The sequence below is a fragment of the Fredinandcohnia quinoae genome (assembly GCF_022427965.1).
GTDB classification, from domain to species: Bacteria; Bacillota; Bacilli; order Bacillales; family Bacillaceae_L; genus Ferdinandcohnia; species Ferdinandcohnia quinoae.
In genome coordinates this window covers 1-57,671 of record NZ_JAKTTI010000006.1, presented here as the reverse complement: position 1 = coordinate 57,671, position 57,671 = coordinate 1, and the positions used below count along the sequence as shown (strand labels likewise).

The 57,671-nt window shown below is 33.9% G+C and carries 63 protein-coding genes, 1 rRNA gene and 2 riboswitches (1 of these 66 running past the window's edge); of the genes, 52 read left to right on the top strand and 12 right to left on the bottom strand.

All coding sequences use genetic code 11. From position 1 onward, the window contains the following. From MJG50_RS06290 to MJG50_RS06265, 6 genes are all read left to right on the top strand, one after another. A protein-coding gene (locus MJG50_RS06290; RefSeq protein WP_240253756.1) for a rhomboid family intramembrane serine protease crosses the window boundary here: on the top strand, positions 1 to 1,005 show its 3' portion. 546 nt of this gene lie to the left of the window's left edge; only the last 1,005 of its 1,551 coding nucleotides appear in the window; the start codon falls outside the window, past its left edge; the stop codon is at positions 1,003 to 1,005. A 24-nt stretch (positions 1,006 to 1,029) separates the two neighbouring features. Further along, complete coding sequence (locus tag MJG50_RS06285; RefSeq protein WP_345893212.1) at positions 1,030 to 1,239, top strand: YqgQ family protein; 210 nt, start codon at positions 1,030 to 1,032, stop codon at positions 1,237 to 1,239. A gap of 28 nt (positions 1,240 to 1,267) precedes the next feature. Continuing rightward, complete coding sequence (locus MJG50_RS06280) at positions 1,268 to 2,236, top strand: ROK family glucokinase (RefSeq protein WP_240253754.1); 969 nt, start codon at positions 1,268 to 1,270, stop codon at positions 2,234 to 2,236. Between the two features lie 326 nt (positions 2,237 to 2,562). After that, positions 2,563 to 4,458, top strand: coding sequence for an LTA synthase family protein (locus MJG50_RS06275; protein WP_240253752.1), 1,896 nt, complete (start codon positions 2,563 to 2,565; stop codon positions 4,456 to 4,458). Positions 4,459 to 4,729: 271 nt separating this feature from the next. Beyond that, positions 4,730 to 5,923 (top strand): M14 family metallopeptidase, encoded by a 1,194-nt coding sequence (locus tag MJG50_RS06270; protein ID WP_240253751.1) that lies wholly within the window; start codon positions 4,730 to 4,732, stop codon positions 5,921 to 5,923. 276 nt (positions 5,924 to 6,199) lie between these two features. Further along, positions 6,200 to 7,327: a YqgU-like beta propeller domain-containing protein gene (locus MJG50_RS06265; RefSeq protein WP_240253750.1), complete on the top strand. Its 1,128-nt coding sequence runs from the start codon at positions 6,200 to 6,202 to the stop codon at positions 7,325 to 7,327. Positions 7,328 to 7,405: 78 nt separating this feature from the next. Here the strand turns inward: MJG50_RS06265 and MJG50_RS06260 are convergent, their stop codons facing one another. Further along, complete coding sequence (locus MJG50_RS06260; RefSeq protein WP_240253749.1) at positions 7,406 to 7,579, bottom strand: DUF2759 domain-containing protein; 174 nt, start codon at positions 7,577 to 7,579, stop codon at positions 7,406 to 7,408. 249 nt (positions 7,580 to 7,828) lie between these two features. Between MJG50_RS06260 and MJG50_RS06255 the strand changes: the two genes are divergently transcribed. Both MJG50_RS06255 and MJG50_RS06250 read left to right on the top strand, forming a co-directional pair. Continuing rightward, positions 7,829 to 8,464 (top strand): MBL fold metallo-hydrolase, encoded by a 636-nt coding sequence (locus MJG50_RS06255; RefSeq protein WP_240253912.1) that lies wholly within the window; start codon positions 7,829 to 7,831, stop codon positions 8,462 to 8,464. A gap of 149 nt (positions 8,465 to 8,613) precedes the next feature. Beyond that, positions 8,614 to 9,720, top strand: coding sequence for a class I SAM-dependent methyltransferase (locus MJG50_RS06250; protein ID WP_240253748.1), 1,107 nt, complete (start codon positions 8,614 to 8,616; stop codon positions 9,718 to 9,720). Positions 9,721 to 9,955: 235 nt separating this feature from the next. Here MJG50_RS06250 and MJG50_RS06245 read toward each other — a convergent pair whose 3' ends face one another. Both MJG50_RS06245 and MJG50_RS06240 read right to left on the bottom strand, forming a co-directional pair. Continuing rightward, on the bottom strand, positions 9,956 to 10,198 hold the full coding sequence (locus MJG50_RS06245; protein ID WP_240253742.1) for a DUF2626 domain-containing protein: 243 nt from the start codon (positions 10,196 to 10,198) through the stop codon (positions 9,956 to 9,958). A 74-nt stretch (positions 10,199 to 10,272) separates the two neighbouring features. Next, a complete protein-coding gene (locus MJG50_RS06240) occupies positions 10,273 to 10,974 on the bottom strand; it encodes a helix-turn-helix transcriptional regulator (RefSeq protein ID WP_240253734.1) in 702 nt (233 codons plus the stop codon). Between the two features lie 193 nt (positions 10,975 to 11,167). Between MJG50_RS06240 and comGA the strand changes: the two genes are divergently transcribed. The 9 genes from comGA (at position 11,168) to MJG50_RS06195 (ending at position 16,023) form a co-directional block, all read left to right on the top strand. Beyond that, a complete protein-coding gene (gene comGA / locus MJG50_RS06235) occupies positions 11,168 to 12,241 on the top strand; it encodes a competence type IV pilus ATPase ComGA (protein ID WP_240253731.1) in 1,074 nt (357 codons plus the stop codon). Continuing rightward, positions 12,222 to 13,262, top strand: a complete 1,041-nt coding sequence (gene comGB, locus MJG50_RS06230; protein WP_240253729.1) for a competence type IV pilus assembly protein ComGB — start codon at positions 12,222 to 12,224, stop codon at positions 13,260 to 13,262. Before comGA ends, comGB begins: the two co-directional genes overlap by 20 nt. Positions 13,263 to 13,276: 14 nt before the next feature. After that, on the top strand, positions 13,277 to 13,585 hold the full coding sequence (gene comGC / locus MJG50_RS06225) for a competence type IV pilus major pilin ComGC (RefSeq protein WP_240253721.1): 309 nt from the start codon (positions 13,277 to 13,279) through the stop codon (positions 13,583 to 13,585). Beyond that, positions 13,575 to 14,015, top strand: a complete 441-nt coding sequence (comGD, locus tag MJG50_RS06220; RefSeq protein ID WP_240253719.1) for a competence type IV pilus minor pilin ComGD — start codon at positions 13,575 to 13,577, stop codon at positions 14,013 to 14,015. Before comGC ends, comGD begins: the two co-directional genes overlap by 11 nt. Next, complete coding sequence (locus tag MJG50_RS06215; protein WP_240253717.1) at positions 13,999 to 14,343, top strand: type II secretion system protein; 345 nt, start codon at positions 13,999 to 14,001, stop codon at positions 14,341 to 14,343. The genes comGD and MJG50_RS06215 overlap by 17 nt, the downstream gene beginning before the upstream one ends. Continuing rightward, the gene (gene comGF, locus MJG50_RS06210) at positions 14,340 to 14,783 is read left to right on the top strand and encodes a competence type IV pilus minor pilin ComGF (protein WP_240253715.1); all 444 of its coding nucleotides are present in this window, start codon (positions 14,340 to 14,342) and stop codon (positions 14,781 to 14,783) included. Before MJG50_RS06215 ends, comGF begins: the two co-directional genes overlap by 4 nt. Continuing rightward, complete coding sequence (comGG, locus tag MJG50_RS06205) at positions 14,773 to 15,162, top strand: competence type IV pilus minor pilin ComGG (protein ID WP_240253713.1); 390 nt, start codon at positions 14,773 to 14,775, stop codon at positions 15,160 to 15,162. The genes comGF and comGG overlap by 11 nt, the downstream gene beginning before the upstream one ends. Before the next feature lie 140 nt (positions 15,163 to 15,302). Then, positions 15,303 to 15,821 (top strand): shikimate kinase, encoded by a 519-nt coding sequence (locus MJG50_RS06200; RefSeq protein ID WP_240253711.1) that lies wholly within the window; start codon positions 15,303 to 15,305, stop codon positions 15,819 to 15,821. A 16-nt stretch (positions 15,822 to 15,837) separates the two neighbouring features. Beyond that, the gene (locus MJG50_RS06195) at positions 15,838 to 16,023 is read left to right on the top strand and encodes a YqzE family protein (RefSeq protein WP_240253910.1); all 186 of its coding nucleotides are present in this window, start codon (positions 15,838 to 15,840) and stop codon (positions 16,021 to 16,023) included. Between the two features lie 94 nt (positions 16,024 to 16,117). Here MJG50_RS06195 and MJG50_RS06190 read toward each other — a convergent pair whose 3' ends face one another. Continuing rightward, positions 16,118 to 16,336: a hypothetical protein gene (locus tag MJG50_RS06190; protein WP_240253709.1), complete on the bottom strand. Its 219-nt coding sequence runs from the start codon at positions 16,334 to 16,336 to the stop codon at positions 16,118 to 16,120. 199 nt (positions 16,337 to 16,535) lie between these two features. On the opposite strand from MJG50_RS06190, the gene moaA reads away from it, so the two are divergent. Next, positions 16,536 to 17,558, top strand: coding sequence for a GTP 3',8-cyclase MoaA (moaA, locus tag MJG50_RS06185; protein WP_240253707.1), 1,023 nt, complete (start codon positions 16,536 to 16,538; stop codon positions 17,556 to 17,558). Positions 17,559 to 17,647: 89 nt separating this feature from the next. Here the strand turns inward: moaA and MJG50_RS06180 are convergent, their stop codons facing one another. The 4 genes from MJG50_RS06180 to MJG50_RS06165 form a co-directional block, all read right to left on the bottom strand. Next, positions 17,648 to 18,004, bottom strand: coding sequence for a DUF2512 family protein (locus tag MJG50_RS06180; RefSeq protein ID WP_240253705.1), 357 nt, complete (start codon positions 18,002 to 18,004; stop codon positions 17,648 to 17,650). A 106-nt stretch (positions 18,005 to 18,110) separates the two neighbouring features. Beyond that, positions 18,111 to 18,449 (bottom strand): DUF3889 domain-containing protein, encoded by a 339-nt coding sequence (locus tag MJG50_RS06175; RefSeq protein ID WP_345893213.1) that lies wholly within the window; start codon positions 18,447 to 18,449, stop codon positions 18,111 to 18,113. A gap of 126 nt (positions 18,450 to 18,575) precedes the next feature. Then, positions 18,576 to 18,704: an anti-repressor SinI family protein gene (locus MJG50_RS06170; RefSeq protein WP_240253700.1), complete on the bottom strand. Its 129-nt coding sequence runs from the start codon at positions 18,702 to 18,704 to the stop codon at positions 18,576 to 18,578. Positions 18,705 to 18,716: 12 nt separating this feature from the next. Then, positions 18,717 to 19,073: a helix-turn-helix domain-containing protein gene (locus MJG50_RS06165; protein ID WP_240253698.1), complete on the bottom strand. Its 357-nt coding sequence runs from the start codon at positions 19,071 to 19,073 to the stop codon at positions 18,717 to 18,719. Between the two features lie 287 nt (positions 19,074 to 19,360). On the opposite strand from MJG50_RS06165, the gene MJG50_RS06160 reads away from it, so the two are divergent. The 30 genes from MJG50_RS06160 (at position 19,361) to MJG50_RS06015 (ending at position 49,010) form a co-directional block, all read left to right on the top strand. Then, complete coding sequence (locus MJG50_RS06160) at positions 19,361 to 19,657, top strand: DUF5658 family protein (protein WP_240253696.1); 297 nt, start codon at positions 19,361 to 19,363, stop codon at positions 19,655 to 19,657. Positions 19,658 to 20,058: 401 nt separating this feature from the next. After that, on the top strand, positions 20,059 to 20,331 hold the full coding sequence (locus MJG50_RS06155) for a helix-turn-helix domain-containing protein (RefSeq protein WP_240253694.1): 273 nt from the start codon (positions 20,059 to 20,061) through the stop codon (positions 20,329 to 20,331). A 184-nt stretch (positions 20,332 to 20,515) separates the two neighbouring features. Then, positions 20,516 to 21,256, top strand: a complete 741-nt coding sequence (locus MJG50_RS06150) for a YveK family protein (RefSeq protein ID WP_240253692.1) — start codon at positions 20,516 to 20,518, stop codon at positions 21,254 to 21,256. Continuing rightward, positions 21,237 to 21,908 (top strand): CpsD/CapB family tyrosine-protein kinase, encoded by a 672-nt coding sequence (locus MJG50_RS06145; RefSeq protein ID WP_345893211.1) that lies wholly within the window; start codon positions 21,237 to 21,239, stop codon positions 21,906 to 21,908. The genes MJG50_RS06150 and MJG50_RS06145 overlap by 20 nt, the downstream gene beginning before the upstream one ends. A gap of 276 nt (positions 21,909 to 22,184) precedes the next feature. Then, positions 22,185 to 24,008, top strand: coding sequence for a polysaccharide biosynthesis protein (locus MJG50_RS06140; RefSeq protein ID WP_240253690.1), 1,824 nt, complete (start codon positions 22,185 to 22,187; stop codon positions 24,006 to 24,008). A 29-nt stretch (positions 24,009 to 24,037) separates the two neighbouring features. Continuing rightward, the gene (locus MJG50_RS06135; RefSeq protein ID WP_240253688.1) at positions 24,038 to 24,181 is read left to right on the top strand and encodes a hypothetical protein; all 144 of its coding nucleotides are present in this window, start codon (positions 24,038 to 24,040) and stop codon (positions 24,179 to 24,181) included. A 32-nt stretch (positions 24,182 to 24,213) separates the two neighbouring features. After that, complete coding sequence (locus MJG50_RS06130) at positions 24,214 to 25,395, top strand: nucleotidyltransferase domain-containing protein (protein WP_240253687.1); 1,182 nt, start codon at positions 24,214 to 24,216, stop codon at positions 25,393 to 25,395. Between the two features lie 36 nt (positions 25,396 to 25,431). Beyond that, on the top strand, positions 25,432 to 26,166 hold the full coding sequence (locus MJG50_RS06125) for a sugar transferase (RefSeq protein WP_240253686.1): 735 nt from the start codon (positions 25,432 to 25,434) through the stop codon (positions 26,164 to 26,166). After that, complete coding sequence (locus tag MJG50_RS06120; protein ID WP_240253683.1) at positions 26,153 to 27,118, top strand: aldo/keto reductase; 966 nt, start codon at positions 26,153 to 26,155, stop codon at positions 27,116 to 27,118. Before MJG50_RS06125 ends, MJG50_RS06120 begins: the two co-directional genes overlap by 14 nt. Continuing rightward, the gene (locus MJG50_RS06115; protein ID WP_240253682.1) at positions 27,105 to 27,917 is read left to right on the top strand and encodes a transketolase; all 813 of its coding nucleotides are present in this window, start codon (positions 27,105 to 27,107) and stop codon (positions 27,915 to 27,917) included. Before MJG50_RS06120 ends, MJG50_RS06115 begins: the two co-directional genes overlap by 14 nt. Then, the gene (locus MJG50_RS06110; protein ID WP_240253681.1) at positions 27,914 to 28,858 is read left to right on the top strand and encodes a transketolase family protein; all 945 of its coding nucleotides are present in this window, start codon (positions 27,914 to 27,916) and stop codon (positions 28,856 to 28,858) included. Before MJG50_RS06115 ends, MJG50_RS06110 begins: the two co-directional genes overlap by 4 nt. Continuing rightward, entirely contained in the window at positions 28,848 to 30,011 is a 1,164-nt protein-coding gene (locus MJG50_RS06105; protein ID WP_240253679.1) for a glycosyltransferase family 4 protein, read from the top strand. Before MJG50_RS06110 ends, MJG50_RS06105 begins: the two co-directional genes overlap by 11 nt. A gap of 79 nt (positions 30,012 to 30,090) precedes the next feature. After that, complete coding sequence (locus MJG50_RS06100; RefSeq protein ID WP_240253678.1) at positions 30,091 to 31,086, top strand: SDR family oxidoreductase; 996 nt, start codon at positions 30,091 to 30,093, stop codon at positions 31,084 to 31,086. Continuing rightward, positions 31,079 to 31,876 carry a glycosyltransferase family 2 protein gene (locus MJG50_RS06095; RefSeq protein WP_240253677.1) on the top strand — a complete coding sequence of 266 codons (798 nt, stop codon included), beginning with the start codon at positions 31,079 to 31,081 and terminating at the stop codon, positions 31,874 to 31,876. The genes MJG50_RS06100 and MJG50_RS06095 overlap by 8 nt, the downstream gene beginning before the upstream one ends. 33 nt (positions 31,877 to 31,909) lie before the next feature. Continuing rightward, on the top strand, positions 31,910 to 33,019 hold the full coding sequence (locus MJG50_RS06090; RefSeq protein ID WP_240253676.1) for a glycosyltransferase: 1,110 nt from the start codon (positions 31,910 to 31,912) through the stop codon (positions 33,017 to 33,019). Positions 33,020 to 33,021: 2 nt separating this feature from the next. Then, positions 33,022 to 34,056, top strand: a complete 1,035-nt coding sequence (locus MJG50_RS06085) for a glycosyltransferase family 2 protein (protein WP_240253675.1) — start codon at positions 33,022 to 33,024, stop codon at positions 34,054 to 34,056. 88 nt (positions 34,057 to 34,144) lie between these two features. After that, positions 34,145 to 35,215: an EpsG family protein gene (locus MJG50_RS06080; protein WP_240253674.1), complete on the top strand. Its 1,071-nt coding sequence runs from the start codon at positions 34,145 to 34,147 to the stop codon at positions 35,213 to 35,215. A gap of 28 nt (positions 35,216 to 35,243) precedes the next feature. Beyond that, positions 35,244 to 36,323, top strand: coding sequence for a polysaccharide pyruvyl transferase family protein (locus MJG50_RS06075; protein ID WP_240253673.1), 1,080 nt, complete (start codon positions 35,244 to 35,246; stop codon positions 36,321 to 36,323). 235 nt (positions 36,324 to 36,558) lie between these two features. After that, positions 36,559 to 38,088, top strand: a complete 1,530-nt coding sequence (locus MJG50_RS06070) for an MATE family efflux transporter (RefSeq protein WP_240253672.1) — start codon at positions 36,559 to 36,561, stop codon at positions 38,086 to 38,088. 116 nt (positions 38,089 to 38,204) lie between these two features. Beyond that, on the top strand, positions 38,205 to 39,215 hold the full coding sequence (locus tag MJG50_RS06065; RefSeq protein ID WP_240253671.1) for a polysaccharide deacetylase family protein: 1,011 nt from the start codon (positions 38,205 to 38,207) through the stop codon (positions 39,213 to 39,215). A 229-nt stretch (positions 39,216 to 39,444) separates the two neighbouring features. Further along, entirely contained in the window at positions 39,445 to 41,382 is a 1,938-nt protein-coding gene (locus MJG50_RS06060) for an asparagine synthase-related protein (RefSeq protein WP_240253669.1), read from the top strand. A gap of 14 nt (positions 41,383 to 41,396) precedes the next feature. Then, positions 41,397 to 41,534: a paeninodin family lasso peptide gene (locus MJG50_RS06055; protein WP_240253667.1), complete on the top strand. Its 138-nt coding sequence runs from the start codon at positions 41,397 to 41,399 to the stop codon at positions 41,532 to 41,534. A gap of 116 nt (positions 41,535 to 41,650) precedes the next feature. After that, entirely contained in the window at positions 41,651 to 43,447 is a 1,797-nt protein-coding gene (locus tag MJG50_RS06050; RefSeq protein WP_240253665.1) for an ABC transporter ATP-binding protein, read from the top strand. 194 nt (positions 43,448 to 43,641) lie between these two features. Continuing rightward, the gene (locus tag MJG50_RS06045; RefSeq protein ID WP_240253664.1) at positions 43,642 to 43,788 is read left to right on the top strand and encodes a paeninodin family lasso peptide; all 147 of its coding nucleotides are present in this window, start codon (positions 43,642 to 43,644) and stop codon (positions 43,786 to 43,788) included. A 177-nt stretch (positions 43,789 to 43,965) separates the two neighbouring features. Continuing rightward, positions 43,966 to 44,898, top strand: coding sequence for an aldolase (locus MJG50_RS06040; RefSeq protein ID WP_240253661.1), 933 nt, complete (start codon positions 43,966 to 43,968; stop codon positions 44,896 to 44,898). Further along, positions 44,891 to 45,190, top strand: coding sequence for a lasso peptide biosynthesis PqqD family chaperone (locus MJG50_RS06035; RefSeq protein ID WP_240253659.1), 300 nt, complete (start codon positions 44,891 to 44,893; stop codon positions 45,188 to 45,190). The genes MJG50_RS06040 and MJG50_RS06035 overlap by 8 nt, the downstream gene beginning before the upstream one ends. 41 nt (positions 45,191 to 45,231) lie before the next feature. Further along, positions 45,232 to 47,034 (top strand): ABC transporter ATP-binding protein, encoded by a 1,803-nt coding sequence (locus MJG50_RS06030; RefSeq protein ID WP_240253655.1) that lies wholly within the window; start codon positions 45,232 to 45,234, stop codon positions 47,032 to 47,034. 23 nt (positions 47,035 to 47,057) lie between these two features. Next, complete coding sequence (locus tag MJG50_RS06025) at positions 47,058 to 47,984, top strand: HPr kinase/phosphorylase (protein ID WP_240253654.1); 927 nt, start codon at positions 47,058 to 47,060, stop codon at positions 47,982 to 47,984. 23 nt (positions 47,985 to 48,007) lie between these two features. After that, complete coding sequence (locus MJG50_RS06020) at positions 48,008 to 48,493, top strand: lasso peptide biosynthesis B2 protein (protein WP_240253653.1); 486 nt, start codon at positions 48,008 to 48,010, stop codon at positions 48,491 to 48,493. Between the two features lie 37 nt (positions 48,494 to 48,530). Next, positions 48,531 to 49,010 carry a VanZ family protein gene (locus MJG50_RS06015; RefSeq protein WP_345893210.1) on the top strand — a complete coding sequence of 160 codons (480 nt, stop codon included), beginning with the start codon at positions 48,531 to 48,533 and terminating at the stop codon, positions 49,008 to 49,010. A gap of 58 nt (positions 49,011 to 49,068) precedes the next feature. Here MJG50_RS06015 and MJG50_RS06010 read toward each other — a convergent pair whose 3' ends face one another. The 4 genes from MJG50_RS06010 to MJG50_RS05995 all read right to left on the bottom strand — a co-directional run bounded on the left by MJG50_RS06010 (position 49,069) and on the right by MJG50_RS05995 (position 52,598). Beyond that, on the bottom strand, positions 49,069 to 49,398 hold the full coding sequence (locus MJG50_RS06010; protein WP_240253648.1) for a helix-turn-helix domain-containing protein: 330 nt from the start codon (positions 49,396 to 49,398) through the stop codon (positions 49,069 to 49,071). A gap of 111 nt (positions 49,399 to 49,509) precedes the next feature. Continuing rightward, the gene (locus tag MJG50_RS06005; RefSeq protein ID WP_240253645.1) at positions 49,510 to 49,641 is read right to left on the bottom strand and encodes an anti-repressor SinI family protein; all 132 of its coding nucleotides are present in this window, start codon (positions 49,639 to 49,641) and stop codon (positions 49,510 to 49,512) included. A 33-nt stretch (positions 49,642 to 49,674) separates the two neighbouring features. Continuing rightward, positions 49,675 to 49,765, bottom strand: a riboswitch (cyclic di-GMP riboswitch). Positions 49,766 to 50,134: 369 nt separating this feature from the next. Continuing rightward, on the bottom strand, positions 50,135 to 50,926 hold the full coding sequence (locus MJG50_RS06000) for a YqhG family protein (protein ID WP_240253643.1): 792 nt from the start codon (positions 50,924 to 50,926) through the stop codon (positions 50,135 to 50,137). Beyond that, positions 50,904 to 52,598 (bottom strand): DEAD/DEAH box helicase, encoded by a 1,695-nt coding sequence (locus MJG50_RS05995; protein WP_240253641.1) that lies wholly within the window; start codon positions 52,596 to 52,598, stop codon positions 50,904 to 50,906. Before MJG50_RS05995 ends, MJG50_RS06000 begins: the two co-directional genes overlap by 23 nt. 192 nt (positions 52,599 to 52,790) lie before the next feature. Further along, positions 52,791 to 52,928, top strand: a riboswitch (glycine riboswitch). A gap of 190 nt (positions 52,929 to 53,118) precedes the next feature. On the opposite strand from MJG50_RS05995, the gene gcvT reads away from it, so the two are divergent. The 4 genes from gcvT to MJG50_RS05975 form a co-directional block, all read left to right on the top strand. Next, positions 53,119 to 54,219 carry a glycine cleavage system aminomethyltransferase GcvT gene (gene gcvT / locus MJG50_RS05990; RefSeq protein WP_240253639.1) on the top strand — a complete coding sequence of 367 codons (1,101 nt, stop codon included), beginning with the start codon at positions 53,119 to 53,121 and terminating at the stop codon, positions 54,217 to 54,219. 34 nt (positions 54,220 to 54,253) lie between these two features. Then, entirely contained in the window at positions 54,254 to 55,600 is a 1,347-nt protein-coding gene (gcvPA, locus tag MJG50_RS05985) for an aminomethyl-transferring glycine dehydrogenase subunit GcvPA (RefSeq protein WP_240253637.1), read from the top strand. Then, a complete protein-coding gene (gcvPB, locus tag MJG50_RS05980) occupies positions 55,593 to 57,050 on the top strand; it encodes an aminomethyl-transferring glycine dehydrogenase subunit GcvPB (RefSeq protein ID WP_240253635.1) in 1,458 nt (485 codons plus the stop codon). Before gcvPA ends, gcvPB begins: the two co-directional genes overlap by 8 nt. 472 nt (positions 57,051 to 57,522) lie before the next feature. Continuing rightward, positions 57,523 to 57,671 (top strand): 16S ribosomal RNA (locus MJG50_RS05975); the annotation flags it as partial.

Below are 57,671 nucleotides of genomic sequence, written 5' to 3'. Positions count from 1 at the left end.
TTTTTTACATATCTTTTAATCGCCATACAGGTTATTATGTTTGGTATTTTAGAGTTAAATGGTGGCAGCACGAGCACAAACACATTAATTAAGTATGGTGCCAAGGAAAATCTGCTCATCTTAGATGGGGAATGGTGGCGATTCTTTTCTCCGATGTTTTTACATATAGGCTTTTTTCATTTGTTAATGAACACAGTCGCCCTTTACTATTTAGGAACTGCAATCGAACGAATATTTGGGAAGCCTAGATTTCTATTGATATACATATTCGCTGGATTCTCAGGAAGTCTAGCAAGCTTTGTATTTAGTCCAGCATTATCTGCAGGAGCATCTGGGGCTATTTTTGGCTGTTTTGGTGCACTATTATTTTTCGGAATGACATACCCCTCATTATTTTTTAGAACGATGGGGGCAAATGTAATTGGAGTTATAATTTTTAATCTCATCTTTGGCTTTGTTGTACCAGGCATTGATAATGCCGGACATATTGGTGGATTAATCGGAGGGTTCTTAGCAACAAGTATTATACAATTACCGAATCATCAACAATATGTAAAACGAGCGGTTGGATTAATTGTTACTGTCACATTATTGCTTAGCATGTTTTATATCGGGTATGAAATTCAACCCCAGTCAAATAATCCTCAATTTGTGTTAAAAAAGGCTCAGAAGGAAGTAGAAGCAAATAACTTTGAAGAGGCGTATCAATTGCTACATAATATTGTAGATGAGGGTGAACCTTCAGCAGAGCTTTATTTTTACTTGTCGGTTGCAGAAATCAAGCTTGGAAAGTTCGAACAGGCGAAGGAGCATTTAATAATTGTCACAAATGAAGAACCAACATTATCTGAGGCGCATTATAATCTTGCGTTAGTTTATATTCAATTACAGGATTATAAAAGTGCAAAGGAATCTGCTGAAAATGCTGCCAGTGCTAATCCAGATAATGAAAGCTATAAAAAATTAATAAAAGAATTAGAGGAAGTTATCGGATCTACAGATTAAATGTAATAAATAGAGGGTGAATGTGTGAAAACCATATATGATGTTATGCAGTTTCTGAAAAAGTATGGAACGATTATATATATAGGCGACCGTCTTGCAGATCTACAATTAATGGAAGACGAGATGAATGAACTATACAACTCGCAATTAATAGAACAAAAGGACCATCAAATGGCTTTATTTCTGCTAAGGCAAGAGATAGTAAAGGAAATGGAAAAGAGGACTAAAAATTAATAAAAAGATAAAGGATAGGTGAAGGGGAATGAACGAGAAACAACTGATTGGAATTGATTTGGGTGGAACGACGATAAAAATGGCATTTATAACTCAGCAAGGTGAAATTATTAAGAAGTGGGAAATTCCTACTGATAAAACAGGTAAAACAATTATCACAGATATTGCGAACTCTTTACTAGAAAAAATGAACGAATCAAACCTAACAAAAGATCAATTTATTGGAATTGGAATGGGTGCACCAGGTCCAATTAATTTTACTGATGGAATCGTATACGAAACATCGAATTTAGGATGGAAAGACTATCCTTTAAGGGACGAGCTTGAAGAAAAAACAGGTCTAAAGACTGTAATAGATAATGATGCAAATATAGCAGCAATAGGTGAAATGTGGAAAGGTGCAGGGGAGGGAGCACTTGATGTAATTTGTGTTACCCTTGGAACAGGTGTTGGTGGCGGATTAATTTCGAATGGTGAAGTGATCCGAGGGACAAATGGTGCAGGCGGTGAAATTGGACATATGACTTCTATCCCAGAAGGTGGTGCTCCGTGTGGATGTGGAAGAACAGGTTGTCTTGAAACAGTGGCATCAGCAACTGGTATTGTAAGACTTGCAACTGAGGCAGTCAAATCAACTACTCAAAGCAGTATATTGCGTGATGAATTTGAAAGTACTGGAGAAATATCAGCAAAAGCAGTTTTTGATGCAGCAAATGCAGGGGATAAGCTAGCTAATGAAGTAATTGATGAGGTGACATTCCATTTAGGTCTAGCTATTGCAAATGTTGCAAATAGTCTTAATCCAGAAAAAATTGTTATTGGTGGAGGAGTATCGAAGGCGGGAGAAGGGTTGTTAAAGCCATTGAAGGATCAGTTTTCACGATATACCTTTCCGAGAGTTAGAGACACAGCGGAAATTAATATTGCTACATTAGGAAATGATGCAGGTGTAATTGGTGGAGCATACTTAGCAAAAACAAAAATTCCAACGTTATGAAAATGTGGACAAAAGTAGTATCTTTTCAATAAGACATTAGTAGTAAGAAAGAGAGATTTCAAGGGTTGAAATCTCTCTTTTTATTTCGTTCAGAAAATTCATATTATTACTACTTTTAATATCTATGAAACTTTCGTGTCTTTCATACGTCTAATATGAGTATATTGGAAAAGGTAAGTATATCCATACTATTCTATAAAAATAGGTTTTAATTACGATTGATTTTATGTAAAAAAAGTATTAAGATATTGTTTAGCTATCCCAGTGATTTGCCTAATAATGGAATTAATTACTCCGCTGGTCTTGAAAACAAGGAGGTAAATGAGATGATTAAATCATCTTTAACAAAATCTAGATTTTTGTTTTTAGCAACAGTCTTATTGTGGATAAAAACATATATTGTCTATAAAACTAGCTTTGATATTAAGATTGAATCGGTGATGCAAGAATTTATCCTGTTCATAAATCCATTAAGTTTTCTTTTGTTATTTTTTGGATTATCCTTATTTATTAAAGAAAAACGAAGAAACATGTTTATCATTATTGCAAGCTTGATTTCTTCAATTGTTTTGTATGCCAATGTAGTATTTTATCGGTTCTTTACCGACTTTCTAACTTTACCGGTGTTATTTCAGACAAGTAATATGTCTGATCTCGGAACGAGTATTACTGGTAATTTAGAAATGACAGATCCACTTCTCTTCATTGATGTATTAATCCTTTTTCTCGTCAATAAGTATAAACCGTCATTTACCATTGCGAGGGATATTTCAAAAAGGGAAAGAAGGGCTTATTTCGTTCTTGTAGCAGCTGTATTCTTTTTTAATCTTGGATTAGCAGAAGCAGAACGACCTGAATTATTAACCCGCACATTTGACCGTGAACTATTAGTTAAAAATATTGGTACGTATAATTATCAAATATATGATATTGTCCTTCAATCCAAATCGTCAGCACAGAGAGCTTTGGCAGATAGTAGTTCATTTGTAGAAATTGAGAACTACTTGAATGCAAATAATAAGGAGCCGAGTGATAAATTTGGAATTGCAAAAGGTAAAAATGTTGTAATTATTTCAATGGAATCACTTCAAAATTTCGTAATCAATGAGAAAATTGATGGAGAAGAGATTACACCTTTCTTGAATCAGTTTATTAAGGAAAGTTACTATTTTGACAATTTTTATCACCAGACTGGTCAAGGAAAAACGTCTGATTCCGAATTTTTATTAGAAAATTCATTATATCCACTTGGAAGAGGGGCTGTATTCTTTACCCATGCTTCAAATGAATATACTGCAACTCCAGAAATAATAAAGGAAAATGGCTATTTTTCATCTGTTTTCCATTCAAATAATAAAAGCTTCTGGAATCGAGATATTATGTACAATTCATTAGGTTATGACAAGTTTTTCGATGTTGAGAGTTATGAAGTAAATGAGGAGAATTCAATAGGATGGGGATTAAAGGACAAAGAGTTTTTCGAACAATCGATAGACCTTTTAAAAACTCAACCTGAACCTTACTATTCAAAATTTATTACATTAACTAATCATTTCCCATTTGAACTTGCGGAAGAGGATAAAATGGTAAATGAGTACACATCAAAAAGTCGTACCTTAAATCGATATTTTCCAACAGTACGTTACATGGATGAGGCAATCAAAACGTTCATTAATCGTCTAAAAGAAGAAGGTATGTATGAAAACACGATCTTCGTTCTTTACGGGGATCATTATGGAATTTCTGAAAACCATAATAAAGCAATGAGCCAGTTCTTAGGGAAAGATGAGATTACACCATTTGATTCTGTTCAATTACAGAAAGTACCGTTCATTATTCATATCCCTGGTGTCACTGATAAAGATCCACAGGTAATCTCTAAGGTTACAGGTCAAATAGATCTGAAGCCGACGATTTTAAGTTTACTAGGTGTAGATACTTCGAATGATGTTCATTTTGGTTCTGATGCATTTTCTGAAGATGATTTAGAGCTTACTATTTTAAGAGATGGCAGTTTCATAACAGACAAATATGTGTATACCTCAAATACTTGCTATGACAAAGCAACTGGACTGGAAACAGAAGAAAACTATTGTGAACCTTTTGTAGAAAAGGTTAATACGGAATTAGATTTCTCTGATGAAATTGTTTACGGTGATTTGCTTCGTTTTTATAACGGAACATCATATGAAGAACAATCTGGTGACAGAGAAAGCAAATAAATAAAGCTTTGACTCTTTTGATGGGGTCAAAGCTTTTTAGTATGAGTGCGTGTTCAAAAAGGAGGATAAAAAGGACCGAGAAGTTCGAGGCGGCGCAGCTTTGAGCAGCGGAACGTATGTAGTTAATACGTGAGCAGCGGAAAAGCAAGCTAACGAAGAAATTCGATGTGTCATTTTTACCGGACTTTTTGAATATCCTCAATAGAATGATTTGTGATCTGGATTCATATGGTATTATCAGGAAACTTGAAGGCTTGAAGGAGGATGGAAAATGAAGGTGCTTATACGAAATGGTGATTCATTTTGGTATTATAGTCAGTTATTTAAAGTCCCACTACAGCTAATACTGGATTCAAACAAGTCATTAGATCCAACAAATTTACAAATTGGTATAGAAATAGAGATACCAGGATTTGAAATGATGGAATATAAGGTTAAATTTGGCGATACATTTTGGAAACTTGCAAAATCAATAGCAATCCTGCCAGATGGCTTATCACTAATGAATCCGGATGTTGACCCTGAGCATTTAGCTGTTGATGAAATCATTAATATACCTACTCGTATTATCTCTCCAATCGTTAATGCTAATCGACCTTATGATTATCAGATGATGATGGATGATATAAAAAAACTCCATGCTATTTATCCGTTTATTCGCTGCGAGGTTATCGGAAATAGTGTATTGGGGAACAATATTCCAGAAATACAAATTGGCAGTGGAGCCAAAGTTGTTCATATAAATGGGTCTTTCCACGCAAATGAATGGATCACGACAAATGTGATTATGAAGTTTCTTAATGATTACTTATTAGCCTTAACCAATATGTCTCCGATTAGAGGTATGTCTATTCAACCGTTTTATTTTGATACAATGTTGTCAATTGTTCCAATGGTTAATCCAGATGGTGTTGATTTGGTTTTAAATGGACCCCCAGAGCACGAGCCGCATAAGAGTAAGGTTGTTGAAATAAACGAAGGTAGCTTACATTTTCAAAACTGGAAAGCAAATATTCGAGGTGTTGATTTAAATAACCAATTTCCTGCAAAGTGGGAAATTGAAAAGGAAAGGAAGCTACCAAAGAGCCCTTCCCCGAGAGATTACCCTGGTGATGCGCCGTTAACCGAACCAGAGGTTAATGCGATGGTCAAGTTAACAAAGGAGAGAAAATTTACACGTGTATTAGCTTTTCATACACAAGGCGAGGAAATATATTGGGGCTATGAGGGTCTTGAACCACCTAATTCACAGCTTATTGTGAATGAATTTTCACGGGTAAGCGGTTATAAAGCTGTCCGGTATGTGGATAGTCATGCAGGGTATAAAGATTGGTTTATCCAGGAATGGCAGCAGCCTGGTTTTACTATTGAACTTGGAGAAGGTGTAAATCCACTTCCACTAACTCAATTTAATGAAATATATCAAGAAAGCTTAGGAATATTACTGGCTGGAATTTACATGTAATAGTTTTAACTATATATAAATAGCCGCGCTTGTCGGCTTTTTTCTATTAGAGGATGTTCAAAAAGTCCGGTAAAAATGACACATCGAATTTCTTCGTTGGCTTGCTTTTCCGCTGCTCACGTATTCACTACATACGTTCCGCTGCTCAAAGCTACGCCGCCTCGAACTTCTCGGTCCTTTTTATCCTCCTTTTTGAACACACACTATAATTATTTATTGTAATGAAACTTTTTTAGTTGCATAATCGTAGTATCTATTAAAGAGGTGAGAGAGTTGATGAGAGGTTTAATAATCATACTTAGCGTGTTCTTTTTTTTGACAGGCTGTGATTCTCATCAGCTGTATGAATCAAGTGATGTACCTATGAGTAGTGGTAAGGATGTGACTAAAAGCCCAGTACCAATAGAATTTCTGGGAGATAATCGGCCGATAAAAACCCTAGACATGAGCGGTGAAGCTTTCAATACAGTTGGTGAATGGTTTGACAATGAAAGTATATTGTATGTCAGTGACCGTGGTGAGGGTGGTTCAGACATTTACCGATATAATATTTATACTGGCGAAAAGAATTTATTTATCACAACATCTGCTCCTGTCATTACAATGAAGGCAAATGAAGATCATTCCTTATTTTTTCTACATACATCAAACTCAAGCAATGTCGCAGAAATTATCATTGTAGATAAAGATGGGAATAGAAGATTTGAAAAGAAAATAGCATCCACAGATATTATATATAGTTGGAATCCATATCAAAATAATCAAGTATTTGTGACTTCCTTTTTAGAAGATTGGTCTTTTCAAACAAATTTAGTCGATATTCAGAACGGTACAATGGAGAAGTATAATGTACCACAGCCCTTTATTCAATGGATCGATCACAGCCATATTTCTTATTTAAAATGGAACCCTAATGAGCTGGACTTCTTTGCTCCTTTGTTTACATATGATCTAAAAACAAAAACAGAAGGACCACTATTTGAAAATATCATCTCATTTTCAACCTTCAATCAACTAATGGTTACAATAGAAGTTGATATGGAGCATGAATCTTTTGGAATCTATCGTTTTTATCATACTGATTCAAAAAAGAAATTGCAGGAAATGAGGCTTCCGTTATTAACGGATTATTCAAAATGGAATATCCCATTTAATGAATATGTCCCTAGTCAACAAATGTATTTTACTTTTAGGCCCTATTCAACAGGTTCGTTTGATACGTATTCAGAAAAGTATGAGTTAGTGTCGAAGAGTATGTCTTCTGGGAAAGAGGAAGTTATTTTGGAAAAGGTGAACGATGAGCCAATAAGTTTTTCGCCAGATGGCTATCTCGCTTTATATGGTTACCGTTTTGAAAATATTATTGATATAAGAGAGAAGAAAATTATTCCACTCATTAAATGATAAAAGCCATCGGAAGAGATCCGATGGCTTTTTTTGCGCGTGTGCTTTTCTATTTGTCCAGCTCCAGCGCCTTTCGTTTTAGTGCGCTGTTGGGAATCCATCTTTAAAAAGTGTCATAAAAGTGAACCATCCAAATACAACTACAGTTCCTAATGCAAATAATAAACCGAGAAGGTTTTTACTACGTAAGGAACGTACTACCCCAAATGCAGCTACAATTACTACTAGAGCAAATATTACCATTAGTCCCATGTATCTTACCCCCTTGCATCATTTTCAAAGACTATTTTGTTGAAGTAATCTTATCATATTTTCCCCATATAAAGAAAATATACAACTATTTATTATGTAATGATACATATATATTCACTCTATATTTTAATCGTTTTACATCTGTTTGTCGAGGTATAAAAGTGACACTTCTTGGACAATTGATAGATTCTTTTTTGATTACACGTAATAGTGTACAATTAAGTAAAGGAGTGGAGATAATTAATGAACATGAAATGGCAAAGAATCCCGTTAGGTCCATTACAAACAAATGCATACATACTATCAAATTCAAATAAGGATTGTATCATTTTTGATCCGGGTGGAGATGCACAAAAATTACTTTCAATTATTAAGCAACAACATTTAAAACCGATTGCAATTTTATTAACACATGCTCATTTCGATCACATTGGAGCACTTGATGGTGTTCGAGTCATTTGGGATATTCCTGTATACATTCATGAGAATGAAAAAATGTGGCTTAAAGATCCAGCATTAAATGGCTCACTCTATTTTATGCCAGGCCATGAGATTTCTGTGAAGGAAGCAACACATCTTCTAAAAGAAGAGGGTGAAATTACTGTTGGTTCTTTCAATTTCTCACTTTTTAATACACCAGGACATTCACCAGGCAGTGTGTCCTATTATTGTAAGGATATAGGTGCAGTCTTTTCAGGGGACGCATTATTTGCAGGGAGTATTGGTCGTACAGACCTACCAGGTGGAAATAGTGAACAATTATTATCAAGCATCCATAAAAAATTATTAACACTAGCAGAGGATACAATTGTCTTATCAGGACATGGACCAGAGACTACAATTGAGGCTGAAATGGATCAAAACCCGTTTTTACATGGATTTTAACCAAGAAGTAATAAAAAACCCCACTCAAGGAGCCGGGCTTTTTAGGGATATTACATTGTATAATGGGAGGGATTTCTTTTAAGCTACTAATGATACAGTATAATAAAGTTACCACTATGTCAATAGTGTAAAATGATAAAGGTGAGACGATGTTACAATTATTAAGGGATTTTATTAAACGTTCTGATCATAATGAAATTACATATGAGCAATTCATGAATATTGTCTTATATAACCCTCAAAAGGGCTATTATATGAGTGAAAAAGAGAAAATTGGAACCCGTGGGGATTTTTTAACGAGCAGCAATATTTCGAATGTTTTCGGTACGCTTTTTGCATCTATATTTATGAAATTAATAAATGAGGAAGGTATTCCTCCATACATATGTGAAATTGGTGGTGGAAATGGCCGCTTTGCAAATGCTGTTTTAGAACAATTAAAGGAGATTTCCCAAGATGCATATGACAAAGTAACCTATCTTATAATCGAAACCAGTCCTTATCATAGGAGCCTGCAACAAGAGATACTACCTATTGGTAAGAAGGTTTTGCAATATAGTAGCTTAGCAGAGGCAAAAGTTGATTATCCTGGTTTTAGCGGAATTATATTTTCAAATGAATTATTTGATGCATTTCCTGTTAGGGTAGTTGAAAAAGTGGATGATGATTTATTTGAAGTGAAAATAACGACTAATGAGGAAAATCAACTTATAGAAACTTTTTCCCCATTAATTGCTGAGGAAATTAGTTCGTATATAAAAGAATATGATGTTCAACTAACAAATGGTCAACGCTATGAAATACCTTTGGCGATGCTTCAATATATAGATGAAATGAATCACTTTTTGAAAAGTGGTGTGATTTTTACTGTGGATTACGGATACATAAAAGAGGAATGGGAGGAACCAGCACATCGTAGGGGGAGCCTAAGGGGATATTATCAGCATCAATTAATCGATAATCCACTTTTAAACCCTGGGAAAATGGATCTAACTACTCATATTCATTTTGGTAGTTTGGTTCAATACGGTGAGAAAAGAGGCCTTGTATTCGTCAATAAGATGAGACAGGATGAATTTTTATTGAAGGCCGGAATCCTTACCTATCTCCAAGATCATTTTGATACTAATCCATTTTCGGAGACTAGTAAGCAAAATCGTGCAATACGGTCAATGATTATGGATGGAGGAATGAGTTCAGCCTTTCACGTGGTCATCCAGCAAAAAGCAATTCAGATAGATTGGCCAAATTCTTGAGGGCAACATCAAGTTAAATCACATACTTTTAGACTGTAAAATTATAGAGAAAAAAGAGATTCTCTTGGAAAACACCTACTTTTGAATAAATTAGTCGATAGGCGGAATTTCTCCGACTATTTATCAGCTCGGGTGAACTATAAAAATTTTTATTTTTCTACTTCTGAATCGAACTACTTAGGTAGATTGGAGAAATCTCATAAAATAAAAAAGCGATGGGATTCCATCGCTTTTTTTAGTGGCCTGCACCTGGGGTCATCATAAATGTTGTCCAATAAGAGAAGGCACAGAAGAAAATAGTTAAGTAAGCGCCAAAAATGTAAATATACATTTTTTCAGACAATTTTAAGTAACTTAAAAGAACGAAGAATCCTGTTTGTGCGAAGAACATCAACGCAACAACATTCATACCGCCTAGGTAAAACATTACAGAAAAAATACCAGTCCAAAATCCTAAAACACGGTACATACGATCCATATGTATTCCCCCCTTTATAACACTAAGTAAACATCATTACTTATTATAATGTAACATTTACCTAAAAGTAAACATTACTTTGCAACAAAAGCTTTATATCTGCACGATTCACAACCAAGCATCATGTTATCAGCTTCTTGTAATTCGACATCATCAAAAAGCAAGTCAAACATTCCGTTTAGAAATGAATAATGCATTCCACAAACAGCCTCAAAGTTTTCTTTTGCAATTTCTTTAAATGGACAGTTATTTATTTCAAGAAATACTTTTGTTTTATCCTGATTAAAGCTTAACTCTGGATAAAATCCTGCAAGTGTCGAAGCTGCTTTTAAAATATCTAATTTTTGCTCGAAAGTTAAGTCATGTACAGAATTAGCTGAAGCAGGCAGATGGTGCCTAATTAGTTCTTCTCCAAACTTTTTTCCTGTTTCTTCTAGTGCTTTTCTTCCAATTTCCCCAAGTGAGGCCATTGTTTCAATTGTAATTTTTGCTAGCAATTGATAATCGCGAAATGGAAAGTTAAGTTGAATTAGATCATCTGATAATTTGTATAATCTACTTGGTCTTCCTCCTTTCCCTGTTTTCTTTGTTTCAGAAACCAGCATATTAACATCCTCAAGCTTAGTTAAATGAAGCCTTGCCACATTGGGATGGATATCGAAGGAATCAGCAATTTCCTGAACTGTTACATCTTCTTTTCTTTTAATAATATATTGATAAATATAATAGCGGGTTGGATCTGATAATACATTTGTAATTTTTAAAGTCTGCTCCATCCTCTTCACTCCTAGACCCTATAATACCTTATTATAATATACCCAATCATTGTATTTAACTTGTAAACCTTATTTGTTGGAAAATGTTCACATCTTTTAAATAAAAAAAATATTTTAAAAATAAAGAAGGATTTTGTAAGTTCTTGTAGAATTAAGAAAGGGCAAGAAAAAATAGAATAAAGGAGTGAAGCTTTTGAGTGTTATTGAACAGCTGGGTGATCGTTTGATCGAGGAAGCATGGGCAATGAATGCTTCTGATATTCATTTTATTCCTAGACTCAGTGATGCTGCGATTCAATTTCGGCTTGATAGTGATTTGTTTGACAAGCAGACAATTGCAAAAGATGTCTGCGAACGCCTAATCTCCCATTATAAATTCCTTGCAGGAATGGACATTGGAGAAAGGAGAAGACCCCAAAATGGTGCTATAACCATCGTCATAAAGGATATAGCGATCAATCTTCGCTTATCTACCCTACCTACACCCTACGATGAAAGCTTAGTAATCCGCATACTTCCAGAAAGTACACATTTTCCGCTTTCCAATCTTTCGTTATTTCCAAATACAACAAAAAAGATGCTCTCACTTTTAAAACATTCACACGGATTAATTATTCTCACTGGACCAACTGGATCAGGAAAAACAACTACATTGTATTCATTACTTCATGCGACTAAGAAGCTATTCAACCGAAATATTATTACGTTAGAGGATCCGATTGAAAAAAGAAGTGAAGATGTCTTACAAGTACAAGTGAATGAAAAGGCTGGAATAACGTATGCCCATGGATTAAAGGCTATACTTCGGCATGACCCAGATATTATCATGGTAGGGGAAATCAGGGATGCTGAAACTGCACAAATTGCAGTGAGAGCCGCACTAACGGGCCATTTGGTTTTAACAACGATGCACACCAGAGATGCTAAGGGAGCCATTTATCGACTTCTCGAGTTCGATGTCTCAATACAGGAAATTGAGCAAACCCTTATTGCAATTGCCGCACAACGTTTAATTGATATTAAATGTCCATATTGTGAAGGTAAATGTTCTCCAATATGTAAAAAGTATCGGCATGCAAGAAGAACCGGAGTATACGAGCTTTTGAATGGACGTGCACTTACAGATGTAATGAGAGAAGCGAAAGGTGAAAACGCAAAATATCCTTATAAAAAATTAAAGGATATTATTAAAAAAGGTATTGCATTAGGGTACCTATATCCCGATGCATTAGAGAGATGGGTGGTCGATGAAAAAGACAAGGAGTAATAAATGGACAATTAAGGAACAGACAATTTTTTTAAAACGGCTAGGTGAACTTCTGAATCAAGGCTATACATTTGTACAAGCAAGTCAGTTCTTAAGTATTCAGCTTCGGAAAAAATGTCAGGAGGATGTGGAACTTGTATTAGAGAAATGCAAACAGGGTGATTCACTATATGATATTTTTGGAGCGATTGGTTTTCACAAAGATATCCTTGGTTATTTATATTTTGCAGAAAAACATGGTGATATTTCATTTGCACTAATTGAAGGCAGCTCAATGCTTCAAAAAAAACTACAACATACCGAAAAGTTCAAAAAAATTGTTAGATATCCAGTTTTTTTACTCGTCTTTGTTGGATTTATGTTTATGATGATTGAAAAAATATTATTACCACAGTTTCAAAGCTTATATTCCTCGATGAATTATCAAGAAAATATACTCACAGAACTTTTGTTTAACCTCTCATCGCTCAATCATTCTTTCCTATTAATCATTTTATTTCTTTTTGTCAGTGGTTTATTATTTTATCTCATTTACTTCAGGAGATTAACCTCTGGAGCAAAAATGAAAATGATATTGAAAATCCCAATCATTAAAGGATTGACAATCTTATTAAATTCACACTTTTTTTCTGTTCAATTAAGTAACCTCTTAAAGGGCGGACTATCAATTTATCAATCCTTATCAATGTTTGAACAACAAAATCATTCGCAGTTTTTTAAGGAAGAGGCAAAAGAAATGAAACGATTATTACTTGCGGGAGAACGATTTGACTTAATCATTCAAACACGGGACTTTTACGAGAAAGACCTTGCAATGGTTATTTCACATGGCCAATCAAATGGTAATGTTGCCAAAGAGCTACATCATTATAGCCAATTTATTCTACAGCAAATCGAGGAAAAGGTTACTAAATTACTGACAGTTGTTCAACCACTATTATTTTCGATGATCGGAATCATTATTATGCTAATGTATGCAGCAATTATGGTCCCGATGTTTCAATTAATAAATGGAATATAGAAAGGAAGATTCATATGGGACAAAAGGGTTTCACGCTAATAGAAATGATGATCGTATTGCTGGTGATCTCGATACTACTTTTAATCACTATACCAAATGTAACGAAGCATAATTCTGTAATAAATAATAAAGGCTGTGAGGCTTATGTGAAAATGGTTGAAGCTCAGGCTCAAGCATATGAAATTGAAACAGGAAAATTTCCTACATCTATTACAGATTTATTTGACGGAAAGTATTTAAAAGCAGAAGATGCAAAATGTCCGAATGGAGATACCGTTACAATTAATAATGGGGCTGTAACAGTTACTAAGAATGAACCATAATGAAAAAGGCTTTACATTAATTGAATCCCTCCTCGTACTTTCAATCTTAACGATCATTACATCGATTGTGATACTTCAGTTAAAACCACTTCATGATTCCAGAAAAATTGATTTTTTCCTTGAGCAGCTTCAAGATGATATATTCTACAGTCAGCAATATGCGATTAGTCATAGTGAGCAAGTGAATGTTATTTTTAATGAAAATGACCATAACTATCACATTAGGAGTGGCAAGAGAAACGTAATTATTCTAGATCGTGAGTATGATGAATCGATTCAAATTGATTACGCAACTCTTGGAACGACTTTAACTTTTAATGCCAATGGGAACATCCGGAAATCGGGTACAATTCGGGTGAAATATAAAGATGCCATTTATAAAATTACTTTTTTATTAGGAAAGGGGCGTTTTTATGTTGCTAAAATGTAAAAAAGGTTTCACATTGCTCGAGATGTTAATCGCACTTACGATTTGGCTACTACTCTGTACGGTATTTTTACCGAAGCTAACGGTTATTTTAATTGAACGGAAAAATATTGAAATTATGAATACCGGAAATAAAATCCTTAGTGAAGAATTAGCTCAAGCTTTTCAAGATACTTGGTTTGAAGTGGGAGAAGAGGTTATTGTGAAAGAAAATTATAGCTACGTGCTAATGAGGGAATTGAATGAAAATATTCAGAAATGGGAAGTTTGTGTATCCTGGACGGATAAACGAAATCGCATTGTTGAAAGGTGTGGATATGCTGGAAAATGAAATCGGATAAAGGCTTTACCTTTATTGAAATGCTTTTAACCTTTTCTGTTTTACTTGTCATCCTATCGTTCATATCCCCATTCCTTCACGTCATTTCGAAAAATACAAATGTACAATTTAATAAGCTTGAATGGGAGGTCTTTATTCAACAGGTCAAGATGGAAATACGAGAAACGAACGAGGTTAAAATTAATAAAAACAATCATTCAGTTACATTTACTAATCATGGTGGGCAAACAATTCTTTATGAAAAGTATGGGGATAAAATTAGAAGGAGAGTAGATGGTGCTGGTCACGAATTATTGCTTCAAAAAATAAATAGTGTTACCTTTCATAGCAAAAATAATACGATTATCATTTCGGTAATGTCGAATGATGGCGATCGTTTTGAAACAAATATCTCATCATTCAAGCAGATAGAGGTAAATTATGTTGAATAATGAAAAAGGTTTTATTTTACCAGTTACAATCATTATTTCATTCCTATTTTTTCTTATTTTCACGTTTCAAGTGAATATATATTTGACTGAGAAGGGATTTTACAAGGAAACAGAGGAATTAATGGTATTAGAAAATCTTATGCAATTGGGAGTTGGTGATGTCCAGTTAGAGCTTGGTGGACTTAATGAGCTGCGTAATCCGATTAGTAATGAATTTCAATATCCAAATGGAACAGTCTCATATAATGCAGTTACACTATCTGAAACAACCTTGGAAGTTATGATTATTTGTAGTACAAAAAATTCACGAAGGTACAGAGCTCAGTTTGAGTACGATGGTGTGGAAAAGAAAATTACCAAATGGAATGAATATCATTAGAAAAGAGGAGAAAGCACCTTCTGAGGGAGGTGCTTTCCCATTTGAACTTAAATTTCCGAATATACATAATAGAATAAATTCATTGTGATGATGTACAATCTTATATATACTACTGTATATAATTATTGTTGGAGGCTATTATGAAAGCAATATATATTACTGGCTTTATGGGGGCAGGAAAGACTTCGATTGGAGATAAATTAGCCGAAGCACTTAATGTTCAAGTAATTGATACGGATCATTATATTGAACAAAAAGTCGGAGAAAAAATTGCTGCAATTTTTTCAAAGCATGGTGAGCAAAAGTTCCGAGCATATGAACAGGAATTTTTGAAAGAATTACCTACTACCGATATAGTCGTAACTACGGGTGGTGGGATCATTACTCAAGCTGAAAATAGGAATTGGATGAAACAACATGGAAAGATCATCTATCTTCATTGTGAGATTGAGCTCATTTTTGAACGGTTAAAGGATGATACAACGCGTCCGCTTTTTGATGTTCAGCAAAGGGAAAAAACGATTCAACTTTTTCATGAACGTCTGCCATTATACCGAGAAGCAGATTTCATTGTTGATACGACTTTTAAAAATATAGATCAGATTATTCATGAAATTATTGAATGGTTAGATTTTAAAAAAGGGGGAAATAATGACTAACGAAGGTGGGATTATGATGAAAACCAATGATTATGTAAAATATGTTACCCAACAATTCGTTAGTTATATTGATAAACCGAAGGAAATCAGGAAACAAACTCGAAAGCAACGTAAAGATGAACAAGCCCCTTTTTCGAATAGATGGTTTGGGATTTTGCCAATCGCATTAATGCTTTTAATAAAAAGAAGTCGAAAACATTAATTAAAAGCTGACCTTGGTCAGCTTTTTTGATAGAAAGTATATTTTGTGCATAAATGTCTAGCTAGAGTGCTTAGACAAGGCATTTGTAAGTTTCTTAATACCAGTATCCATATCCACCATATGGGTAATATGGTGGACGAGGTGGATATCCGTAACCGTAGCCATATCCACCATATCCGCCATAAAAATATGGATTGAAGATTGTACTTCCTACAAGTCCTCCTAATAAACCGCCAATTAATGGCCCACCCCAATAAGGTCTTCGCGGCCTTCCGTGTCCATATCCTTGTGGACGCATCATTTGTCTATACATTATTCCTTACCTCCTACATTTGTAATTCGCCTACATTAACATGAATATGTTACAATTACCTAGTTGTAGTGGGCGTTTGTCCACCTTTATAAAAATAATTTTGCTATTCTCATTTTTAGACCCAATTTGTTGCTATTCACAACAATTTACTAGTATGATAGAGTAAGATGTACTTGAAAATATAGGAGTGACTAAAGACATGACAAATGAAAGAGACATCATTGTTGATCAGTTAAATCGTCCTCTACGTGATTTGCGAATCTCTGTTACTGACCAATGTAATTTCCGTTGCTCTTACTGTATGCCAAAAGAAATATTCGGAGACGATTATCAATTTTTAAAGCAAGGGGAACTATTATCCTTTTCAGAAATAGAATCATTAACAAGAAGCTTTGTTAAGTTAGGTGTTAAAAAAATTCGCCTAACTGGTGGTGAGCCATTAGTAAGAAAAGACATGCCAGAGCTAGTTGAACGATTAAATCGGATTGAAGGCATTGAGGATATTGCTTTAACAACAAATGGAGTCTATTTACCAAAATATGCACAACAGCTAAAAGCGGCTGGATTACAACGGGTAAATATTAGTCTTGATGCGATGGAAGAGGATATTTTCAAAAGTATGAATGGTCGATCTGTTGGGGTTAAACCAATCATATCTGGGATTAATGCTGCAGTCGATGCAGGTCTACACGTCAAGATGAATATGGTTGTTCGGAAGGGTGTAAATGATTCACAAATTCTGCCTGTTGCCAGATTTTTCAAAGAGAAAGGAATCACTTTACGTTTTATTGAATTTATGGATGTAGGGACAACAAATGGCTGGAATTTTGACCAAGTTGTTCCAAAGAAGATTATCCATGATATGATACATCAGGAAATGCCACTTGAACCTGTCGATGCTGAATATTTTGGTGAAGTTGCAAAACGTTATCGTTATGTTGGGACTAATACTGAAATTGGTTTTATCTCATCAGTAACTGAATCGTTCTGTTCAAGCTGTACTCGTGCAAGAATTTCTGCCGATGGTAAGTTATACACTTGTTTATTTGCTACAAGTGGACATGATTTGCGTCAGTTGGTTCGTTCGGATGTATCAGAAAGTGAAATCGATGAAAAGCTTCAATCTATTTGGCAAGGAAGAACAGACCGTTATTCAGACGAACGGACTGAAGCGAGTGCAAAAAATCGAAATAAGATAGAGATGTCATATATTGGTGGTTAATATAAAGCTCCTGCATAAGCACAATGCAGGAGTCATTTTTTTATAGCTTTTAGTCGACGTTCCTTGAACAAGGCACTTCAGCTTATAAACTATGCAGGGGACTTTTCAGCTCTTCCGGATCGCACTAGCCAACGGTGAACTGGAATTTCGATTAACGTAATGATAAGTGCTGTTAACATTGCGCCCCAAAATGTAACAAATGCACCATCAAGATATTGTGATACAAAATAGACAATCAATGCTGCAGAAACAAAATCAACAATATCAGTCATAAAGGTTGTACTTCTTCTTAACATCATGACTTCTAATAACTGTCCGACAATTGCTAAGACTAAACCAACAACAATCGGTTGGTACCAAGATACATAATCAACATTACCGAAGATACCTGAACAAATTGCCACAACTAAAGGCATGAGAATAATTTTCATTATAAAACCTGTCATAGCAATCAAACACCTCCTTTAAGGTCTATTTTTTACATTAAAACAAATTTTATGTACCCATTTAGGTGTCAAGTACTGCGAATTGCTATTTGTTTTCGAGTAGATACTACTTAGGGGTTTCAATAATCATGATCTTTACAACTTTTTCTGTCTTTGTATCAAATGTTATCGTTACAAATACACCAAACTCCATTTTTTCTTGTCTGATCCAAAGCTTGAATCTTTCTGTCGTATTCCCATTATTTATTTCTCTCCCCATATGTAAATAATCGATTATTTGTGCTTGTGGATATTTATTTTGCGTTTCTTTCATCGCAAGCTTGCCCCATTTTGCATATTCAGGAACTGGCTTTTTCGTAGCTGCAATAACTGTGTTCCCATTCTCCACGAAATTATATGGACTCATTACAATAAACAAACCACTTATTAACATGAAGACAATCATTCTCAATTGAATCCACCTCACTTTGTCCTTAGAGTTTTCAATCGTATTCTTTCTTATACACAAAAATAATTGGGACCAAAAGAAAGAAAAGCTCCCCAATATAAATAAGTGGGGAGCTTTGCATATCTATGAATTAGAACTATTTTTAAAAAAATCCTGAATTTCACTTACTGGTATACCTAATTTTTGGGCTTCCACTATTAGTTGAATCCACTCTTGATCTAATTGATTTTTCTCCAGCAAATCAATTCCCATTTGTATCCTCCGTTACTTATTATTGAATTCTTCCTTCGCGTTTCTCCAATTTCTAAATTTGATATAATCCTGATATTCCTTGAAATCAGCCTTACTCATTCCTTCATCAATTGCCTTTTGCAAAAGAGTTGTCCATTCCCCGTCCAATAATTCATCCGTTCTTTTAGAATTCATTTCTCCGCCTAACAAATACTCAATGGTTGTATCTAATGTCACTGCAATTTTTGATAAGAACTGAAGAGAAGGATTGTTTTGAACATCCCGTTCAATATAACTTAAATAGGATTTTGAAACACCAGCTCGTTTTGCTAATTCCGTAATCGAATATTTCTTTTTCCTCCGTAGTAATTTAATTCTCTCTCCTATCATCCTCTTTCTCCTCATAAAAAAACTAATCGATATGTTCATTATAAGGAACAATTCGTTCTTTATAAAATGACAAAATAGTAAGAAAATGAAAGGAATCAGGAGGAAATAAAAGAAAAGTGTTCTTTATTAAGAAAAAACGGCTTATTTTGATGTTTTTCATAATTAGTACTAATAACTTATACTCAAAGCGATTCATAAGGAGAAATTGCCGGGTATTCATACATCTGTGCTTATTTATTTTGATAAATAATTCGTTATAAAGAATAGATGGAGCGAGTGAGGATGCTATGAAAGTTATATTTTCTTATTTAGCAATTGTAAATCTGTTAGACGGAATTTTCACATATGTTGGATTGCAGCTTTTAGTAATAACTGAAGTAAACCCACTAATGAATTATCTTTACGAGAAAGATCCCCTTCTATTTATGGGTATGAAATTTGCATTATCAATTACATTGGGTGGATTTATTTTGTTGAATAAATTACCTACTACAGGTTGGGTAAGGGTTTTGGCGACATTAACTTCTATTATATACACTGCAATATTCATATTGCATGGATTTTGGATCATTTACTTCATTTGAAAAATTTTCTTATTAGAGAGGTGACACTTGTGTATAAAAAAGTATGTGATAATTGCTATCGACCATCGTATAGTGCTAGTAATATTGGGAGATGGATTTGTCCAATATGTCAACATGATATTTCTGATGTAAGAGTACGTGAGGTAGAAAAAAAGAATCATTCCGGTTTTAATCAAGGTATAAAGGATTACTATGAGAATAAAATCGATTACGATTCTAAAATAGAAAAATATATATAAAATAAGTTAGTAAGTCTCATTCGTTATTAAGTATTAATACCCAATCTTACATATTTTTAAAAATATTATTGTTCAAATAGACAAACCATGATAACATTAATCTATTCTTTATTAAGAACAACCCGAATACATATTAAAATGCGAGGAGATTGAATGACGTACATGAAAAAAGAACATATTGGTGACAAAATTAAATGGCTGAGAACTCAACGTGGTTTAACGCTGAAGAAATTGGGGGAAGAGGTACAATTCAATTATAGTAATTTATCCAAAATTGAAAGAGGGCTTCGTAAACCGACAGTTGATTTTTTAGAAAGACTTACAAATTATTATAAGGTTGATATCTCATATTTTTTTGATTTGAAAAAGAATGATGAAATTTCGCAGCAGAACGAACAAGATCAGTATGTGTTAACGACAGAAAGAAAAAAGTAAAAGAGTTTGATTGGCTAGTACAAAATTACTAAAAAACAGTTGACAGGTTCGTTATAAAGAACTATCCTTATACTATATCAAGTTTTCCACTTTGAACAATGATAAATAAGTGATTTATTTTTTATAAACATGTTCTTTATTTAGAACGAGCGAAACTGTTAGAAAAGGAATAGAAGGTGACTAAGTGAGGGATAACAACCAACAGTCTAGTAATAAATTTGTAGACACTTTAGTTGAAAAGGAAATCGATCTTAAAAATATTTATATAATTATTAAAAGACGTTTTTGGATCATTATATTGTTTACCATTGTAACAACTACAGCAGGGTATTTTTATACAGTCTATAATAATGTCCCACTGTATGAGTCCTCTACTCGAATAATTCTGAATACTGATCAAGAGATGATAAAAACTCTTCAAGTTATTATTGAAGATCCGGCAGTGTTAGAGCATGTTGCAGCAGAACTAAAGATTGACAGATCCGCGGAAGGGTTAGCAAAACAAATATCAGTATCGAATATTGGGAATTCTCAAGTAGTCAGCATTAAAGTGGTTGATTCTAATGCAGAACAAGCAGCAAAAATTGCTAATACAACAGCCTCCGTTTTTAAAAGTGAAATCGTTAATATAATGAATTTTAGAGGTGTTAAGGTTTTATCAAAGGCGGAACCAAATCCAGCTTCGATTAATGATAATCAAATGAAAATGATATTAGCCGCATTTGTGGTCGGAATTCTAGGTGGTGTAGGATTAGCCTTTTTATTAAATGCCCTGGAAAATACGATAAGAACTGAACAGGATGTTGAACAGTTTCTTGGACTTCCAGTGTTGGGATCAGTCGCAAAAATTAATAAGAGAAATACACGTAGGAAAAGGATAAAGCCGCAAATTTTAAAGATAAGAGGTGAGACGATTGATTCCTAATATTTTCAAACCTAGGGATATATTTAGAAAAAAAAGTTTAACAACAATGTCTTACCCTGAATCATTCATTGCTGAACAATACAGGACAATTCGTACGAATATTCAATTCATTAACGGTGTGAAGAAAAATCAATCATTTTTGATTACCTCAACTAATAGTGAGGAAGGAAAATCAACAACAGCTGTAAATTTGGCAGTTTCACTTGTACAGCAAAAGGAAAGAGTATTATTAATTGATACAAATTTAAAAAAACCATCTGTTCATATGACTTTTAATTTAGATAACTCCATCGGTCTGACAGATATTTTGAGGGGTAAACAATCTTTTGATGATGCGGTAGTAAAAACAGAATTTGGTAGGCTAGAAGTATTACCAAGTGGACCAATCCCATTTAATTCATCCGAATTAATTGGATCTAGAACAATGTTTGATCTAATTGAATCGACACTAAAGCGATATGATATTGTGATATTCGATTCACCATCAATACTGGAGTCATCTGATACGAAAATTTTAGCAAATTTATGTGATGGGGTCATCCTTGTTATTAAAAGTGGCAAAACCGAAACTAAAAAAGCCATTGAAGCTAAGAGATTACTAGATATAGCAAAAGCAAAAATAATCGGAGTTATTCTAAATAATAGTAAGTAAATTATCATTTTTTTACTAAAACGTTCTTTATTAAGAATAAATTGTTCTTTATTTAAATAAACTTTTGGTGATGCCTCCTTACCATTACGAATGGAGGCACTCGGTCATGCTGTGGGTTGAGAGACCTTAGTCGCTAGTCGACGGGAGTGTGGTGTGAGGATGGGTTAGATGCCCTTCAATTTAAAATTTTTACCAATATCGTTTTTAAATGTAAAGACGTATTGGTAAAGATTTTAAACTAAATAAATATAAAAATCTTTAGAAAGGGGGAAGATTGTGACATATCGTCAAAGGATATCGTTGTTTATCTTTATTGATTCTGTCATTGTAGTAACATCTATTTTCTTCAGCCGTTTTTTAGTAGATGCAAGTTTTTCTGTTTTTACTGTATCAACTACAATCATTTCAATTTCCTTGCTTATGAGCCATCATATATTTGCTTATAAATTTAAACTTTATAAAAAGGCATGGGAATACGCAAGTATTGGTGAACTCGTCATTATTTGCAAAGCTATTACTCTATCAATAGTTTTAGCAGCAATCTTACAACAGCTTATTAACCAAGAAGTCTATTATCGATTACTATTCGTTACGTGGATGCTCCATATGTTAATTATCGGTGGCTCACGTTTTTGTTGGCGAGTATACAGAGATACATACATTAAAAATAATGATTCTAGAAAAAGAACATTAATCATTGGAGCGGGTTCAGCAGGAACAATGGTAGCAAGACAGCTCCTTAATAATGAATCTGAGCTGTTGCCAATTGGATATATTGATGATAATGCTAAAAAGCAAAATCTTGATATACTCGGGATCCCAGTTATTGGTGGAATTGACAAGCTAGAAAATGCAGTGGCCGAACTAAAAATCGATCATATTATCATTGCTATCCCGTCCCTAAGGAAAAAGGAACTTAATATCATTTTTAATGAATGTGCTAAAACAAAAGCAAAAACACAAATATTACCAATGTTAGAAGATTTAATAACTGGAAAGCTTTCAGTGAATAAATTCAGAGATGTTCAGGTTGAAGATCTATTAGGGAGAGAACAAGTCGAACTCGATATTGACAGTATTTCAGAGTATGTGACCAATAAAGTTATTTTAGTTACTGGTGCAGGTGGATCAATTGGATCGGAAATTTGCAGGCAAATATCCGAATTTAATCCAAGGCAACTCATTTTATTAGGTCACGGTGAAAATAGTATATATTCAATCGAAATGGAGTTAAGAGAATTATATAGAACTTCAAAAATTGAATTTATTACTGAAATAGCTGATTTACAGGATGAAAAGAAAATGATGGCTGTTATGGATACATATCACCCGAATGTCGTGTATCATGCAGCAGCTCATAAACATGTACCTTTGATGGAAAGAAATCCAGAGGAAGCAATAAAAAATAATTTGATTGGTACTAGAAATGTGGCAAATGCAGCAAGCTGGCATGGTGTTGATACATTTGTAATGATTTCAACTGATAAAGCAGTTAATCCAACAAGTGTTATGGGTGCATCGAAAAAGTTAGCAGAGATGATTATTCAAAATATGAACAAGATAAGTAACACAAAATTTGTTGCTGTAAGGTTTGGAAATGTATTGGGGAGTAGAGGCAGTGTTATTCCATTATTTAAGAAACAAATTGAAAAAGGAGGACCAATTACGGTTACCCATCCCGATATGGTGCGTTATTTTATGACAATTCCTGAAGCATCAAGATTAGTCATCCAAGCAGGTTCATTAGCAAAGGGTGGTGAAATCTTTGTGCTTGATATGGGAGATCCTGTTAAAATTGTCGATCTTGCAAAAAATTTAATTCGATTATCAGGTAATACAATCGAAGATATTGGGATAGAGTTTTCCGGGATTAGACCTGGAGAAAAATTATTTGAAGAACTATTGAAGGATGATGAAGTTCATGATCAGCAAATCTATCCAAAAATCTATGTGGGAAAAACAGCACAGTTATATATAGAAGAAATAGAGCAAATCATTTCGACTTATCCAAATTTATCGAAGGAAGAAATTCGTAAAGCTCTTCTATCATTAGCAAATCGCACAGCTGTTTCTCAAACATTAATTCCAATAGAGGCATAATTGTACCATTCAATTGGTGAGGTTACTTAATGAACATATCAGAAAAGCTTTCATTAAAGCAATTAGAAGAAATATTGATCAGTATTAAAAATCAGGAAACAAAGGATGTCGATGCAATTGAGATTGTGAATATGATTAAAGAAAAAATCATCTCAATTTGTTCTCCAATGTGAATGATTAGAAAAGAAGGAAAAAGGTGAGGGTTGTGGCAACTACAATTAATCTTGACTTGCAAAGGGTCCCAAATGAACTAAAGGTCATATTAGCAATTATACAAACAGATCATATCGAACAATTAGAAAAGAACGATCCTAACTGGTATACGAATTTAGATTGGCGAACATTTACCGAACTAGCATTTCATCATCGCGTATTTCCTTTACTATATTTAAAGCTTAAAGACTGTGAGAATGTCCCACCAAATGTTATTCAGTCAATGGAACAGAAATATAAAAAAAACACCTTTAATATGCTGAAATTAACGGCAGAAATGGCCCGTATAAGTGAATGTTTAACAAATCATGATATTCGCTCATTATTTTTAAAAGGCCCTATTCTGGCAAATAACCTATATGGCAATCTTTCTTATCGTACATCAACAGATTTAGATATGTTAATTCCATTTGCTGACTTAAATAAAGTGAATGAAATACTTGTAAATCAAGGGTATGTGAAGGAAGGGAATCATGAAAATTTATTAGGTGGCTGGAAGTGGAGAGAACACCATGTGACTTATTTTCACTCTGTAACAAGTGTAAAACTAGAAGTTCATTGGAGATTAAATCCTGGTCCTGGGAAAGAGCCAAGCTTTCAAGAGTTATGGAGGCGTAAGTCGAAAACCTTCTATATGAATATCCCAGTCTGTCACCTGGGTAAAGAGGACTTATTCCTTTTTCTTGTATATCATGGTGCGCGACACGGCTGGTTCAGATTGAGATGGTTAATAGATATCGACCGTTTGTATAAAAAAGAACTAAATTGGGAGGAGTTATCTCTACTTTCGAGAAAGTTTCAGTCTACACATATAATCGGACAGGTATTTATTTTAATGAATCAATTATTAAAATCTTCAATTAATGAAATGCTGATGGGAAAAATGGTTGGCAATCATTCTAAAAAGATTGCACAAGAAGCGATTTATTTCCTTGAAAGAATAGAAAATTTACAAACACCTACGACTTCCAAAGAAACTGATGAGTACTTACTACGACATCTTATAGCCTTAAAGACATTGAAGAATAAAGTGATTTTTTATCTTAGTTGCTTACATCCTCTTCCGATTGATGCAGAAACTTTGCCATTACCTAAGTTCCTGCATTTTTTATATTTTCCATTACGGCCTTTTTTGTGGACGTGGAGAAAAGCATTTAGGCGCGGATTAACGTAATAGGATCCATATACAGATAAAAGGTGGTCAGATGTGATGGGGAATATTGGATATGAAAGAAATACAAATCATATCATTGAATTAAAGGGGATTTATGAATTATCAAAAGCAAAACATTTTTATAACAATGTGATAAAACGAGGTTTTGATTTAATAAGTGCACTTATTTTATTAGTTTTACTTTTGCCTTTAATGATTATCATTTCTATCCTAGTAAAAGCAGACTCTCCCGGTCCTATTTTTTATAGAGGTAATAGGGCAGGGCGTTACAGTTCTGAATTTTATATTTTCAAATTCAGAACAATGGTTGAACATGCCGAGAAGCTTGGTGGAGGAACAACTGCACTAAATGACTCAAGAATCACAAAAACAGGTGCATTTTTGAGAAAGAGTAAGCTAGATGAAATACCTCAATTATTGAATATCATTAAGGGGGATATGAGTTTTATCGGCCCGAGGCCAGAATTAACAAAGTATACATCGAACTACCAAGGTGATGAACAGATGATTTTGGCTGTGAGGCCAGGAATAACCGATATAAGTTCAATGGAATTTATATCACTCGATGAAATAGTGGGACCTTACAATGCTGATGAGGCATATGAAAAACTTGTTCTTAAAAGAAAAAATCTATTACGAATTAAATATGTGCAAACACAATCTATACTACTAGATCTTAAGCTGTTCTTTTTTACATGCTTTAGTGTATTAGGAAAAATAATAAGCCTAGTTTTCAAGATTAAAAGGGAGAAAAGACATGGAATATACTAGATTGAAAAACTCTGAGTTAATCGTTTCAAGACTTTGTGTAGGTGGCTGCCCAATGGGTGGGCACGGATGGGGGAAGACTTCTAGAGATGATTTAATTCAGGCTGTAAATACTGCAATATACGAAGGAATCAATTTTTTTGATACGGCGGATATATATGGATTAGGTGAATCTGAAACAGTATTAGGTGAAGCATTAAAGGGTGAACGACAAAATGCGGTTATCGCAACAAAATTTGGAGTTAGAAGAGACAATAATGGAAATTCCTTTTATGATAATAGTCCAGGATGGATTCAATCTGCAATTGAAGGAAGCTTAAAAAGATTGGGGACAGATTATATCGACTTGTACCAAATCCATTATCGGGATGGGAAAACGTCCATACATGATGTCGTAAATGAGTTGGAAAAATTAAAACAAAAAGGGCTTATTAGATGTTACGGTTTATCAAATATATATATAGAAGATATACCGGAGCTAAATGATGTTAAAAACTATTTTACGAGTTTTCAAGATGAATACAGTTTGGCAAATCGCAGCAATGAAAATGAAATCATGAAAATATCATCAGGATTAAATCTTTCTCCTTTAGCTTGGGGGAGTCTCGGTCAAGGAGTATTAACAGGCAAATACAATGGAAAAACTAAATTTAAGGAAGATGATCGTCGTTCTAGGGAAATATATCAAAATTTCCACGGTACTAAATTTCAGCACAATCTTAAAATAGTAGAAACTTTAAATGAGATATCATCTGAAATTAATAAACCGATTCCAGCTATTGCATTGAGGTGGATACTAGATTATATCCCTGAATCTGTAGTTCTAGCTGGTGTTAAAACTTCGACTCAAATTGAATCTAATATGCAAGGACTTGGATGGTCACTGAGAAGAGAACATATAAATTTACTAGAAAAAGTCTCTGAATATGGAGGTGAATTGGTTGAACAGTCTTGAACTAGCTTGGAAAATTAGAAGACATGGGGTTGAAATGACACGTATTTCGAAAGGATCTCATATTGCGAGTATTTTGTCATTGGCAGATATTCTCGGTGTCTTATATTCGGATATTTTAAAATATGATGTGGGGAACCCAAAATTAGAAGAACGTGATCGGTTTATTCTCAGTAAAGGTCATGCAGGTGCTGCAGTATACTCTGCACTTGCTGAAGTAGGTTTCTTTCCGGTTGATGAGTTAATGACACATTACGCAGATGGTAGTCGTTTATCTGGGCATATCTCTCATAAAGGTGTACCGGGTATCGAATTTTCAACTGGTTCATTAGGACATGGGCTATCAGTTGGTGTGGGTATGGCTTTGGCTGCGAAAAAAGATAAGAAGAATCATCGCGTAATTGTGACACTTGGTGACGGAGAATGTAATGAAGGTTCGGTTTGGGAGGCTGTTCTTTTCGCTAATCATTTCAAACTTTCAAATCTTATTGTGATAATTGATCATAATAAAATGCAAAGCCTGACATATTGTGATGATACAATCGCAATTACACCTATGGAAGAAAAATGGAAGGCTTTTGGTTGGAATGTAATTGAAGTAGATGGTCATGATCATAATCAACTACGAACTTCCCTTTCAATCAATCCTAATCTCCTAGAAAAGCCAACTTGTATAGTCGCACATACGGTAAAAGGGAAGGGCATTTCTTTTATGGAAAGTGATATTTTATGGCATTATCGTTCTCCACAAGGTGAAGAGTATGAGGCAGCTGTAGCTGAACTGGAGGAAGCAAAACCATGAGAGATACTTTCGTACGGACTCTTACCGATTTAGCGGAAAAAGACAAAAATGTCATGTTAGTTACAGGGGATTTAGGATTTGGTGTTTTGAAGAACTATTGGGAGACATATCCAGAACAATTTATAAATGCCGGAATTGCTGAACAAAATATGACAGGTCTGGCTGCTGGTATGGCACTTGAAGGCAAAATAGTATTTACTTATTCAATTGGAAACTTTCCGACATTAAGATGTTTAGAGCAGATTCGAAATGATGCAGCATATCATAATGCGAATGTGAAAATTGTTGCAGTTGGTGGTGGCTTCGCTTATGGGGCATTGGGTATGAGTCATCATGCAACAGAAGATATTGCAATTATGCGAGCATTACCTGATGTAATTGTATTATCACCAGGAGATATCATTGAAACAGAGGCAGCAGTTAAAAGTTTATATGAATGGGAAGGTACAGGTTATTTAAGATTAGGCCGTGGTGGTGGAAGGGCAGTTCATAATGGCCCGATTGATTTTGAAATTGGCAAGGCCATACCGATATTGGAAGGATCAAGGGTTGCCATATTTTCCACTGGTGAAATTCTTGAAGAAGCTAATAAAGCAGCAATTGAACTAAATCAATTAGGGATTAGTACTGGGCTATATAGCTTTCCAACTGTGAAACCAATTGATGCAGAATTGATTCAAAGAGTAGCAAAAGAAGTGGATCTCATTGTAACAGTAGAAGAGCATAATATATTAGGCGGATTTGGTGGTGCAGTTGCAGAAGTGTTAGCAGGTACTTTTGGAAATCGTGCACATTTTGAAAGAATTGGTTTAGAGGATAGGTACTCAGAAATAGTTGGATCCCAAGAATATTTAAGGGATAGTTATGGGATGTCGGCATACAAAATAGTAAATAAAATAAGCAATTTAGTTGTAAGTGGGTATGTAATACATGAAACGTAAAAAAATCTGTATCGTAACAACAATATCGTTAACTATGCATCAATTTATTATATGGAGTCTTGAAGATTTTCATAAAAATGGTTTTGATGTCACATTATTATGCGATATGGATGATGAGTTTATTAAGTCAGTCCCTGAATATGTGAATTGCATCCCAGTTCGCATGTCAAGAGGAGTTAATATTTGGAGTTCTATTTTGGCAATCTTTTCAATCTATAAAGCAATCAAAAAAGAAAAATTCGATATTATCCAGTATTCAACACCGAATGCTTCATTATATACATCCCTTGCATCTTGGTTTGCTAGAGTGCCAATTAGGCTCTATTGTCAATGGGGTATTATATACGTTGGAATGACAGGAATGAAACGAAGGATCTTTAAAATAATTGAAAAATTGGTATGTAGCTTATCAACGGATATACAACCGGATAGTCATGGAAATCTTATCTTTTGTCGGAATGAAGGGATATACAACATAGAAAAAAGCAGGGTTGTATGGAATGGAAGTGCAAGTGGTGTTAACCTAAAGAAATTTGATATTAATAAAAAACAAGAGTATAACATTGATATTCGTAAGAAATATAACATATCTGAAACTACTGTGATTATTGGCTTTTTCGGTAGAGTTGGTGCAGAAAAAGGATTCAATGAATTAATCTTAGCATTTCAAAACATCAATCAAAAATATCCAAATACGAAACTATTATTTGTTGGCCCTAATGAGAAACCAAAAACTGTTGATCCGAGATTACTATCATGGTTTGAGGAATCTGAAGATGTACTTAAGGTTGGTTGGACTGATGAAGGAGAAAAATATTTGGCTGCAATGGATGTATTCGTCTTCCCTAGTTACCGTGAAGGCTTTGGAAATGTCGTCATTGAAGCGGGAGCAATGGGGGTTCCCGTCATTGCCTCTGATATTCCAGGTCCACAAAATGGGATCGTCGATGGTGTCACAGGATATTTAGTCCCTGTGAAATCCGTTGACCACTTAGTTAAAAAAATAGAATTGCTTTATAAAAACAGGATATTAAGAGAAAAGATAGGATTCAATGCTAGGAAATTGGTCGAGGAGAATTTTGACCATACTAAACTGCTAGAAAAAATGATTGAAAATCGAAAATGGCTTATCAATAGACAGGGAAGTGCTTGATGAATGCACAATATAAGTCGAAGTATTTTTTCTAGAAAATAATAAGAGATAATGAATTATTTATATTGGGGGCTATGATATGGGATACGAAAATGTGACTTTCCCAGAAGGTACTAAGTTTCTTGTTACAGGGGCTGCTGGGTTCATTGGTTCCAATCTAGTAAAAGCACTACTAAAAATGGGATATGAAGTAAGAGGTCTTGATAACTTTTCCACAGGTAAAAGGGAAAATATTCAAGACTTTTTTCATGATTCAAATTTTGAATTTAATGAGGGTGATATACGTGATTTTGAAACATGCTTACATGCATGTGAATCAATAGATTACGTTTTACATCAAGCAGCACTTGGCTCAGTACCCCGTTCGATGAAGGAACCACTTATATATGAAGACAATAATATAAAAGGAACAGCTAATATGTTACATGCAGCAAGGCTAGCAAAAGTGAAGCGGTTTGTATATGCTTCATCATCAGCGGTATATGGAGACTCACCTAAACTTCCAAAAGTTGAGGGGGAAGAAGGAAATTTACTATCACCTTATGCATTATCAAAAGAAATAAATGAAAAGTATGGAAAACTATATACGGAAATGTATGGTTTACAATGTATTGGACTAAGGTATTTCAATGTTTTTGGCCGTAACCAAGACCCAGACGGGGCGTATGCTGCGGTTATTCCAAAGTTTGTAAAGCAATTATTAATGAATGAACAACCTGTTATAAATGGTGATGGATTACAATCAAGGGATTTCATATATATAGAAAATGTTGTAGAAGCTAATATCAAAGCATGTATTGCAAGTAATGATGCAGTAGGTAAGGCTTTTAATATTGCGTTCGGGGGGCAGGATAATTTAATTGATTTGTATAACAAATTATGCACTTTACTTAATAAGGAAATTAAACCGAAGTTTGGGCCAGAAATAGATGGTGATATTAAACATTCGAATGCAGATATAAGTAATGCAAAAAAATTCTTAGGGTATCAACCAGATTATGATTTTTCAAAAGGTATTGAACTTACAATTGATTGGTATCGGGAGAACCTAGAGGGAGTAAAATCTTATGTCTAAAAAGGTATCAATCATAATGGGGATTTATAATTGTGAAGCAACAATACCACAAGCAATAGAATCAATATTATCCCAAACTTATATAAACTGGCAATTGATTATGTGTGATGATTGCTCGACAGATAATACACATCAAATTGCGAAGGAATATCGGGATAAGTATCCAGAAAAAATATTATTAATACAGAATGATAAAAACTTGGGACTAGCCTCAAGCCTAAATCACTGTTTGAAGTATGTTGAAGGTGAATATGTAGCTAGAATGGATGCTGATGATATTTCGATGCCAAATAGATTAGAAAAACAGGTTAATTTTTTAGAGAATCATTTAGATTGTGATCTTATAGGTACAGGACTTATTCCTTTTGATGATAAGGGTGATAGATCGCCAAGAATAGGAATAGAAAATCCATCTAAATTTACTTTGTTAACAAATTCACCATTCTCTCACGCCACTATTATGGTAAGAAGAAAAGTATATGATGCGCTAGGTGGTTATACAATATTAAAAAGGACAATTCGTGCTGAAGATCTTGATCTTTGGTTTCGATTCTATGAAGCGGGATTTAGTGGGAATGTTTTACAAGAAGGATTATATAAGGTTCGTGAGGATCTAAATTGTTTCAAAAGAAGGAAGATGATATACCGAATCCATGAAATGCAAATTAGATTATTAGGTTATAAGTTATTAAAGTTCCCATTAAGATACTATCCAATGGCACTTAGACCTATTATTATTGGATTAATTCCAAGTCATTTTATATACGCCTATAAATCAACAATAAAATAGTTGAAGTACAAACGGAATACTGGAGTGGTTTCTTTGAAGAAGGTACTATTTTTTATTAATACTCTTGGTGGTGGTGGAGCTGAAAGGGTGCTAGTGAATCTTGTAAATAACTTAGATAGATCTAAATTTGATATTACAGTAAAGACATTATTTGATGTAGGGGTAAATAGGAATTATTTAAATTCTAATGTTAAATATGAATCTATTTTCAAATGGGTTTTTCGTGGAAATTCGCAGATATTAAAGCTATTACCACCGTCACTATTATTTTCTATTATGATAAAAAATGAATATGATATTATTGTTGCTTATTTACAGGGTGTTCCAACAAGAATAGTAGGCGGTTACTCTGGTAAAGACACAAGATTAATTGCATGGCTACATAGTGATATGCGTAAATTCCCAATGAAATCATGTTTTTGGAGTGATAGGGAACTTTTAACTTGTTTAGAACAATACGATGCAATTGTTGGAGTTTCTAAAACGGTTATTGATTCATTTTCTGAAGTTACCGGTATACGCAATAAATTATATGTAAAGTACAACATAAATGATGTGAAGAATATTCAGAGTAGTTCGGAAGAACCGGTTGAAGAGGGGATTTTTCAGAAGAATCAAGTGAACGTTTGTACGGTAGGTAGATTAGTTCGAGAAAAAGGATTTGATAGATTATTACGAGTACACAAGAGATTAATAGATAGTGGTCATATGCATACTTTGTATATTTTTGGGGATGGTGCAGGAGATTCAGCATTAAGGGAATTTATTGTGGAGAATAATATACAGGATACTGTTCATTTAATGGGATTTAAGAAAAATCCATACAAGTATATGAAACAATGTGATCTATTTGTATGTTCCTCTAGGTATGAAGGCCTAAGTACCGCTGTTTCTGAGGCAATTATTTTAGGTTTACCAGTAGTTACAACTAGGTGTTCTGGGATGACTGAGATACTAGGAGAAAATAATGAATATGGTCTGATTGTTGAAAATGATGAAGCTAGTTTACATGAAGGAATGTTAACGTTATTAAAAGACAAAAAACTCCTAGAATACTACAGGGAAAAGTCGAATGAAAGAAAATCCTTTTTCAGTATTGAAAAAACAGTTAGAGAAGTAGAAGAATTACTTGAGGGGGTATAATTATGTCTTCTTTAGTTAGTATAATTATGCCAGTATATAATGTCGAGAAATACATCGAGAAATCAATTAGAAGTGTATTATCGCAATCATACAAATCCTTTGAGTTAATAATCATTATAGATGGTTCGCCTGATAAAAGCGGTGAAATTGCTGAGGAATTTGCTAAATATGATAATAGGGTAAAAGTGTATTACAAAGATAATGGCGGTTTGTCAGATGCCCGAAACTATGGTATGCAGCATGCTAAGGGAAAGTATATATATTTTCTTGATAGTGATGATTATATTGAAGGAAATCTATTAGAAGTTGCGATAAATGCCTTGGAAGAGAATGACCAAGATCTTATAGTATTTGGTTTTTTTGCTGATTTTGAAGATATACAACAAAGGGTAATAAAAACAACGGTAACAAATCCTGATAAGGGAGTATTTTCAAAGGAGAATATGGATAGGTTTGTGATAAAGGAGAATTTCTATAATTATATAGGCTATGCATGGAATAAACTGTACAAGTTTTCAATTATCAAAGAGAATAACATCCAGTTTACAAAAGGGCTGTCACTAATTGAAGATATAGAATTTAATTATCATGTTTTGAATAGAATAAACAGGATTGGATTCTTAGATCAGGCTTTATATCATTATATGCAAAGACCACGTATAACTTTAGTAAATGCTAAATATAAAGACTTTTATGAATTAAAACTTCGTGCAGCCAATTTGAAGCTAAATCTTTTACAAGAATGGAAATTTAAAGATGAGTTCATTATAAATCAAAGATTTATATTATATATGAGTGTTTTAGATTCTACATTTAGGAATATAAGCTTAAATAAAGAGTTAAGCTTAAAACTCAAAAGGTCAGAGATTACCCGAATTATAAATCAATATACAACATTAAAAAATAGTTTTTGCCCCAATTCAATATCTCTAAAAAACAAAATACTTAGTACATTAGTAAGAATGCAATCTGTAAATGGTCTTCTTTTATTTTACGAATTAATTTATAGAAGTCAAAAAATAAGAGGAAAGATATGAATGTAGTATAGCTTATGCTCTAAAAGTATTTGTTAAAATATTTGAAGGGCAAACTATACCTAATAATTGTTATACTAGGGTGAATTTTATGATGATATTGTTAAGCATGTTATTTTCTTCGTATTTTTTTGGATATTTATCAGATGTTTATTCGTCTCCTAATACTAATTCTTTATCAAAGAAAAGAAACAACCTACTTTTTATAGCATTGTCCTTTGTTATAGTTACAACTGTTGCGGCGTTCAGACAAAGCTTTGTAGATACAGGTACATACAGGAAAATTTTTGTAGAAATAGGCACTGACTGGAATCTTGTTCAGGAACAAAAGGACTTTGGTTTTGGCGTATTAATGGTTCTACTTAACTATGTTTCTAATCATCCTCAAACTATAATTATTGCTACTTCAATTTTAATAAATATATTGGTATTTAGGACGCTTTACAAATATTGTGCACGAATTGAATTAGGGATATTTTTATTTATTACTACTGGTTGCTTTGCATTGTCAATGAATGGAATTAGACAGTTTATTGCAGCTGCTATAATTTTTTGCGCAATTAAACTTGTAATAGAGGGTAAGTGGAAATTATATTTTTTTGTCGTATTACTAGCTGCAACTTTTCATGGTTCTGCAATAATAATGATTCCAGTTTATTTTATAATAAGAAGAAAGGCTTGGAGTTGGTCTACCTTTATTTTAACGGTATGTTCTATATTGGGATACTTAAGCTTTAATTTATTGATACCTTTTATTTCAAACGTGATGGCTGGAACTCAATATGAAAATAACCTAAATTATCTAGCAGAAAAAGATAGTGGTGTAAACATAATACGTATATTCGTTCATGCAGTTCCGGTAATTTTAGCTTTCTGGAAAAGAAAGAGATTACAAGAAGTTTGGAATAAAAGTGATATTTTCGTTAATTTATCAGTACTAAACTTGATAATCATGGTATTTTCTTATTACAGTTGGATCATATCGCGAATTGCTTTTTATTTTCAGATATTTAACATACTTCTTATACCACTAATAATAATTTTTTGTTTTGATAAAAAAACGTCACTCTTTCTATACTATTCCTGTTTTGTATTGTATACAGGATATTTTTATTATGAAATGGTGTATATGTTTAAAATAGACTTTAAATTAATTTTCTAGAGAAAAATGATAGTTAAGGAGAAATAAAATGATTCATTTTATCAAAAATAAGCTTCCGAATGACCTAAAATCAGCCCTATTTTATTTACTAAAAACTAAGAAAGAGGATATAGATTTAGAAAAATATAGAAATAGAAAGAAGTTTTTTGTATTCTTAGCAGGCTTTTATCAAAATTTGGGGGATATGGCACTTACATACTCCCATAAAGTTTTTTTAGAGGAAAACTTCCCAGATTATGAAATAATACTAGTTCCAAGTACTAAAACATATGCCTGGATGAAAGCACTTAAAAATATATGCCAAAAAGATGATATTATTACGATCTTAGGCGGGGGCAATATGTCAGATACTTATATATCATTAGAGGATACTCGGCGATTTGTAATCGAACATTTTCCGAAAAATAAAATTGTATCTTTTCCACAAACAATGATATTTTCGGATACACCATATGGAGAAAAGATGTTAAGGAAAACTGTCAAAACTTACAGTAATCATAATAATCTTCATATTTTTACACGTGAATACAATTCGTTTAAAAGGATGAAAACACACTTTGTGAATAATAATATTGGGTTTATACCCGACATGGTTCTATATTTAAACGAACAATTTCCTGTGCACAGTAGAAAGGGAATTATTTGTTGTTTAAGAAATGATGCTGAAAAAAACACTCATATTGATGAAAGTGATATGATTATAAATTTTCTCGAGAAAAATTATGATGAATTAATTATAACTGATACTGTAAATGTAACCTTAGAAGAAAGTTTGCCAGAAAACTATGAAAGAACATTAAAAAAATTTTGGGAGAGAATAAAGAAAAGTAAATTGGTGGTAACTGACAGGTTACATTGTATGATATTCTGTGCAATTACTAAAACTCCGTGCATTGTATATGATAATACTAACAGGAAAATTTCAGGCGTTTACGAGGCATGCCTTAATAATATTGGATACATTAAAATGATGGATAAAGTAGACCTAGACACTTTAAATAAAGAAATTCGATTTCTGATGAATATTAATTTAGATGACTATCCAAATGTAAATTTAAAAAAATTCTACCAGCCGCTTATAAAAGCATGTTCATCAACGGGGATTTAGATTTAATTTACAAGAAATATTATTCGGTTTCTAAGACTATATTTAAAAGCCTTAGAAATCCTGACTCCGTAAAATTAAATCATATATGTAATCATTTATTATAGCATCCTTATAACTTTGATATTCATGTAGAGTTGCGGGGATTTTTGAAAAAATTCTTGTGGTAAAAGAAAAAATCAAAAATATAAACCTGGAATAAGATTTTAGGATGTGCATAAACTTTGGTGGTGTATAAATGAGAAATCAACTTTTTTCTAATCTTACCTCAGTTTTGGTATCTTTATTTTTTTCAATGATTATAGCATTTTGGATGACACCATTTATAGTTAGTAATCTTGGTCCAGAAGCATATGGATTTATTCCGTTAATTCAGAATATCATTCAATCATTTTCAATTTTGACTGTTGCATTAAGTTCTATGGTAGGGAGATTCATAGCAGTCGCAGTTAAGCAGGGTAATTATCAAGATGCACAAAAATATATTAATACCTATTTTTATTCATCAATACTTTTATCGATAATTTTGTTAATTCCAATAATAATAGTTGGATTAAATGTTGATAAATTAGTAAATATACCAAATTACCTAGTCTTTGATGTGATGATGAGTGTATTTGTTGGGGGAATACTATTCATTCTTACATTTGTTGGATCGCTATATGCTACGGGTCCCTTCTGCACTAATAAACTGTATATTAATAATGGAATTAATTCGGTAAATATTATTATTCGAACAATTGCAGTTATTTTACTCTTAACCTTATTAACTCCAAGGATTTGGTATGTTAATTTAGCTTCTCTAATATCTGGCGTAATAGCATTCATTATTGGTGGTTATTTTTTTAAAAAGCTAATGCCTTTGGCAAAAATACATATTAGTCTATTCGATAAACAAAAACTTAAGGAATTGTTATCCTCGGGTGTATGGAATTCTATCAATCATGTTGGTGTCATCCTTTTCTTGCAAATTGATTTGTTAGTGGCAAATTTAGTTGTAGGTCCTTACGAAACGGGAAGATATGCGGCAATACTGCAAATTCCTCTTATAATAAGGACAGTTTCTAGCGGTACTGCTTCAATATTTGCACCAATTATCGTTTCCCTATACGCTAAAGGTAATATAATAGAATTGAAGTCTTATTCAAATTTTTCGACTAAATTAAATGGTCTACTTTTTGCTTTACCAATAGGTATTTTAATTTGTCTGGGAAAAGAAATACTTCAGGTATGGTTGGGAACGGAATTTATTAATTTGTATGACTTACTGCTCATTTTGATTATTCCTTTAGTTGTGGGTGTAGCGGTAATTCCATTATTCCATCTACCTGTTGCCTTGAATAAAGTTCGTACCCCAGCAATTGTAACATTAATTCTTGGAGTCTTTAATCTTATCTTAGCGTTTACTTTAAGCAAACACTTTGGTATGGGGTTATATGGAATAGCATTAGCTGGCGCGATTGTTTTAATTCTAAAAAATGTAATTTTTACGCCTTTATATAGTGCGCATATTACAAAACAACCATTATTTTCATATTTTAGTGGAGTTATACGTCCGATTATGGGAGTCCTAATTGTCATTGTATTCGGGCTAATAACTCGAAAAATAATAAATGTGGAAAATTGGTATACCTTAGGTTTAAATGGTGTATTAATCTTACTTCTATATGTTGTTTTCGGATATTACTTCCTAATCAATAGATCTGAGAGAAAATCAATAACTAGTTTATTATTTAGGAGGTTTTATAAAAGGAAAACTTCAAATTAAAAATAGTCATCAGGATTTATGGGATTGATAGTTTCTATACAGAGCGAGGTTCAAAGGCAATGGTTTACAAAAAAGGATTGTATTATGGATATATTCCCCAAATAAGGCGGTGTGCAGTGAAACCTGGTACTTTAATAATTTCTTTAGATTTTGAGCTATATTGGGGTATGAGAGATATAATGACACTTGATGAATATAGAGGAAATTTATTAGGTGCTAGGAAAGCAATACCTGCAATATTAGAATTATTTCATGCATATAAAATACATGCAACATGGGCAACTGTTGGATTTCTTTTTTGTGAAACAAAGAAGGAATTGATAAACAGCAAACCTACGATTCAACCACAATACAAAAATAAGAATTTATCACCTTATGATCATATAAGTGAATCAGTTGGGGAAAATGAAAGTAGTGATCCATTTCATTTTGCGCTCTCACTTATAAACAAGATATTGTCATATCCAAATCAACAGATTGGCTGTCATACCTTATCGCATTATTATTGCTTGGAAGAAGGGCAAGATATTCATTCGTTTAAGGCCGATATAAAATCAGCAATAAATATAGCCAAGAAAAAAGGGTTCAATCTTGGCAGTATTGTTTTTCCAAGGAATCAGTACAATACTGAATATCTAAATTTATGTGGTGATCTAGGGATAAAAAGTTACCGAGGTAATGAAGCAAGCTGGCTCTATAAAGCAAGAAGATGGGATGATGTATCAATTTTTCAAAGATTATTTAGACTGGTAGATGCTTATTTTAATATTTCGGGATATAATACATATCCTTGGAAACAGTTAGCAGAACAATTTCCTATAAATATTCCTTCCAGTAGGTTTTTAAGACCTTACTCTAGAAGCTTACGATTCTTAAATCAATTTAAACTCAGACGAATTACATCCGAGATGGAGTATGCAGCGAAACACGGACTAATCTATCATCTTTGGTGGCATCCTCATAACTTTGGTGTGAATCTAGATGAAAACATTGCTTTTTTAGCGAAAATTCTAGAAAAGTATAGTTATTTAAATGAAAAATACAATTTCCAAAGTTCAAATATGGAAGAGTGTGCTGATGCAGTTCTTCTATGTAAAAAGGGATTTGATAGAGTTAATTATTTTTAGATCACATTGTTCTTTATTAAGAATTTCTCAGGAAATAAATTAAAACAATATACATGTAGAAACATGCATATAAAATATAGTACTTTCGAAAATAACGTTTTATTTAAATAGTAGTTATATTCTGTATATTTTATTGACAGTAATATAAATAACATGATAACTTGGATTTAAATCGTTCTTTAAAAGGAACAAATTGATTAGATTATATTGTTTTCTTATGGAGGAAAAAATGAGTGCGATTACTGGAATCTATAATTTAAATCAAGAACCTGTCTCGATTGATCATATTAATGGGATTATGAACTCTTTGCAAAAATATCCTGCAAATGACATACAGGTCTGGAACAAAGAAAACGTCTTTCTTGGGTGTCACGCACAATGGATCACACCAGAATCGGTTGGTGAACAATTACCCTACTTTGACCATGAGAGACAGTTAACCATTACAGCAGATGCAATCATAGATAATCGTGATGAGTTATGCGAATTGTTAAATATACCTACTCCATATAGAGCAGAAATAACTGATAGTGAGCTGATTTTACTTGCTTATAATCGTTGGGGGGATCAGTCACCAAAGTTTTTGCTGGGTGATTTTGCATTCATGATTTGGGATGCGAGAAAGAGACAATTCTTTGGAGCGAGAGATTTCTCAGGCACCCGAACTCTTTATTACTATAATGATTTGCAGAGGTTTGCCTTTTGCACGGTTATAAAGTCTTTATTAACATTACCTTATATTAAGCCGGATTTACATGAAGGGTGGATTGCTGAATTTTTAGCAATACCGGTAACGGTAGATGCATTAGATACTTCTACAACCGTCTATAAACATATCAATCAAATACCACCATCTCATAGTATAAAAATAACTGCTGAAAGTATTAAGCTATCAAGATACTGCACAGTCATTCATGGAAAGAAATTAAAATTAAAATCAAATGGTGAGTATGAAGAGGCTTTTCAAGAAGTTTTTAATAAAGCTGTTAAATCGCGATTACGTACATATCGCCAAGTGGGCTCTCATTTGAGCGGGGGATTAGATTCTGGGTCAGTTGCTAGTTACGCTGTAAGTGAGTTACGGAAACAAAAAAAGCAATTATATACGTATAGCTATATTCCCGTTGAGAACTTCGTAGATTGGACTCATAAAACGAGAGTGGCAAATGAAAGAGAGTATATTCAATCTACAGTAGATTATGTAGGGAATATTAAGGAAAACTATTTAGATTTTGAAGGTAAAAGTCCTCTTTCAGAAGTAGATGATTGGCTCGATACAATGGAAATGCCGTATAAATTTTATGAAAACTCATTCTGGATTAAGGGAATCTATGAAATAGCTAATCAACATGATGTAGGTATACTTCTAAATGGGCAAAGGGGGAACTGGACCGTTTCATGGGGACACGCGTTAGATTATTATGCATTACTTTTGAAAAGATTAAACTGGACAAAATTATACAATGAAGTTCAGTTGTTTAGTAAAAACATGGGAGTTAATAAAAGGAGAACGATGTCTTTTGTCTTAAAGAAGGCATTTCCGGTAATACGTAAAATAGTCTCTCCAAATTCAGACTATAAGCTACCAATGTTAATAAACCCAGATTTTGCTACTAAAACAAATGTATTTGAAAAACTTCGCGAGAACGGAATAAATCCTTTAGGAGCGCCTTTAGGTACAGTATATCAGATAAGAGAGCATCAGTTTGAGCAACCCTGTTACTGGAATCTAAATGGAACAATTGGAACGAAGTTATCTTTACGTCATGCTATTTGGGAACGGGATCCAACAAATGATTTACGGGTTATTGAATTTTGTTTATCTGTACCAGAGGGCCAATTCGTACAAAAAGGAATAGATCGATCACTTATTCGAAGAGCAACAGTTAACTACTTACCAGATAATATTAGACTCAATATGCGTAAACGAGGTATTCAAGGAGCCGATGGACTTCAACGCATGCTACCGCTATGGAATGAATTTATAGATGAGACAGAAAAGCTCAGTTCTGACTCTCGAGTAACTGAGTATCTTAATAAAGAAGAAATAAAATCATCTATATCAAAGATTAGGAATGAACCAAAGCCCGAAATCGTTTTTGATGATTCTTTTAGAATATTGATGCGTAGTTTAATATTTTCTCGTTTTATTAACAAGTATGCTTGAAAGGGGGTGAGACTATGAAAAAGACATGGAAGCAACCAGTTATTGAAGTATTAGATATTAATATGACAATGGCGGGACCAGGAACTAGAACCCCTGATGCCGTTCAACCGGATCCAGATGCTCATGAGGATGATGTGGTACATTTTAGTTAAGTCATAATAGTTAATTACCGAAAGTAGCCCTTATACATTTACAGTATGAGGGTTTTTATTTTATCTAATTCTTTTTATTAATAAGGATAACAATGCTCTACATTGGGGGGATATATTTGAAACATTTCTTATATTATATAAAGCCATTTCATTCATTTACTGGAAAGGTATTATATTTTAATCTGTTTGGTATGGTTTTTATAAGTTTACTAGAAGGGATTGGTATTTTCTTATTAGTGCCAATCATTAATTTTAGTGGAATTGTGAACATTAATTCAGACAGTACAAATATTAGTAGACTATATAAGCTATTTGAATACTTCCCTCCAACAATTAATTTATCAATTATTCTTATTATGTATGTCTTATTAGTAATAGGACAAAATCTTATTCAAAAATATTTGTCTATTCAAAATGTAAAACTCCTACATAATTTTACCCGTTTTTTAAGAATGAATCTATACAATGATCTACTTGATACAAAATGGGGCTTTTTTACAAAACATAGAAAATCAGATCTTATTAATATTCTTACCTCAGAATTTGCCCGTGTTATCGGGGGGATTAATGTATATTTGCAAATATTATCATCGCTAATTTTTACATTTATTCAAATTGGAATTGCCTTCTGGTTATCGCCAAGTATGGCAACATTCGTTCTACTTTGCGGTATCCTACTAGGAATATTGTCAAGAAAATTCATAAAAAAGTCAAAAGCCCTTGGAGCCAGAACCTCAAAGTTGGGGGAAAGCTACCTTGGTGGGATTACAGATCAGTTGAATGGAATAAAGGATATTAAAAGCAATAATTTGGAGGAGTCTCGTAAAGAATGGTTAGGCAAATTAACGAAAGAAATGAATCAGGAGCAAGTTGAATATATCAAAATAAAAACATCCTCACAATTATTTTATAAAGCTTCATCTTCAATCTTTATTGCAATCTTTATATTGCTTTCTGTGAAGCTTTTTCAGGCACAACAAGGTGAATTATTATTAATTATTCTAATATTTTCTAGATTGTGGCCAAGATTCACTAGTATTCAGTCAAATCTAGAACATATGAGTTCCACAATGCCAGCTTTTAAGAAACTATATGATTTAGAAAATGAATGTAATGATTTCAAAGAGATAAATGATGATAAAAATAAGAAAAATAGTAGCCCACTTCAAATTAGACATGGCCTTGAATGTAGGGATATTAGCTTTCGATATAAAAAAAATGAACACATATTTGCTTTAAGAGAAATAAATATTCAAATACCAGTAAATTGTATGACAGCAATTGTGGGGCCATCTGGTGCTGGGAAAAGTACATTAATTGATATTTTAACAGGCTTGAATGAACCTGAAACTGGGAAATTGTATATTGATGGGGTTTCACTTTCAGGTAAAAACCGGTTATCTTTAAGAAATTCGATTGGGTATGTGTCACAAGATCCATTTTTATTTAATGAAAGTATAAGAGAGAACTTACTATTAATTAAACCAAATGCAACAGAAACCCAATTATGGGATGCACTTGAATTTTCTTCAGCAGCTGAGTTTGTAAAGAGATTACCAGAAGGATTAGATACTCTCATCGGTGATCGCGGTGTTCGACTTTCTGGAGGCGAACGACAACGTCTTGTTCTTGCAAGAGCAATCTTACGTAAACCGTCCATTCTCATATTAGATGAGGCAACGAGTGCATTAGATACTGAAAATGAAGCTAAAATACAACAAGCAATAGAAAGATTAAAAGGATCGATGACGATAATTGTAATCGCTCATCGCTTATCGACCATTCGAAATGCTGATCAAGTAGTTGTATTAGATAGTGGGGAAATTATTCAAAAGGGCGGATTTCTGCAATTGGCTAACGAGTCAATGGGGATGTTTAGTAAGCTGTTAGGTAGTCAAATGAAAGCGAACTAATATCAAACGACTCTATTAAACTATGAAAAAAGTACTATTAAAAAATATTATCTATAAGCTAATTGACACAGTAAAGTTAAGATGATAATCTAAATACAAGTTGTTCTTTATTAAGAATCCATTACCCTTTTTTAACTAAAATTAATGGATTTATACAACAAAGCTGTTCTTTATAATGAATTGGAGGTGTAATAATGAAAAAGGAATGGAAGGTACCGTTTGTAGAGATGTTGGACGTTAATTTGACAATGAAGGGTCATAAGCCTTGGAAACCGGGTCATGGTCACAGTGACAGTGATTCACATAGTGATTCCGGTGGACCAGGAATTGGACTAAGTTAGTTAAAGCACTTGTGCCCTTTAATCTGATGATTAGAGGGCATGTGAAAAATAAGCTCTTTAGAAGAATTGAAAAATTAGGTAGTATATAGACTTCTGAATACTTCGCGGCCAAAATGTTCTATATTGCGAACGTGTAAGGGTTTAGATATGAAAAATCTCTATTTTTGTGGGGGAAGTATGTTAACTACGATAAGAATATCACGTTATAAGGCATTTGGATTAAATGTATTAAGTGATTTTCCCATTCCAGAATTACAAGTTGATGAATTTGATGATGTGGCAGCAGATGTGGTAGTGCGAATTGCTGATTTGTCATCGTATTGGAATGATGATGAATTTCGTGAAAAACAGATTTTTATTAAAGAAAATATTGTCGTTTTTCATATTCCATATGTGGCAATTTATGAGGTTAAGAATGGCAATGAAATATCAATTTCGCCATTTGAAGTAGCGAATATAGATAAAATTCGACTGTATTTACTTAGTACTTGTATGGCTACCATTTTGTTGCAAAGGAAAATACTCCCTTTTCATGCGAGTACAATTGCTATCAATGGGAAGGCATATGCGATTACTGGAAGTTCGGGGGTAGGCAAGTCGACGCTTGCTAAGGAGCTCATAAATAAAGGATATAATGTGTTGAGTGATGATGTGGTTGGTATTACTCTATCTGAAAAAAATATTCCAATTGCAACACCATCATTTCCGTGTCAACAGCTCTGGAAGGAAAGCTTGGATGAATTAGGATTGGATTCTGGCAAGTATCGTCCTATTTATGAGAATAACTCAAAATACGTTATTCCAATCCATCATTTTAAGCAGGAGCGGATGCCCCTTGCTGGTATTTTTGAGCTTATAAAATCTGAGAATGAAGAGATTAAAATAACAAAGATTAATAAACTAGAACGAATTCGTACCGTGTATAATCATACGTTCAGAAGATCATTCATGGAGCCATTAGGTTTAATGGAGTGGCATTTCGATATGGTAGCAAAAATGGTCAATAAGTTAGAATTTTACCAAATTGAACGTCCAATAACACGTTTTACAGCTAATGAGCTTGCGACTTTACTATTAACAACCATTCACAAGGAGGATTCTTATGATTAAAAATAATAAGCTATCAATAGAAAGTATTGTTTCACAAACTTCTGGAAATATTGTAAGCGATATGGATGAAGAGAAGGTAATGTTAAGTATCAAGAACGGTAAATATTACAACTTAGGCGAAATTGGCGGTGAAATATGGGATATGATTGAATCTCCAATATCAGTGAAGGAACTTGTAACCATTTTATTATCTCAGTATGAAGTTAGTGAGCAGGATTGTGAGGCTCAAGTTATAGCATTATTAGAACAACTATTGGAGGAAGGGCTAATTAATGTAGAAGTGGCAGCGTAACGACATGGTAACGAAGCTATATTAATGGAGGAACTCGCGAAATGAAACCCTTTGTTTACTTTATGAGGAGGTTATATACGTATACAGGTAATATTCTTTTACTCAATTTTATAGGAATGGTTCTTATTAGTTTACTAGATGGAGTAGGGATATTTTTATTGATTCCGTTAATAAGCTTTACTGGGATTCTTGACATGAGTACGCAGGATATACCAATTATTTCATGGATGGTTGATCTTTTTCAACGTATTCCTACTTCAATGAGTTTGTCTTTGATCCTTGGAATTTATGTGGGAATCACGATTGTTCAAGGTTATATCCAAAGAAAACAAGTTATTTTGAATGGGGAAATTCAGCAAAAGTTTGTCCATCACTTAAGAGAGGAAACATACAAATTATTACTACAGTCTAGATGGGAACTTTTCACGACAATGAGGAAGTCAGACATCATCAAATTAATGACAACAGAGATAGGTAGAGTGAAAAGTGGAACAAGCATGTTTCTGCAATTTTTAACATCGCTTATATTTTCATCCATACAGTTAGTCATTGCCTTTTTATTATCTGCAAAGATGACAGTCTTTGTGATGATATTCGGTATTATCTTATTATTTTTTTCAAGGAAGTTTATTAAAAAATCATATCACTATGGCAATGAAAGTATGAAACTATCTAGAATTTATTCAGCTGGAATTACCGATCATTTTAATGGTATCAAAGATATTAAGAGTAATACTTTAGAACAAACACATGTCAGTTGGTTCCGTGCTTTGTGTGATAGGATTGAGAATAATTCAATCGAATATCTGAAGCTTAAAACGAAATCTCAATTTATTTATAAGATTGTCTCTGCAATATTGATTTCTGTCTTTATCTTTACTTCAATTACTATTTTTCAGGAGCAGACAACACAATTGATGTTAATCATCGTTATTTTTTCAAGATTGTGGCCTACATTTTCTAGTATTCAAGCAAATCTTGAAAAGCTAGGTTCTGTTGTCCCTGCATTTGAAGAGTTATTAAAGGTTCAATCTCAATGTATGCAAGCAAAGGAAATAAATGAAAATGATTATAAAAGGATAAATCCATTCATTCTCAAGGAAGGAATAGAATGTAAGAACATCTATTTCAAGTATCGAAGAAATAATAAGAAATTTGTCCTTAAAGATATCAATATGCAAATTCCTAGTAATCAAATGACGGCCATTGTTGGTCAATCTGGTGCTGGAAAAAGCACATTAGTAGATTTGTTAATGGGGCTTAATCAACCAGAAAGTGGTAGTGTTCGAATAGATGGGAAAGAACTTACAAAGGATTTTCTTCTATCCTACCGTTGTTCAATAAGTTATGTCCCACAAGACCCATTTTTATTTAATGCAAGCTTACGAGAAAATCTATTATTAATTGAACCGAATGCAAGTGAAGCAGATATTTGGGAGGCACTGGAGTTTTCATCTGCAGCCGAATTTGTTAGAGAACTCCCATCAGGTTTGGACACAATTATTGGTGATCGTGGGGTAAGACTTTCAGGTGGTGAACGGCAAAGAATTGTATTGGCTCGTGCTATTTTACGAAAACCGTCCATTTTAGTATTAGATGAAGCAACAAGTGCTTTGGATACCGAAAATGAAAGAAAAATTAAGCATGCACTTGAAAAATTAAAGGGCACTATGACAATCATTATCATTGCACATCGATTATCAACAATTCGAAATGCAGACCAGGTTATTGTTCTTGAAAAGGGTGAAATCATTCAAAGAGGTGGATATAAACAGCTGGCAAATGAGGAGAAGAGTTTATTTAGTAATCTATTAGGAGAACAAGTGGAAATTAGAGCAAATTAAAAACGAAATATACTGGAGGAAATATGTTACATACGATTAATACGGTCATGTATAAGGCCTTTGGGTTCCGTATATTAAGTGAGATTAACTTACCAGAACTTATAGTCATCGAGGATAATAAAAGTCAAAGGGATATTGAAATTATATTAGGAAATTTAAAAAATCAATGGGAAAAAATTGCAAATCCAAAGAGGAATTTTTATGTGAAAGATAATCTGGTCATGTTTCGGGTAAAGGATGTAGCAATTTATTCAATCATCGATGGGGAAAGGATCGTAGTATCACCAGCAAAAGAGGCCAAGGAAGATAAAATCCGTCTTTATTTACTTGGAACATGCATGGGTATTATGATGATGCAACGGAGAATACTTCCATTACATGGAAGTGCCGTCATTATTAATGGAAAAGCATATGCCATCGTTGGTGACTCTGGTGCAGGAAAATCAACTCTAGCTTCAGCATTATTACATCGTGGCTTCCAACTCATTAGTGATGATTTAATACCAGTGACATTGAATAATTCAGGCATTCCAGTTGTTACTTCCGCATATCCACAACAGAAACTATGGCAAGAAAGCTTGCAGGAATTTGGAATAGAATCTAAGCATTTACGACCAATTATCGATAGAGAAACAAAGTTTGCGGTTCCAGTGATATCACAGTTCATTGATAGGGAGGAAATACCCTTAGCTGGAATCTATGAGTTACTTAAGACAGAGAAGGAATCTATTGAACTGTACCCTGTTAATAGATTTAATAAGGTAGATACGTTGTTATATCACACGTATCGGAATTTTTTGTTACAGCCTTTAGGTTTATTTGAATGGCATTTTTCAATGATGACTACAATGATGAAGCATACTGAAGTATATCAATTGAAAAGGCCTGTTTCTACCTTCACAGCTCATGACCTAGCCTCCATTATTTTATCTACCATTGTAAAAGAATAAATAGATTCCAAGAGAGGACTATTATGAATATAGTAAAGAAAATAATTAGTTTTTTAAAATTAAGTTTCGACACAAAGCTTTTATTCATTGAGGCTTTTCTGTTACTTGGCTGGGCTCGCATCTTAAAGTTAATACCATTTTCTAAGCTAGCACCTGCCCTTGGGACACATATGGAAGAAACTCCATATAGCTTGATTGACCTAGATAAAAAACAAATAAGAAAAGTGTCAACTGCTATTCATGTAATGAGTCGTTACACATTTTGGGAGAGTCAATGTCTTGTTAAAGCAATAGCAGGGATGAAGATGTTGAGAAGAAGAAAAATTGAAAGTACGCTCTATTTGGGCACTGCAAGAGACGAGAATGGAAAAATGATTGCACATGCATGGTTACGTAGTGGCCCAATTTATATATCTGGGGCTGAAGGAATGGAGAAATTTACCGTAGTTAGTATCTTCGCAAAAAAGGTTAATCGTAAAGAACATGAAAGATACGATAAAATGGTATAAAAATATATAAGATATTGGATCAGAAAGTAGGCTGAAAATGTTATTACCGATAATTCGCTTATGTATTAGGGCTTTACCATTTTTTTATATGCTGATTATCTGGATTCAATCGAGTTATTTTAACCCAAATTCATTAGAAGGTATACACTTACAAATAGGTATACCTATTTTTGTGATTTTAGGTGTAGTATTTGAAATTGGACATTTATTTCAATTTGCAATTTTGTACTTCTTGCTGATCATGGCATTCCTTACTTATGGAAGGTTGAATTCTGTGAAAGAAATGGTAGCTTTTATCATTGCTTTATTATATGGAATTTTAGATGAAGTACATCAGATTTACGTTCCGTTCAGATCCTTTTCCATCATTGATTTAATTAAGGACGCGGTTGGTATTATTGTTATTTGGTTCATCATCCATAAACATTATTACAAAAACGACGGTTCAAAAATACAGCGATTTTTAACTGGTATTACTAACGTATATAAGAAAGAGGATTCTAATTTTCCGGTTTAGTGTTTGGTAGTATTAAAAAACACCCAAGATGATGAAAAGAATTCATCGTCTTGAATGCTTATTTATTTTGCAGCTTCCACCTATTAAACTCCAAAAACTCTTTGAATTCTTGTTTTGATACGCCGGATTTCATCGCTTCATGGACAAGCTGTGTCCAATCAGAATCAAGTTCTTCTATTTGGTTTTCATGATCTTCTTCATGGAGTAATGTATTAACAGAAACCCCGAGAACGGAAGATATTTTTTCTAAAAATTGAATAGAAGGATTTGATTGGAGATTGCGCTCTATTGAGCTAAGATATGATTTTGCAACCCCTGCTCTGTCAGCTAGTTCAGATAAAGATAGTTTCTTTTGCATTCGATATGCTTTGATTCGTTGACCAATCATAAATGTCACCTTCCTTCAAATCGATTATAACATAATTTGAAGGATTTGTTTTGTATGACGAACGATTTTATTAAAAAAAATAGTGGATTGCTTAAAATATGTAGTAAAGCTCTATGTAAAAGTATATCCATCTTTATTTTTAATAAAGAACGCCTTAATATCTTCAACACTTAATCCCATATCCAGCGCTTCTAAGATTAGATCGACCCATTCATCATCGAGTTTTGTATTAGCTTGATTCATCTCTTTTAACCCTCCCAATTATACAACAGTATTATTGGCAGTCCAGCCACCATAGTTGGAATAACCCAACCTTAGACCTGTGACTTTGCGTCCCTTTTTTTCAAGAGGTTTGCCTTTATACAATTGAATTGATTGTCATTAATGCGTTAGTCTATCTATAATTAGAACCTTTGTATTACATATAGAAGTATAAATGATAAAAGTTTAGCAAACTGTAGAAGATTGTCGATGTCTAAATATTTTAATAATTATAATTATCAACAGTAAATACTAAAGAAGAAAGTTCTTTTTTCTTGTAATTTGTAGAATAACAAAGGAAGTTGGTATGGTTCACATGCGAAACGTCTACTATTTGATGAATATGGTCAACCAGTATAAATGATTTAGTGTGGATTTTTGAGGTTTTTCCAAATATTTCAACGAGATTTGTCGAACGATTTTTTTAGTTTTACCCCCACAAAATAAGAGCCTATCCTAATAAGGATAGACTCTCCTAGATAGCGTTTTGGCAAAGATAAAATAAACCCCCATTTATTACTTCAACAATAACCTTTGGTTCATATTGCTCCCGGAGTGCTTCTTTTTCAATTTCATGGCTTTCAGGCTTTTCTTCAACTTCCTCATAAAATGAATCTAGTAAAGCAAGATCTTCATTCCAACGGTTTATTGCTTCATCGGCCCATGAATGATCCTCGGACTCAATGAATCCTCTTATATATTGTTGTAAACGATTCACACCACTCTGCGGTTTTACGAGGGATGACATCGTATAGGTTAAATCAGGTATTTTTGGTGTCAATTGAAGTTTCTCGATTTTATTTTGGAATCCCTCGATGATCATACCATTCACTAATTGCAAACCTAATGATAGTAATAAATCCCTTTTTCGATCACATTTATATGACACCTTTATATTCAACCCTAGCCATGGATATAATGCAGTATTAACTTGCAAGGAGTTTGTTTGTTGATATAAACGTATATAACTGGCAAGCTTTTTGGTTGATTCAAATATTTGATGTAATCGGGGGGCGCCAAAATGGATAAAGTCTCCTTTTATATCATCGGATGTTTGCTCCTGGTTTGTGATTAATGTTAACTTCATAGGGTTTGGCACTCCGTTGGTTTTTTCGAGATATGTCCAATAAAAAGGACGATTCATGAGTAGTTTATCGATTTCAACGGTAAGTTGAACAGTCATATATCCAGGATATTTCTCAAGTATTTCACATTGATTTGATATAAAATACTTCTCTAAAAAATCATTGATTTCCTGTTGCTGCATGTTTTTCATCACCTTTTAGATTTTCTTCGGCATAGCTGATAATTGATGTTAGGTTTTCCATTTTTATTTTCATTTCACCATCACTCTTGGAACGTAATAAAATATCCTGAATATGATCCTCGATATTACCTATCTCAAGTCTTGTCAGAATTTCATCAAGTTGCCCAACTACACGCTCAAATAAATTTATTTTTTCATATAAGAGTTTAAGTATATGCTCCTCAACGGTGTCCTTTGTAGCAAAATTATAGATGTGAACATCTTTCTCTTGCCCAAGACGATGAATACGACCGATTCGTTGTTCAAGCCTCATTGGGTTCCAAGGGAGGTCATAATTAATAATATGATTGCAAAACTGTAGGTTAATCCCTTCACCACCAGCTTCTGTCGCTATGAGTACTTGATGCCGACCTTTAAATAATTCCTTCATCCAATCTTTTTTGCCACGTTTAAATCCACCTCTAAAAGGAACCGAAGATATTCCATTCTGCTGTAGATACCATTGCAAATACATTTGGGTTGCACGATATTCCGTAAAAATAATTACTTTATCATTAATTTTCTTTATAATTTCAAGTGCCTTTTTAGCCTTTGAATTTTGATTAACTTGTTCAACTTTTTGCATTAGCCCCATAATGAGATCTTGTGGGACTTGAGCACCATCATCATTCTTTTTTTCTAACATCTTTTTAAGGGTATAATAGACAGCCTCACGACTACTACAAGCTTCACGTTGTAACGTCATAATTGAGAACATACTTGAAGCAAATGGTGAAAAACTAGAACGATAGGCAGTAATCGCATCATATAAAGCCCGTTCTGTAGTTGAAAAGTCGATTGGAATCGTTTCTACATGCCGCTTTGTCCATTCAATACCAGTGTCATCACGTCGATTTCTAATCATCACCTTGTTGACTAAATCCTTCAAGTGTTGATCATCTTGGATCGTTCGATTTTTCTTCCCGTAATATTTTTCAAAATAGGCCTGGTTTCCTAAGTGCCCTGGCTTTAATAATGAAACAAGATTAAAAATCTCTTCAATCCGGTTTTGAATAGGTGTGGCAGTTAATAATAAGCAAAACTTCTTTTTTAAATTTTGTACAAATTCATAGTTTTTTGTTTTATTGTTTTTAAGTTTGTGTGCTTCATCGATAATGATTAAATCATAATCTTGTTTATAGACAATCTCACGATGTGGACTACGCTTTGCAGTATCTATTGAGGATACAACAACATCATACTGCTCCCACATATAGCTTTTCTTTTGCTGAACTGCCGGGATATAAAATTTTTGATTTAATTCCATTGCCCATTGAGAAACGAGGGAAGCAGGTACTAAAATCAATACCTTTTTTACAAGTCTGCGAATCATATATTCCTTTAAAATTAATCCGGCTTCTATTGTTTTTCCAAGTCCTACTTCGTCTGCGAGAATAGCTTTACCATTCATTTTCTCAATTACTTGCTTCGCTACTTCCAATTGATGAGGGAGCGGGGTTAATTGTGGTAAATGCTTGGGAGCCTGTAGGCCTTCGAAATCAGGAATGGTTTGGTGTTCTTCTACCCTATAAGCGAGTTTATAAAGCTCCCAATTAGCCCAAGGACCGTCTTCATCAATTCGTTTTAAAAAGTCACCTTGCCATGACTGATCAAATTCAAAATCGACCTTCATATATATACAGTCCCTTCTCATACAATCTAATCTAAAAAACACGAACATTTCGTTCGGAAAAATAATAATTATTAAGAAAATATTATATTGCCGAAAATGCTCGATAATGGTAGGATGAAGATAGTTTCAAGAATTAATTTTTTCTAGGTATTTCGTTAGTATTACCAGGATTATGAAAAATATAATTTGCGAATGATGGCAAGGGGAGAGACTACATAAAGTTTGTTTAATTACGAGGATTATCCCGAGTTTTTGAACAACCACGATGTAGCGCCGAAGGAGCAAGCAAGATATTGTGAATCTCTCAGGCAAAAAGACTCTTGTTTGACGCGACTCTGGAGAGAGCCGATTAATAGGCCACCAAAGGGGCAAACCTTATTTTTAATGTTGTAAAATTTCAAATAAGGTAAACTTTCAGGTGCAAGGACAGAGACTTCACATAGTGGAGTTATCTGTCTTTTTTTATGGAGTCAGAATATTTTAACAACAAAAATAAGCTACACAGATCAAAGGAGGAAACATGTTGTCTGAATTAAAACGAACACCTTTATTTGAAGTGTATAAAAACCTTGGGGCCAAAACAATTGATTTTGGCGGTTGGGACTTACCTGTTCAATTTTCCAGTATTAAAGATGAACATGAAGCAGTCCGTGCAAAAGCTGGACTTTTTGATGTATCCCATATGGGAGAAATCGATGTAAAAGGAAAGGATAGCTTAGCTTATTTACAAAAGTTAATGACTAATGATGTATCCCTCGTAAAGGACGGTGGGTGTCAATATACGGCAATGTGCTATGAAGATGGTGGTACGATTGATGACCTTCTTATTTATAAGAAATCAGATGACCATTATTTATTAGTTGTAAATGCGTCGAACACTGAGAAGGATTATGAATGGCTAAATCAACATTTAATTGGTGATGTTGAAGTTGTTAATATCTCAAATGAACTTGGACAGCTGGCCATTCAAGGGCCAGCAGCACAATCAATTTTACAAAAACTAACAAGTACAGACTTAACCGAAATTAAAGTATTTAAATTTATCGATGGTGTCGAAATTAGCGGTAAAAAAGCCCTTGTTTCTAGAACTGGTTATACAGGTGAAGACGGCTTTGAAATTTATTGTGATGCGAATGATGTTGTAACTCTTTGGAATGCGCTTTTAGATGCAGGACAGGACAATATTTTACCTTGTGGATTAGGGGCAAGAGACACATTGCGTTTTGAAGCAAATCTTGCTTTATATGGTCAAGAGCTTTCAAAGGATATTACACCGATTGAAGCAGGAATTGGGTTTGCAGTTCGCCCAAATAAGGAAGCAGACTTTTACGGAAAAGAAATATTGAAAAAGCAAAAAGAAGAAGGCGCTCCTAGAAAGCTTGTTGGAATTGAAATGATTGATAAAGGAATTCCACGCCATGGCTATGAAATTTTTGTTGGTGATGAACAAATAGGAGAGGTAACTACAGGTACTCAGTCTCCAACATTAAAGAAGAATATCGGATTGGGTCTTATTAATACCGAATTTGCTGTTCTTGGTAAGGAAGTAGAAGTTCAAATTCGTAAAAAACGATTAAAAGCAATAATCGTTGCAACACCTTTTTACAAACGTTCAAAATAATAAAATGATAGATGAATAGGGAAGGGGTACATTCATGAAACATCGCTATTTGCCAATGACGGAACAAGATAAAAATGAAATGCTTCAGGCGATTGGAGTTTCTTCAGTTGACGAGCTATTTAATGATATTCCTGAGAGTGTTCGATATAAGGGCGAACTCGCAATTAAAAAAGCGAAGTCGGAATCAGAATTAATGAAGGAACTCTCAAGAATGGCTGCAAAAAATGCTGATCTAAAAAGCTATGCATCTTTTTTAGGTGCTGGAGTTTATGATCATTACATGCCGGTGATAGTAGACCATGTGATTTCACGTTCGGAATTCTACACAGCTTATACACCTTATCAACCAGAGATTTCACAAGGTGAATTACAAGCGATTTTCGAATTCCAGACAATGATTTGCGAACTAACAGGAATGGAAGTTGCAAACTCCTCGATGTATGATGGCGGTACAGCATTAGCTGAAGCAGCAATGCTTGCTACTGGTCATACAAGAAACAAAAAGGTGCTTGTTTCGAGCTCAGTTCACCCTGAATCTCGAGCGGTTTTAGAAACATATGCAAAAGGTCAATATATTGAAGTGGTAGAGGTTCCTACTAAAAATGGTGTAACAGATGTTGATGCGCTAACCTCATTAATGGATGAAAATGTAGCATGTGTTGTAGTTCAATATCCAAACTTTTTTGGTCAGATCGAACCTCTTAAGGAAATAGAGGAAGTTGCTCATACAGGAAAAAGCTTGTTTGTCGTATCAAGCAACCCATTAGCTTTAGGTGCATTAACCCCTCCGGGCAAATTAGGAGCTGATATAGTAGTTGGTGATGCACAGCCATTCGGTATTCCAGCAGCATTTGGCGGACCACACTGTGGATTCTTTGCTGTCTCAACAAAATTAATGCGTAAGGTTCCAGGTCGCTTAGTTGGTCAAACAGTTGATGAAGATGGAAAACGCGGTTTTGTTTTAACACTTCAAGCACGCGAACAGCATATCCGTCGAGATAAAGCTACATCTAATATTTGTTCAAACCAAGCATTAAATGCATTAGCCGCTTCGGTTGCTATGACAGCACTAGGCAAAAAAGGTGTAAAAGAAATTGCTACAATGAATATCCAAAAAGCTCATTATGCAAAAAATCAATTTACTGTTAATGGATTTGAAGTTGTCTATGAAGGACCTTTCTTTAATGAATTTGTAGTTAAGGTTGGCAAATCAGTTAAAGATGCGAATGCCAAGCTTGGTGAAAAAGGGATAATTGGTGGGTATGACTTAGGACGTGATTACCCTGAATTAGAAGGGCATATGTTAGTTGCTGTAACAGAGCTTCGTACAAAAGATGAAATTGACACACTTGTAAAAGAATTGGGGGATGGCAATGAATAAGCAAGATCAACCATTAATTTTTGAACTATCAAAACCAGGTCGAATTGGTTATAGCTTGCCAGAATTAGATGTTCCTGAATTTGATATCAATGAGGTTATCCCGACGGAGTATATTCGTGTGGAAGAACCAGGGCTCCCTGAGGTTTCTGAATTGGACATTATGCGCCATTATACTGCATTATCAAACCGTAATCATGGTGTGGACTCAGGATTTTACCCACTTGGCTCTTGTACAATGAAATATAACCCTAAGATTAATGAAAATGTGGCACGCTATAATGGTTTTGCGCATATTCATCCATTACAAGATGAAGAAACTGTGCAAGGTGCTCTTGAATTAATGTACGATTTACAGGAACATTTAAAAGAAATTACAGGTATGGATGAGGTTACATTGCAACCTGCAGCTGGTGCTCATGGTGAATGGACTGGGCTTATGATGATCCGTGCTTACCATGAAGCTAATCATGATACGGCTCGTACGAAGGTTATAGTTCCAGACTCGGCCCATGGTACGAACCCTGCATCTGCAACTGTAGCAGGCTTTGATACAATTACAGTGAAATCAGGTGAAGATGGACTTGTTGATCTTAATGATCTAAGACGTGTTGTTGGACCAGATACAGCTGCATTAATGTTAACAAATCCAAATACACTTGGTTTATTTGAAGAAAACATTCTAGAAATGACAAAGATCATACATGAAGCTGGCGGTAAGGTTTATTATGATGGTGCAAATTTAAACGCAGTTTTAAGCAAAGCTCGACCAGGAGATATGGGTTTTGATGTTGTCCATCTTAACCTTCATAAAACTTTCACCGGCCCACATGGTGGTGGTGGACCGGGTTCAGGCCCAGTCGGGGTGAAGGCTGACTTAATTCCATTCCTACCAAAACCTGTTCTTGTTAATACGGAGAAAGGGTACCGCTTTGATTATAACCGACCACAATCAATTGGTAGGGTTAAACCTTATTACGGAAACTTTGGAATTAATGTGCGTGCATATACGTATATTCGTTCAATGGGACCAGATGGATTAAAAGCTGTAACAGAATATGCTGTACTAAATGCAAACTATATGATGCGTCGTTTGGCACCATTCTATGATTTGCCGTTTGATAGACATTGTAAGCATGAATTTGTACTATCTGGTAAGCGTCAAAAGAAACTCGGCGTACGTACATTAGATATCGCGAAACGATTATTAGATTTTGGCTATCATCCACCAACAATCTATTTCCCATTAAATGTGGAAGAATGTATCATGATTGAACCAACTGAAACAGAATCAAAAGAAACATTAGATTCTTTCATTGAAGCAATGATCCAAATTGCGAAAGAAGCAGAGGAGAATCCAGAGATTGTTCAAGAAGCACCACACACAACTGTTGTGAAGCGCCTTGATGAAACAATGGCAGCAAGAAAACCAGTTCTTCGCTTTCAAAAGTAATAACATAATTATAGAAGAGATTCGTCCTATAATGGATGAGTCTTTTTTTATAGATAGAGGAAAGTGAATTACCATGATTTACCTACTGTAAATGGTTGAAAAGATATTCATAGGCTGGTATTATAGTTTAAGTCATCGCGATAAGTTATGACTGGTATTAAAACGATAACTATTAAAAGAATTTAATAAACTTCTTCTTTCAAAAAAGTTATTGACAAGAAAAAAGAAAAAATGCTATACTAATATAGTTGCTTCAGAGAAGTGACTAAACAAAGTTCTTTGAAAACTGAACACAATACAAGCGTCAACGTTTAATCAAGATAACATTTTTATTGAGCTTCAAGCATCAATAAAAAAGATTTAGAAACGAAGAGTTCGAGGAAGTTGAGTGATCGAACACCGGAGTGCACTTAAGGTGCATGAGGATGTGAGGTTGCGAAAACTGACGAAGAAATCTGAAGTTTATAAAGCTTTTTTGGAGAGTTTGATCCTGGCTCAGGATGAACGCTGGCGGCGTGCCTAATACATGCAAGTCGAGCGGATCTTTGGGAGCTTGCTCCCAAAGGTTAGCGGCGGACGGGTGAGTAACACGTGGGCAACCTGCCTGTAAGACTGGGATAA

Excerpts from the sequence above, each read along its gene's own strand:
- MJG50_RS06015 (WP_345893210.1), top strand. The coding sequence starts at position 48,531 with ATGTTATTACCGATAATTCGCTTATGTATTAGGGCTTTACCATTTTTT.
- comGF (WP_240253715.1), top strand. The coding sequence starts at position 14,340 with ATGAAATCGGATAAAGGCTTTACCTTTATTGAAATGCTTTTAACCTTT.
- MJG50_RS06190 (WP_240253709.1), bottom strand. The coding sequence starts at position 16,336 with ATGTATAGACAAATGATGCGTCCACAAGGATATGGACACGGAAGGCCG.
- MJG50_RS06085 (WP_240253675.1), top strand. The coding sequence starts at position 33,022 with ATGTCTTCTTTAGTTAGTATAATTATGCCAGTATATAATGTCGAGAAA.
- MJG50_RS06170 (WP_240253700.1), bottom strand. The coding sequence starts at position 18,704 with ATGGGAATTGATTTGCTGGAGAAAAATCAATTAGATCAAGAGTGGATT.
- MJG50_RS06250 (WP_240253748.1), top strand. The coding sequence starts at position 8,614 with ATGTTACAATTATTAAGGGATTTTATTAAACGTTCTGATCATAATGAA.
- MJG50_RS06005 (WP_240253645.1), bottom strand. The coding sequence starts at position 49,641 with ATGAATCAAGCTAATACAAAACTCGATGATGAATGGGTCGATCTAATC.
- MJG50_RS06245 (WP_240253742.1), bottom strand. The coding sequence starts at position 10,198 with ATGGATCGTATGTACCGTGTTTTAGGATTTTGGACTGGTATTTTTTCT.
- MJG50_RS06240 (WP_240253734.1), bottom strand. The coding sequence starts at position 10,974 with ATGGAGCAGACTTTAAAAATTACAAATGTATTATCAGATCCAACCCGC.
- MJG50_RS06045 (WP_240253664.1), top strand. The coding sequence starts at position 43,642 with ATGAAAAAGGAATGGAAGGTACCGTTTGTAGAGATGTTGGACGTTAAT.
- MJG50_RS06095 (WP_240253677.1), top strand. The coding sequence starts at position 31,079 with ATGTCTAAAAAGGTATCAATCATAATGGGGATTTATAATTGTGAAGCA.
- comGB (WP_240253729.1), top strand. The coding sequence starts at position 12,222 with ATGAAAAAGACAAGGAGTAATAAATGGACAATTAAGGAACAGACAATT.
- MJG50_RS06195 (WP_240253910.1), top strand. The coding sequence starts at position 15,838 with ATGAAAACCAATGATTATGTAAAATATGTTACCCAACAATTCGTTAGT.
- MJG50_RS06025 (WP_240253654.1), top strand. The coding sequence starts at position 47,058 with ATGTTACATACGATTAATACGGTCATGTATAAGGCCTTTGGGTTCCGT.
- MJG50_RS06020 (WP_240253653.1), top strand. The coding sequence starts at position 48,008 with ATGAATATAGTAAAGAAAATAATTAGTTTTTTAAAATTAAGTTTCGAC.
- MJG50_RS06060 (WP_240253669.1), top strand. The coding sequence starts at position 39,445 with ATGAGTGCGATTACTGGAATCTATAATTTAAATCAAGAACCTGTCTCG.
- MJG50_RS06275 (WP_240253752.1), top strand. The coding sequence starts at position 2,563 with ATGATTAAATCATCTTTAACAAAATCTAGATTTTTGTTTTTAGCAACA.
- gcvPB (WP_240253635.1), top strand. The coding sequence starts at position 55,593 with ATGAATAAGCAAGATCAACCATTAATTTTTGAACTATCAAAACCAGGT.
- MJG50_RS06200 (WP_240253711.1), top strand. The coding sequence starts at position 15,303 with ATGAAAGCAATATATATTACTGGCTTTATGGGGGCAGGAAAGACTTCG.
- MJG50_RS06155 (WP_240253694.1), top strand. The coding sequence starts at position 20,059 with ATGAAAAAAGAACATATTGGTGACAAAATTAAATGGCTGAGAACTCAA.
- MJG50_RS06215 (WP_240253717.1), top strand. The coding sequence starts at position 13,999 with ATGTTGCTAAAATGTAAAAAAGGTTTCACATTGCTCGAGATGTTAATC.
- gcvPA (WP_240253637.1), top strand. The coding sequence starts at position 54,254 with ATGAAACATCGCTATTTGCCAATGACGGAACAAGATAAAAATGAAATG.
- MJG50_RS06035 (WP_240253659.1), top strand. The coding sequence starts at position 44,891 with ATGATTAAAAATAATAAGCTATCAATAGAAAGTATTGTTTCACAAACT.
- MJG50_RS06255 (WP_240253912.1), top strand. The coding sequence starts at position 7,829 with ATGAAATGGCAAAGAATCCCGTTAGGTCCATTACAAACAAATGCATAC.
- MJG50_RS06165 (WP_240253698.1), bottom strand. The coding sequence starts at position 19,073 with ATGATAGGAGAGAGAATTAAATTACTACGGAGGAAAAAGAAATATTCG.
- MJG50_RS06125 (WP_240253686.1), top strand. The coding sequence starts at position 25,432 with ATGGGGAATATTGGATATGAAAGAAATACAAATCATATCATTGAATTA.
- MJG50_RS06030 (WP_240253655.1), top strand. The coding sequence starts at position 45,232 with ATGAAACCCTTTGTTTACTTTATGAGGAGGTTATATACGTATACAGGT.
- MJG50_RS06135 (WP_240253688.1), top strand. The coding sequence starts at position 24,038 with ATGAACATATCAGAAAAGCTTTCATTAAAGCAATTAGAAGAAATATTG.
- MJG50_RS06270 (WP_240253751.1), top strand. The coding sequence starts at position 4,730 with ATGAAGGTGCTTATACGAAATGGTGATTCATTTTGGTATTATAGTCAG.
- MJG50_RS06110 (WP_240253681.1), top strand. The coding sequence starts at position 27,914 with ATGAGAGATACTTTCGTACGGACTCTTACCGATTTAGCGGAAAAAGAC.
- MJG50_RS06260 (WP_240253749.1), bottom strand. The coding sequence starts at position 7,579 with ATGGGACTAATGGTAATATTTGCTCTAGTAGTAATTGTAGCTGCATTT.
- MJG50_RS06265 (WP_240253750.1), top strand. The coding sequence starts at position 6,200 with ATGAGAGGTTTAATAATCATACTTAGCGTGTTCTTTTTTTTGACAGGC.
- MJG50_RS06055 (WP_240253667.1), top strand. The coding sequence starts at position 41,397 with ATGAAAAAGACATGGAAGCAACCAGTTATTGAAGTATTAGATATTAAT.
- moaA (WP_240253707.1), top strand. The coding sequence starts at position 16,536 with ATGACAAATGAAAGAGACATCATTGTTGATCAGTTAAATCGTCCTCTA.
- MJG50_RS05995 (WP_240253641.1), bottom strand. The coding sequence starts at position 52,598 with ATGAAGGTCGATTTTGAATTTGATCAGTCATGGCAAGGTGACTTTTTA.
- MJG50_RS06120 (WP_240253683.1), top strand. The coding sequence starts at position 26,153 with ATGGAATATACTAGATTGAAAAACTCTGAGTTAATCGTTTCAAGACTT.
- comGD (WP_240253719.1), top strand. The coding sequence starts at position 13,575 with ATGAACCATAATGAAAAAGGCTTTACATTAATTGAATCCCTCCTCGTA.
- MJG50_RS06180 (WP_240253705.1), bottom strand. The coding sequence starts at position 18,004 with ATGACAGGTTTTATAATGAAAATTATTCTCATGCCTTTAGTTGTGGCA.
- MJG50_RS06100 (WP_240253678.1), top strand. The coding sequence starts at position 30,091 with ATGGGATACGAAAATGTGACTTTCCCAGAAGGTACTAAGTTTCTTGTT.
- MJG50_RS06280 (WP_240253754.1), top strand. The coding sequence starts at position 1,268 with ATGAACGAGAAACAACTGATTGGAATTGATTTGGGTGGAACGACGATA.
- MJG50_RS06075 (WP_240253673.1), top strand. The coding sequence starts at position 35,244 with ATGATTCATTTTATCAAAAATAAGCTTCCGAATGACCTAAAATCAGCC.
- comGG (WP_240253713.1), top strand. The coding sequence starts at position 14,773 with ATGTTGAATAATGAAAAAGGTTTTATTTTACCAGTTACAATCATTATT.
- gcvT (WP_240253639.1), top strand. The coding sequence starts at position 53,119 with ATGTTGTCTGAATTAAAACGAACACCTTTATTTGAAGTGTATAAAAAC.
- MJG50_RS06010 (WP_240253648.1), bottom strand. The coding sequence starts at position 49,398 with ATGATTGGTCAACGAATCAAAGCATATCGAATGCAAAAGAAACTATCT.
- MJG50_RS06175 (WP_345893213.1), bottom strand. The coding sequence starts at position 18,449 with ATGATTGTCTTCATGTTAATAAGTGGTTTGTTTATTGTAATGAGTCCA.
- comGC (WP_240253721.1), top strand. The coding sequence starts at position 13,277 with ATGGGACAAAAGGGTTTCACGCTAATAGAAATGATGATCGTATTGCTG.
- MJG50_RS06105 (WP_240253679.1), top strand. The coding sequence starts at position 28,848 with ATGAAACGTAAAAAAATCTGTATCGTAACAACAATATCGTTAACTATG.
- MJG50_RS06070 (WP_240253672.1), top strand. The coding sequence starts at position 36,559 with ATGAGAAATCAACTTTTTTCTAATCTTACCTCAGTTTTGGTATCTTTA.
- MJG50_RS06000 (WP_240253643.1), bottom strand. The coding sequence starts at position 50,926 with ATGCAGCAACAGGAAATCAATGATTTTTTAGAGAAGTATTTTATATCA.
- MJG50_RS06040 (WP_240253661.1), top strand. The coding sequence starts at position 43,966 with ATGTTAACTACGATAAGAATATCACGTTATAAGGCATTTGGATTAAAT.
- MJG50_RS06160 (WP_240253696.1), top strand. The coding sequence starts at position 19,361 with ATGAAAGTTATATTTTCTTATTTAGCAATTGTAAATCTGTTAGACGGA.
- MJG50_RS06080 (WP_240253674.1), top strand. The coding sequence starts at position 34,145 with ATGATGATATTGTTAAGCATGTTATTTTCTTCGTATTTTTTTGGATAT.